The following is a 57,671-nucleotide window of genomic DNA, read 5'->3' on the forward strand; positions in this document are numbered from 1 at the left end:
TTCAGAGGTACGCCATTTGTAATAACCGCTCCGAGACACGTGAAAGAGAACGCACATCTTCTCCAATCGAAACTCGGAGCGATGATCTTCGATAAACTGGAACCTTAGTTCTTTTCTTTGCTGAAGATGTGCATGGCCTTTTTTAGGATCGCAATTTCTTCTCTCAAATCATCAATTTCGCGTTTCTGATCTTCGATAAGTTGGGTTTGCTGACGTAAGGTTTCCCCATGATTGACAGGCTCGTGCTCGAATGTTCGATACTTTTTGACCCAGTTGCGTAATGTGCCTGGATTAATGTTCAACTCATCGGCGATCTGCTCCAGCGTCTTCGACTGTTCTTGCACGTACTTTACGGTTTCACGCTTAAATGTCTCGTTGTAATGCTGCCTGTTACCACTCATATTTTTGACACCCTTTCGTCTGCTTTGTTTCATTATCGTTTTATCACTAAGGGGTGTCCACTTTTTATTCTAGCTGCAAAAAGGGACTTGTTCGCGCTTTTCAGGCCCACAGGCCGCGCAGCAAGCCCCAAAAAGGGACTTGTTCGCTCTCTTCGGGGCCATAAGCCCGCTGCAAGTCCTCAAAAGGGACTTGTTCGCTCTCTCCGGGCCCACGGGCGGCAGCAAGTCCCCAAAAGGGACTTGTTCGCGCTTTTCAGGCCCACAGGCGCACAGCAAGTCCCCAAAAGGGACTTGTTCGCGCTTTTCGGGCCCACAATCGCCCAACAAGTCCCCAAAAGGGACTTGTTCGCTCTCTCCAGGCCCACTGGCGCGCTGCAAGTCCCCAAAAGGGACTTGTTCGCGCTTTTCAGGCCCACAGGCGCACAGCAAGCCCCCAAAAGGGACTTGTTCGCTCTCTCCAGGGCCCCAGACGCAAAACAAGTCCCGAAAAGGGACTTGTTCGCGCTTTTCAGGCCCACAGGCCGCGCAGCAAGTCCCCAAAAGGGACTTGTTCGCTCTCTCCGGGCCCACGGGCGCGCAGTAAGTCCCCAAAAGGGACTTGTTTGCTCTCTCCAGGGCCCCAGACGCAAAACAAGTCCCAAACAGGGACTTGTTCGCTCTCTCCGGGCTATTAAATGCCCGGGATCGTATTCCGTTTATGCGCCGTTCTGCGATAGTAGCTCTCCAGCTTCTCCTGGACCTCCGGAGCTACCTGCTTGCCCTCCAGATAGTCGCTGTTATCCTCGTAGCTGATGCCGAGCTCCTTCTCGTCCGTCTGCCCTTCCCATAGGCCTGCCGTAGGCGCCTTGTCCAGAATCGATTGCGGCACGCCCAAGTAGGAAGCCAGCTGGCGCACCTGACGCTTGTTCAAGGAGCTAAGCGGCGTTATATCCACCGCGCCGTCGCCCCATTTGGTGTAAAAGCCGGTAATCGCTTCGGATGCATGATCCGTCCCAACGACGAGCAGATTCTGTTCGAACGCAAGCGCGTACTGGACAACCATCCGCACTCTGGCCTTCACGTTGCCTTTGCCGGGGATGCTGATATGCTTGTTGACTCCGATGTTTTTCAAACCATGTTCCACTTCAAGCGCAATCTCGTTGACGGCTTCCTCGATGTTGGTCTCAACCGTATATTTCAGATTAAAAGCCTTCGCCGTCGCATAGCTGTCCGAGATGTCGGCCTGCTCGCCATATGGCTGAAATACACCCAGCGTTTTATATTCCTTGCCGGTCTCTTCCGTAAGCTCATCGGTTGCCCGCTTGCACAGGCCTGCCGCAACCGCGCTGTCGATCCCGCCGCTAATCGCGATAAGCAGCCCCGACGTGCCAGAATTGGTAACATAGCTCTTCAGAAAATCCACCCGCTTGCGGACTTCTTCCTCCACATTGATCGATGGCTTGACGCCCAGTTCGGCAATAATCTGTTCCTGTAGACTCATCGTAAGACTCCTTTCAGAATGGCTTCTCTCTTCTCCAATGACGGCACTTACAACAAAAGCCCCGCGGCTTCGGAATAGGCCGAACGCTTCGGGGGCTTTGTTGCTGCCGGATTACTGGCAGTAGCGATTGAATGCGTCTGTCAGATCAGCTGCGATCTCCTCGGCGGAGCGGTTCTCAACTTGATGACGCTCAATGAAATGTACCAGCTCCCCATCCTTCAAAAGAGCAATCGAAGGCGAGGATGGCGGATATGGCGCAAAATATTCACGGGCCTTCGCCGTTGCTTCCTTATCCTGCCCGGCAAATACCGTGAACAAATGATCCGGCTTCACCTCGTTTTGCAGTGCAAGTGCAACGCCTGGACGCGCTTGACCAGCCGCACAGCCGCAAACGGAATTGACAACAACGAGCGCCGTTCCTTTAGCTGCCTCAAACTGCTCTTCCACTTCCTCCGGCGTTGTCAGCTCGCGGATCCCCAGAACCGTGAGCTCATCGCGCATTGGCTGAACCATGTCGCGCATATATCGGTCAAAAGACATACCCATAACTGCTTCACTCCTTATATAAACAAGATTATTCGATTGATAACAACTCATCGCTATCTATATTATACAATCACGAAGAGTGAAAGCAAGAAAATACAAAACGAGCAGCATCCAAGGTAGGATGCCGCCCGCCGATAAAGAGGTGATGCAAGCCTAGGTGGCCGGGTAATTAATCCCGTCCTGCTTTTTGTCCACGATGGGCTCACCGCGGCGCTCTTTGTTTTCACGCTTTTGCTGCTCTTGCTCCTTGGAATTGTTTTTGCTCATCCGAATCCCTCCTTTACCGTTGGCTCTGTCTTATGATGCCAATCCGTCCATCCGATTATTCGAATGCAGCTGCGCTTTGGGGTTCAATCATCGTCTGCGGAGAGGAGCGGACGGGCAGCGATATGATAAAGACCGTGCCTTGTCCTTCACTGGATTTGACATCAATCGTTCCGTTGTGCCGCTGGACCACGCTCATGCACAGTGCCAGCCCAAGCCCGGTGCCTTTATTCTTCGTTGTAAAAAAGGGCTCGAACAACCGCTGCAGTACATCGTCCGGAATTCCTATCCCGGTATCCTTGACGAATAGCTTGACCTGTTCGCCTTCCAGGCGGGTCTCGATCGTCAGCGTTCCCTTCTCCCCCATCGCTTCCATTCCGTTGCGGCATAAATTCAGGATCAGCTGCTTCATCTCTTTTGGATTCAAAAGAAGCTTCGGCATCATCGATCCCAGCTTGAGCTCGATGGACTGTCCGCGCAAATTGGCGTCCGCCCATAACAGCGGGCTCAGCTCGTGAATGATATCGTGAAGATGACACTCTTCCTTCTCGGCCGTACGATTCTGGGCCAAGGATAGAAAATCGTTAATGATGCTGTTCGCACGGTCCAGCTCTTCCATCACAATACGGTAATAATGATCAAGGGTATCCGGGCTCTTCTCCTGCATCAGCTGCAAAAATCCGCGCACAACTGCCATCGGATTCCGAATTTCATGCGTAATGCCGGCCGCCATCTGACCGACTAAGCTGAGACGCTCCACATTGATAAACTCGGAGCGCAGCTTATCAAGTTCCGTTATGTCTTCAATAATCCCAACCGCCCCCGAAATTTTGCCTGTTTGATTATGTATAAGGGGGTAAATCCCTGTCGAGTAGACTCGGGAGGCGTTACGGACAATTTCTCCCGGCGTTTCGATACCTTGAAGGGCCTTCTCGATCCTCGTTAGCAAATGCTCCTTCTGAAACATACCGTCCAAAGCCTCGTGTAACGGTTTTCCGACGATATCGCTCCTTGACAGATGCGGATAAGCAGCTTTGCTCAAGTCCGTGATCAAATGGTGGTTGGCTGCTATGATATTGCCCTTCAGGTCAACAGCTATAATGCCCAGCGGGATGAGATCCAGAAACGGACTCACGGATTCCTTGCTCATCAAAGGGCTGTTATGTCGATTGGAAGCGAGCCGCTCCGCGTTCATTTCAATCCAGTATACAATCAATCCGGAGTGGAACATGCCGATCAGCATATAGAGAACCGCTACCAGAATCATATCGGGATTCAGGTGATGATTATTGACTTTTCCGTCAACGGCCTCGTGGCCCACAATGAGAAGCATGGATGGAACAAGGGCGCTCCATAGCCAGCATATCTTTTCAAGGATCGAGCCCTTCTTGAAATGAGTCGATACCCGAGGCAGCATTGAGTAGCATATGATTAGCATATTTAACAAGAGGCAGGCCAACGGCAACCCGTAAATCAGCCCATGGGTTGTTATATATACGACTGCAAGACATAACCCGGAAAACCGGCTCCCATATAAAATGCCTAAATACAGGGGAACGACTCCAAGATGAATCGGAACATAATAATCGCTCATTGCCGAGAGCAGGACACATAGAATGATGCTGATTCCGCATGCGATGACGATATGATCGCGGAATCGCAGCACAACATCCGGTTTCTTCTTGTACAGGCAATTTACATGTCTGTCGAGGAGAAGCGGCAGATGAAAGATGAGCGTACCATACAGCAGAACTTGCAGCAGAATATCTTTCCATAGGCTCAGCACAACGCTAAATCACCTCAATTCGACAACGCCTCTAATATTTTTGATTAAATCACAGGCGACACCAGATTACAATATCTTGTAAGTTCATGTTGAAATGACGAAGAACAAAGGCTTTTCGTCCTATGCTGAAGGACTTAGGATAATTCACGGTTACCGTATATAATAAGGATGATCTACTAGTGATATACCCTTAAAGGAGCTAAGAGCAAACATGCCGGATTATGATGTAATTGTGATCGGGGGCGGACCGTCCGGGCTTATGGCCTGCGTGGCGGCCGGAGAGAGAGGAGCCTCCGTTTTACTCGTGGATAAAGGGGACAAGCTTGGCCGTAAGCTCGGCATATCGGGCGGCGGCAGATGCAATGTGACCAACGCGAAAGAACAGGATGAACTGATCGCCAATATTCCGGGTAACGGCCGGTTTCTGTACAGCGCTTTTCAGCATTGGAATAACCGGGATATTATGGCCTTCTTCGAAGGGCTCGGCATTCCGCTTAAGGAGGAAGACAACGGGCGGATGTTCCCGGTAACGGATAAGGCTTCAAGCGTTGTCAACGCCTTGATCGGCAAGGTCCGTGAGCTGGGCACCGATATCCTGACGAACAGCCCCGTGCACCGGGTTCTATTCGAGAACCATCATGCGGCGGGCATAGAATTAAAATCAGGAAGGACCATAACCTCCTCTTGCGTGATCGTTGCGACCGGCGGCCAATCGGTACCGCAAACTGGCTCCACCGGCGATGGCTATCCGTGGGCCGAGGCAGCCGGCCATACCATCACCGAGCTGTACCCGACGGAGGTGCCGATCGTGTCTACGGAGCCATGGATTGCCTCCAAGGAGCTGCAAGGACTCTCGCTGAGGGATGTAGAGCTGTCGGTCTGGAACCCGAAGGGTAAGCGGATCATTGCCCACCGCGGCGACATGCTGTTCACCCACTTCGGCGTATCCGGTCCGATCGCCCTCCGATGCAGCCAGTTTATCCGCCAGGTTCAGCGGAAATTCGATATCGTGAATGTGGACATGGCCATCGATATGTTCCCGGACCGATCTGCCCCGGAAATGGAACGTGAAATTAGGATATACCTTGAGGAGGAGCCGCGGAAAAGCATTAAGAATGCGCTCAAAGGATATCTGCCTGAACGCATGATTCCCCTGCTGCTGTCCAAGGCCGGGATCGACAGCGATACGGTCTGCAGCGGCATCTCCAAAACCGCTGTAGCCGGACTGGCCGCCACCCTTAAGAAATTCATGTTCCGGGCTTCCGGAACGAGATCGCTGAAGGAGGCGTTCGTAACGGGAGGCGGCGTAAGCCTTAAGGAGATCCAACCGAAAACCATGGAGTCCAAGCTGATGCCGGGCCTCTTTTTCTGCGGTGAAATATTAGACATCCACGGCTACACCGGGGGATACAATATCACGGCAGCCTTCTCCACCGGATACACGGCTGGCAAGCACGCTGCAGAGGCCGCTTCCGGATAGTTACCGCCCTCCTTCGGGCGTATCCTAAAAGCCGACGCCCTAACTGCCCCATCAACATGGAAAAGCGCTGGTCAGCTCCTTAAGGACTGACCAGCGCTTATTTTCATTCTCCAAATGCAAATCCTACTATTATAAGAAGCGGCAATTCATGGTACCGATCGAACCACTCATGCCGATTCGTCGCCGACTTCTTCCTCGTTCTCTCTTAAAGTCCGTTCCTCCTTGTAGACCGGCAAGGACGTCAGGGTCGGTGCAACGATGACGGCCACAGCCGTACATGCAAGCCCGGCCAACCACCCGGCCGCTCCTGGAAAGAGCGTCAGGCCCGCTACCAACGAATATAGTAACGCCGGCAATACCAGCAGGGTCCGAACCACGACCACGCCTGCCGACCGGTAATGGCGGTTGTTGAACGGAAGGATATGCATGAAATCCGCTTTGGCAAACTGCGCCCAACGGGTATGAAGCCAATACGATATGAGAATGACCATGGCAATGTAGACGATCACTTTGACTACATGCGGCGGCATCCAGATCGCCGGAACTCCGAGCAATGTGATCTGGAGGTACACGGCCAGATTTTCAGACTTGCGCAGGATCGCCTTCAGACCGGCATCCGCCAGCCGCTTCTCTGCGGCCCCCTTAAAAATGCGCCCCGATTTGCGGAACAACCAGGTCTTGCTCCGGATGCTTGGGGGCTTGCCGACCGCTTGGATCATAATCATCTCGGTTAATTGGATACGCGTGCTCGCATCCTCCCGCGTATCGGAGATGAAGTCTCCCTTCATGCGCAATCGGTACCTGCCGAGCAGGAGCAGCAGCACGAGAAAAATCACAGCGCCAAACCATAAAACAAGCGGCGTTTTAAGCCCGAAGGTCACGCCTACCATGAACGTGCCGAAGAAGAGCCAGCGGCTGAAATAGCCCCCAAGCCGCCTTGCCCATCCCTTATAACGAGAACGGATTATCCTACCCGCCAGATTGGCGCACCAGGCGCAGGCTGCGGCTGCCAGCAGCAGGGGGATTAATGTCGCTTCGCCAAATCCATAGCCTCTTACAAGAAACGGGAGGGCAAGCCCCGTGAACAGCAGCCCTTTAACCGCGGAAACACAAATGCTGTATCCCATCCCGCGGACCATCAAGCCCTTGATCCATTGCGGATGCTGGCGGAGGAACAGCACGTCGGCCTCCTCGAGAAACAGCAGCACCCTGCCGAAGAACATCAGCAGCAGAAGCGAAGCAGCTCCCTGCACCGGGATATAATCAACCCAGACGGGAATCGGTCTTGTCCATAGCTCCCGATAAAGCCCTCCGCCAAGCAGCAGACCCGGCACAATGATGTACAGCATTACCGTCCAATCTGCCACGGTAGCGAGACTTGCACGCTGATGCTTCCAATGGGATCGTACTCTTGTCCAGAACAGGGAGCCCGGGTTCTTCACATGTCGCGACCGTACCATCATGTCCTCCTCCCCGTTCATGTCAGTGCATCGAAGCAGTCAAACAAAGAGGCACCCGGAAGGTCCGCTGCGAGCCGGATGTCATCCAGTGTTCCCTGTGACGCTACTTGACCTTGTGAAATGAGGACAAAGCTGTCGCAGATTCTTTCCGCGGTATCTAGGACGTGGGTGGACATCAGTACACCTGCCCCGCGCTGCCTCTCCTCCAAAAGCAGGTTCAGAAAATCCCTCGTTGCCCTTGGATCAAGTCCGATAAACGGCTCGTCCACAATATAGACATCCGGCTTGGACAGGAAGCCGATCATGAGCATCATCTTCTGCTTCATCCCTTTGGAGAAGCCTCCGGGGAGCTCATGACGTACCGACTCCATGCCAAACTGCCGTAGAAGCGTCTCCGCCTGCTCCTCGAACCGTCCATCGTCGATCCCATATGCGGCCGCAGCCAGGTCCAGGTGCTCCCAAAGCGTCAAATCCTCGTAAAATACGGGCTGCTCCGGGACATATGCGTATCTTGGCGGATCGCCGGCAATCTTGACTTCGGCTTTGCAATCTTTCAGTAAACCAAGGACCGCTTTGATCGTCGTGCTCTTTCCTGCGCCGTTGGGGCCGATCAGCCCGAGCAGCTCGCCGGGAGCGACCCGGAACGAGATATCGCGTATCCGCGGCCGCCCGGGCTCATATCCGGCTTCCTGAATGTTCACGGCGAGAACGGGGTCTGGTTGTGATTCATGATTCTCCCGTATCATTTCCATCTCGTAAATCCCCCATCCATTTGAATTCCTATTTCAGGTAATACGTAAAGGGATGGAATTCGTTGCAAGAGGATCAATTCTGATTGGCCGTTCGGACCGGAGACGTAGCAGGGCACCGGGCCGGATATTGAAAATATTTTTATTGGACTGTGACAAATCGCATGTTTCAACGGCCTGTGATTCGAGTAATCTTAGATTTGAAGGAATTATGGTGGACATGTCATATCCAAGTTAAAGGCGGGGAAAATTAATGAAGGTATCCATGGATCGAAAGACTCAGCTGGCGATGAGCCTTTACAAAGTGCTTGCCAACTCGTTCAAAAGCGTGAGCGAGCATGTCGTAAACGGCGGTAAAACCGAAGGCTTAAACCCGACGTCTTTTGCCGTCATGGAAATATTGCATAATGCAGGCCGCCTGCCTATTCAGCAGATCGGATCCCAGCTGCTCCTGCAGAGCGGCAACGTGACCTATGTCGTCGACCGACTCGAAGAGAAGGGGCTCGTGCGGCGCAGCCCTTGCCCCGAGGACCGACGGGTGATCTATGCCGAGCTGACCCCGCAAGGCGAAGCTCTTATGCAGAGGCTTTATCCTGAGCATGAACGCCAGATCTTATATGCGCTGGAAGGGTTAAATGAAGAGGAGAAGCTCCAGCTCATCCGGCTCCTTCGAAAAATGGGGGAATATGCGAAGCAAGCCCATTCTTCGGCACGTCGGTAGTGTCCTGAAAAAAGGACAACATAGGAAAGAACCCTGTCCTCCATGGGAGACAGGGTTCTTCGTATTTTTCAATGATTAATATAGCCGCATCTTAAAAAGTCCTAACGAACATTTTATGAATACATCCATCGGACATTTCGCTCATGCAAATTCAGTCTGTGTCTATGTTAATGAAACAGCCGCGTGGTCAGTTCCCCGGTGACGCCTCTCCGTCGGTCTCATCCTCAGGCTGAGGAGGCGCATTGCGGAAGGCCGCTACAATCAGCATACAAACAACAGCCATGACGGCCATGCCGATGAACAAAGAGTTCAAGCTTCCTTCCAAAATGCCGCTCAGCAATCCGCCTGCTCCCTCCGGAAGCTCCGCCGTCCCGTGCGGAGAAAGCAGCTTGTTAATATCGTCACTGGTAATGCCGACCGCATCCGGTTCAGCTGCAAGCCGGTTTGCAATCCCGGCATTCACCCATAATCCGAACACCGCAACGCCAACCGTCTGGCCAAAGGTCCGGATAAAGGAATTCAGCGCCGTCGAGGCTCCCCGCACCTGATAACCGACCGATGACTGGGCAATAATCTGAAACAATGTCGAAATATACCCGAAGCCCAGCCCGTAAATGAACGTAAACGTCAGCAGCAGGGCGAGTGCCGTCTCCTTATGCATAAATGCCAGCCCGACGGCCCCGATGATGAGAAAAACGACACCGATCAAAGCGGTTTTGCGGGATCCCGTCTTCACGATCAGGCGTCCCCCGATCACCGATCCGATCAGCCAGCCGATGGACATCGGAGCCAGCGACAGACCTGACAAGGTGGCATTGCCTCCCCTGACGCCTTGAATCCATAGCGGCAAATAAGTGGTTAATCCGATGATCAGTGCGCTTACGAGAATATTCGCCAGCGTGGACACGGAAATATCCCGGATCTTGAATAAATTCAGCGGCAGCATCGGCTCCTTTACGCGGCTCTCTACGATCAAAAAGGCAATGAGAAGCACCACGGAACCTCCGATAAGGCCGAGCATCATCGGGGATGTCCAGGAATAGCCCTCTCCCCCTCCGACAGCCAGCGCGAAGAGAAGCGCCGTCATGCCGACCGCAAACAATGCCGCGCCGGTATAATCGATCGAAACCTGGCGGGTTGTACGCTCTTCCCGGAAATAGCGGAGAATCAACCAGATGGAAACAACGCCGAACGGCATATGGAATACAAAAATCCAGTGCCAGGACAGAAAGTCGACAAAGTATCCTCCAATCAATGGACCGATCAGGGAAGAAATGCCCCATACGGAGCTGATCATTCCCTGAACCTTCCCTCTCTCCTCCAGGTTGTAGATGTCCCCGATAACCGTAAAGGTCACGGGGATAACCGCCCCGGCCCCAATCCCCTGGATCGCCCGGAAAATAATGAGCTGCGTCATGCTCTGCGAGAGGCCGCACAGCAGCGACCCCGCCAGGAATATGAGGGAGCCGTACAGAAATACCGGCTTTCGCCCGTACAGATCGCTAACCTTGCCGAAAATCGGCGTCGTGACGGCCATCGTTAGCAAGAACGCCGTAAAGATCCAGCTCATTAGACTAACACTGCCGAAGCTGCTAATAATCGCCGGTCCTGCAGGACCGACAACCGTTCCTTCGATCGCGGCCATAAAGGTCGACAGCAAAATACCGACCAGGATATAGCCCCGCTTATTTTGTTTCAGTGCATTCACGTATCCTTCGTCCCCTTTACTTTGAACAGCTCTTGACCGCCCGCCCCAGGGCGCCCATCCCCCGGCGATTAAGGATATGCGAAAAAGAGCTGACCACAGTATAAAAAGCGCCTCCCAAAAATGCAGGAGCGCTTTTCGCACATGTAATATTTCTATTATAAATGCTGCTTGGGGATATGCACAGACTCTTCTTGGTTTCTGCCCCGAAGATGAATCACGGAATCGGCGTACGGCCGCATGATGTCCGGATCGTGCGTAATCATCAGGATCGCAGCGCCCTCGTCAATGACAAACCGGCAGAGCTGGACGATGCGCTCCATAGCGGCATAATCCATGCCGGAGGTCGGCTCGTCCAAAATATAAAGCGGCCTGGCAAGGATCATTTGGCTGATCAGACTGAGCAGCCGCTTCTCTCCTTGGCTGAGCAGATAAGGGGACATATGAAGGCGCTTGGCTAAGCCTGCCGTTTCAAGCAGATGGTTCGCTCTGCTCCGCTCGGCGTCTGTCATCTCCGGGCGCTTGGCTGCAGACAGACCGCCATGCAGGCTGTAGACCAGCTCTTCCCAGACATTCGGAGCCGTAAACATATATTCGGGCTGTTGGAACACATAGCCGATCCGCTCGGCCCGGCGATGCACCGGAATCCCGGTGAGATCTTCCCCCCGCCACAGAATACTCCCTTTCGGCGCCGGCAAAAGGCCCATGATCAAACGGCTCAGCGTCGTCTTGCCCGAGCCGTTCTCTCCCGTCAGAAGCGCCCAGCTGCGAGCCTCCAGAACGGCATCGACAGGGCTGAGCGCCTCCCGCCCGCCGGGATAGCTGTAATGGAGCGAGCGCAGCTCGAGCAGCGGCTCAGGGGGCCTGGCTGCGGGTGCTGCGGCGGGCGCATTTGGCGCGGCCGCGGTGGTGGGCGCAGCCGACGCCGATTGTGACGCGGCGCCTTGCATGCCTGCGGCATCTTCCGCTGGCGCCGTGACAGGCGCGACGATTGGCGGGGCGATTGGCGGGGCGGCTCCGCCGCGAGCTACCTGCGGCGCCACGGCGCCCCTCGCGGCCGCGCCGCCAGCTGCCTCCCCTGCGGGACGAGGCAGCAGCCCCAGCTGCGCCAGCTGCTCCCCGCAGCGGCGCAGCAGCTCCTCCGGCGGCCCGTCGAGCACGAAGGTGCCGCCGTCCAGGACGATGACGCGCTGCGCGGCGCGCGCGGCATCGTCAAAGCGGCCGGACGCCGTAATGAGCGTCCGGCCCTCGCCCTGCAGCGCTTCGCACAGCTGCAGGAATCTCGCCTGCGCAGCCGCATCAAGGCTCGCGCAGGCGTCGTCGAAGACGTACAGCCGCGGCTGCAGGGCCAGCACCGCGGCAATGGCGGTGCGCTGCCGCTGTCCGCCGGACAGGCTGCGCACCGGATCGGACCGCCGGTCCAGCAGATCGACCGCAGTCAAGGAGGCCACGATGCGCCGCTCGATCTCTTCCGGCGCAACCCGCAGGTTCTCCGGCCCGAATGCTGCCTCATCCTCGACGATGCCCTGGACAAGCTGCGCATCGGGATCCTGGAACAGCACCCCCATCGCCTCCGTAACATCGGCGAGCGGGGCTGAGGCAGGATCCATCCCGTCCAGCAGCAGAACGCCTTCCCGGGTTCCGCCCCCGCTTCGCGGAAGAAGACCGCTGAGCAGCTGGCACAGCGTGGATTTACCGCTTCCGCTTGCCCCGATCACGGCCGTCCACTCGCCCGGCTGCACCGTGAAGCTAAGCTGATGCAGGACCGGCCGCTCCTCGCCGTCGTACATAAAACCGACGTCCCGGCACTCCACCTTCGTTCCGATCAAGCGAATCATCCCTTCGCGCTGACGGCAAATCTGCGCAGCAGCCCCGTCTTCGCCAAAGCTTCGCCCAGCACTTTCGTCAGCAGGCCGCACAGGAAGATGCCGCTCAGGATCCGCACAACCAGCGCAATCCCCAGAACACCGATCGGCCATGCTGTGTAGCCGAACATATTCGCGGCAAACACGAACCAGAGCGGCACCATCGCGCCGCCGACCAGCATAAGCACACCCGTGCTCCAATTCCGGTAACGCACAGCCGCAAATATAATCTCCGCGATGACCATGTAGCATGCGGCGGCGACAAAGCATGACGCAATGCCGTAAACCGTTCCCGTCATGGCCTGGATCGTCCCTCCGATCGCATAAGTGACAACCGCCGTTCCGGGTTTACGGATGATGTAATAAGCCAACAGGCCGTACACCATGTAGATGCCTGTGGTCGTCGATGTCGCGATCGGTCCGCCAAGGCTGCTCAGCAGCTTGTTGACCGGCCCGATATACACGGTGATGACGGCGTTGACCGCAGCCAGCATCGCCATCAGAATAATTTCCTGGGTCGTGAATGCAAACCATTTTCGATTCGTTGATGAATGATTCAAAATTAATCCTCCTTAGGTACCGTCCAAATCGGCCAGCGCGAGCTGATAGGGTTCACAGGGGTCCCGCAGCCAACCGAATATGCTAGTCCGAAAATTAAGCTGCTAGACTACAGATTTCGGGCCGAGCTGGACGCTTTGCTAAGTCATATTTTGCATATATCCGTGCTTATCGTCAACCACATTTTAATATAATCTGGTTAACAATTTAAACAATCCACCCCAATAATGCCGTTAACAAGACGTAGGCGAATGCAGAAATTACATGCATCGGCGAAATGTTAACCGTCTGGCGAAACGTTCTGTCCGGATATGCTCCAAAGCCCTTGGCCTCCATTGCACCGGCTGTCTGCTGAACCCGCCGCAGCGCATTTAACAGCACGGATGATACGAATGCCAGCACATAGCGGATTCGGCTCATGAGCCCCTTGGGAGGCTGGTGTCCCCTAACCTGCTGAGCTGCCCGAATCTGTGCTCCCTCCTGCTCCAAGAGCGGAATAAACGTGAGCGCGGCGGAAATGCCGAAGGCAAAACGGTACGGAACGCCAAGCCTGCGATTCAGCTCTGCCACCAGCTCCCGCGGGTCGGTCGTAACGATATAAGCCATCGAGGATAAAAACAGCGTAAACATCCGCAGCGTCATCGCTCCCGCGGCATTCAGCCCTTCGGTCGTAATCGTCAAAGGTCCCCATTGCATCCACACGGTTTCCCCCTTCACCGTCAAGCCGGTCAAGATGAAATACGGGATAGCCACGACGGCAATCAGCCGGATGCCCAGAAGCAAGCTTCTCCAGGTTAGTTGCCCGGCGAATCGCGCCGTGCCGATGCATAGAAGCAGAAACACCCCCTGCTGCCAGGCCTGGTCCAGCATCATGGCGATGACCGCGGTACACAGCAGAATGACCAGCTTGCTTAACGGATCGTATCGATGAAGGAGAGAGCTTCCCCTCCTGTACTGAATCAACATGCCTATCCAACCTCTCCCTTGCGATGATTCCAATCCCTTTTCAACATTGAAAAAACTACTGCATCTGCATATCCCGTGGAGGTATGCCGGTACTCCCGCAATACGCCTTCCCGCGTATAGCCTAAACGCTCAAAAAACCGTACCGCTCGCGCATTGCCCGGTTGAACAAAGGCTTCGATCCGATTCAGGCCCATCTCTTGAAAAGCAAACCTCATCGCAAGCTCGGCTGCTTCCGTCATAAAGCCTTTTCCCTGACAATCGCTAGCCAGCTCGCAGCCGAATTCCCCCCGGTACGCCCCAGCCAGCTGCCATTGGTTCAGTCCGCAGCTGCCAATGACCCGTCCGGAGCCGGTAAGCTCAATGCCCCACCTGAGCGCATCCTCCTCTTCCGACATGGCGTTTAGCCATGCGATGAGCGCCGCCGCATCCGCTGCCGCGTGCATAGCCGGCAGCGCGGTAAACTTCCTCGTATCTGGATCGGACCAGCACCGGAGCATATCCGCAGCGTCATCCTCAGTAAGCCTGCGGAGCCGGACCCGATCGCCCGCGAGCTCCGGAATATGACCTTCACATGCATACACCGCGTCCACCCCTTTACAAAAATGCTGACTTGTATTTAACGTTTTCGGTGATACTAACTGCGTGTATTAAAGATGTATAGCTTTAAGATTCCTTTGGCCCGGGATGTGCAAACATCCGCATGAGGGCTTCGATGCTATCTATATTGATGGATTCGGGAGGCATCCGTCAATATGCGTAGCATCCCCCGTTCATCAGCATAGAACAGAGGAGGGATATTCGATATGTATATTACTTTAGTCGTTCTGATCGTTGTTGCTCTTATCGCCGCAGCCATCACGGAGATCGGATATCTCCAAATCACGCGGATGAAAGTCAAAAATGACCTGAAGCTGTTCACCGTCCTTGAGCAGGCGGGATTGTACACGCGTGAAAAGTATGATTCGCTGAGCAAACAAGAGGTGAACATAACCAGCTTTGACGGGTTGAAGCTGTGCGGCGCATCCATCGAAGCGAATCCCGGCTCTAAGCACTGGATGCTCATCGTTCACGGGTATACCGGTTCCCGGGCGGTATCCACCCAGTTTATCGATATGTTCACGGAGGAAGGCTACAATGTGCTGCTGATTGATCAGCGCCGGCACGGCCTCAGCGAAGGCCGATACACGACGTATGGATATTATGAAAAATACGATATCCAGGCATGGATTCGCTGGCTTACCTCACAATACGGGAAGGATATAGCCGTTGGACTGCATGGGCAATCCCTTGGCGGAGGCACCGTACTGGAATATTTATCGATTGCGGATCCGCAAGTGAAGCTTGTCATAGCGGATTGTCCCTATTCCGACCTGACGGACCTCATCCGCCATCAGCTGTCCTCGCTTAATAAAATCCCGGCCAGACCTTTCCTATCCTGGGTCGATGCCCGAATACGGCGGAAAGCCGGCTTTAGCCTAAATCAGGTCAGCCCGATTCGCGCAGTGCGGGAAAGCACGCTGCCCGTCATGTTTATCCATGGGGCGAAGGACAATTACGTGCCAACCCGGATGAGTCTTGAAATGTATGAGGCGAAGCCTGAGCCGAAGAAGCTGCTGCTTGTCGAAGGAGCTATTCATGCCAATGCCTATCATATTGACCCGAAAGGCTACAGAGACGGAGTCCAATCGTTTCTGCGGGAGTATATGGGTCAACCCCAGGCCAGCCCGCAGCCCCGGCTGCAGCAAGCAGAAATGAGCGCCGTACCGATGGACCGTTCGCTTGAAAGCGTGTAGACATCTTGAATTACGGAGCATGCAATCAAAAAAGCAGCCCCGCGTCGGCCAAGGCCTGACCATCATCCAGGGCTGCTTTCATGTTTTTATCGAAAATGGGGAGCCGTCCGTTAAGCCATGGTGTCCGCTTTCTTCGCGTTGACCGGCTTCAGCACCTCGTTGCAGAGCTCCTTCAGCTTGCTCTGAAGCTCTTTGAATTCTTCGATGCCAGCCCCCGTCAGACTATATGCATCCCCATGAGCCGTCAGGAAATTTTCCTGCGTCAAGCGTTCAAGCTCATTCTTGACCTCCCGGTCACCAACCTTATACCCGTGGCGTTCGAGCTCGGGCTGCATTTCGCTGACGGTAAGGTCCCGTTCGTGAGCGTGATATAGCATGTGAATACCGATAAACAAATTTTGTACGTCTGCACGCATTCTGATCCTCTCCTCCTTGACATTAGGTTGGCACCTATTCTGTCATTCATTACCCCTCGGAAGGTGCAGGGAATCAGCGGATTCTGATCGATACGGCCCGGACCGGATGCCAATGCTTGACGAATATCTTATACTTATACTATCGTGAGTGAACGATAACATGATTAAGGAAGGACGGGGAACACGATGTTTCAAAATACGCCATACGAGGGTACCCGGAGCGAGCAGTACGCCCAGGTCCTTCAACAATTGAAGGCATTGATTCATGACGAGCCCAATGCGATTGCCAATCTCTCAAACGCCTCGGCCTTGCTGAAGCATTTTTTAACAGATACCAATTGGGTCGGCTTCTACCTCTATGACGGCAAGGAGCTGGTGCTCGGTCCCTTCCAGGGTCTGCCGGCCTGCATCCGGATTCCGATGGGCCGCGGCGTATGCGGAACCGCCGCTGCCAAGCAATCCACCGTCCTGGTAGAGGATGTGCATGCATTCCCGGGACATATTGCGTGCGATGCCGCATCCAACAGCGAAATTGTCGTTCCGATCGTCGTTGACGGAGCGCTTTACGGCGTTCTGGATATCGACAGTCCGCTGAAGGGAAGATTCGATCAAGAGGATCAGCAGTTCCTGGAGGAATTCGTCCACATATTGGAAGGCTCTCTATCCCTGTAGACCGGATGTTTCCCCGTGTTGTTCCGCACAATAATCAAGGGTTCATACCTACAAACTCTTGAGGAGGAATACGCGCATGTATTCAACGAACAACACGCAAATTTCGCAGCAAATCCGCCAGTGTGAGCAGTTGCTGCAGCAGCTGACGCAGCAAACGCAGCAAGCTTCCGCCATGTACCAGCAGATGATGCAGCAGGAGCAGCAGAACGCCGCCAGACTGGAAGAGCTTGCACAACGCGAGCGTCAAGCAACGCAAATGATCCAGTCCGCGCTGCAAGGGCACCAGACAGCGATTCAGCAGTTCCAGCAAATCTCTCAGCTGGTGAAGCAAGTGGAATATTCGGCGCGGGCTAATCAAGCCCAGCATATCCAGCCTACCTTCGGCCAAGGCTTCCCGAATACACATCAAGGCTTCCAATAAGCCTTTATTACGAGACAAATAAGGGGCTCCCTCAAGGTTCTTCTCAACCCGGGAGCCCCTTATTTTAAGTCTAGACTTCGATATAACCTTCTTCCGGTCCACCCCCGCCGCCTTGCTTACGGGCTTACCTCAAATTCAATCTCCGCCTGAATCTTGTACTTTTCGGGTTCTTCGCCCGTCTCTCCTTCGGCCGGGTGAATCACGAAATCAGCCGAGCCATACACGACATAACGTCCCTCGGGAAATCCATCCTTCAAGGAACGTATGAAATTTTGATAATCCTTCGTATCCTGTTCGCTATAACCTCCGCTGCCTGTATAATCCTCCCGCAACAGCTCCCCCTTCTTCAGGGTCGTTGTAATGTACGGCTCGTTCATCATATAGTCAATGCTGTAATTTCGGGTCAGCTCCTTTATCGGAAAATAGAAAGGAGAGGCGGCATGGCCAATGGTAATCTCATCCTGTTCCCCGACATATTCAAGCTCTGCATAAATCTTTAGCTTCTCTCCTTGACCGTAACGCTCGCTTTCGCTGACCAGTCGGTAGACGAAATCCCCTTCCTTCATTTCGGTACGGCTGGGCCGGACTGCTTGATCTGAGGCAGGCTCAGGCTTGGCAGGCGCAGGTTCTCCTTTCTGGGCGCATCCCGTTATAAATAGCATCACAATAGCCGCAGCTATCAGGTATTTTCGCATATTTGATCACCTCAACCTCCAGACGGCCGAAGCGGGAACAATGTTGCATGCTCAATTAAAAAAAACCGTTTTTGGAAATCCCTCCCACATGGAGGAGCTCCAATAACGGCTTCCAAACTTAGCTTCACATGACCATATCGTGAACTCTATGAGGGACTTTCAAGGACTTTCAAGCGGCAACGCGGGCCTGCACCAAAAACCGGACCACGAATGGCCATCATCGGTAAGACGCTGTGCATCATCGATTTAAAGAATCTTTCTCGGCCCATGGGCCGAGGCGTTTACGGCTCGTAGATATGTTTAACGCGCCCGACTTGTCCATCCTGCAGCCGAACCTTGATGCCGTGCGGGTGGCTGGGAGAATTGGTCAATATGTCCTTAACCACGCCGCGTGTAAGCTTCCCTGTTCGCTGATCCTGCTTCAATACGATATCCACCTCAAGTCCCGGCTTGATGTTGGAACGCTGTCCGCCATTCATTTTCTGATCACTCCTGTTCATGTGGTGTATAGCCTCTGATGCAATGAAAGTTATGTACACCATACTGAATACGGCTTTCAATTGCAAATACCCGTCTTATGCCTTCCCTACGCACAGCAGGGCCGCCCCTTCTTGGATACGAACATCCATTCAAGGAACGGCCCTATTGTCAGACACATATGATAAAGATATGACGATTCATATTGGTGTTACAGTACGCTGCCGCCATAGAGGAAGCGGTTCTTCCAGGAACTGCTGAACTCGCCTACCAGGACGCCTCCGGATTTTTTGGAGTACGTATGCAGCAGCTTGTTATCGCCTAAGTAAATCGCTACGTGCGTAATTCGCTGAGTTGCTTTATTTACACCGGCATACGCGGATACCGAAGAGCCTCTGTAGCTCATAAAGAACACGAGGTCGCCCCGCTTCAATTGGCTGATGTTGTATACATCGGTTCCTTTATCCTTGATCCATTGGCCTTGAGTCCGGGAGTTGCCCGGGAGTGTAATGCCGGCTCCGTCCATATATGCGCGGCGGACGAATGCCGAGCAGTCAAAGGTCTTGGTTGAGCTGCGGTTGGAGCCGAATTCGTATGGTGTACCCAGGTACTTCATGCCTGCGCTGATGACTTTTTCAACACTGGCATTGGCGGACGGCTTGGCAGCGCTTTCCGAACCGCTTCCGGAATTGGAGTTTGAGGAGCCGCTTTTCTGGGTAATGAACTTGGAAGAAGCATACCCTTGTTTGCCGTCCGAATTTTTAATTTTATACCATCCCGAGCTGACACCCAGAATTTGAACGCTGTCGCCTTTATAGACACGGTCAAGCACTTTGCCCGACGTCGAAGGCTGGCTGCGCATATATACATTCGCATTCGCTACGCCGCTAGCTGCAGACTGCACGCTTGCAGCAGCAACCTCATTCACAGACCCATATCCGTAAGAACCAAGAACAGCTGCTGACAGTAGTGCTCCGGCCATCAATCTTTTAACACTTGTTTTCGAGAAAATATGAATCTCCCCCGTCTCGTTTGATTTTAGGAATGACGAAATTGTCATATTTCGTGATCCCGCAATCATTATAGACAGGCTATGTCTCGGGACGCATGCAACTATTTTCATAAAACAGCATGCCAAGTATTGGTAAAGAGGAGGACTTTAGTCGCTTTTTAGACCTGTATTTTGAATAAATAACACATATTTGAAGAAATAAATGCCAAAATAACCCATGCACCGGAAGCGTCACTAACGTTTCTTCGGTATGATGGGTCTTTATTCTTACGGTAGTATTCGAATGCGGAAGGGATAAAATCAGAGCTTGTCCGATCGTTTTCCTATCAGACAAACTCTAGTTTATCGCACGACTTATATCTTATTCCACTACAATTTTGTAATCTTTAGGGCTTTATGGCCTCTTGGCGTACAGCCGGTATCCAGGATCTTCCGGCACATCGATAAGAATCATGCGCAGATTGTCCTGAGCCTTAAGGGTCAGCCATTCTCCCTCCTCTGATTTCATGACTACAAAGTCCCGATGATGGAAAACCAGCTCGTCCTCTCCTGAATTGAATTTGCCCTTCCCCCGAACCGTCAATGCGGCAGCATACCTTCCGGGCTTCAATTCATACTTGGCTTCATGTCCGGCTAAAATCTGAATATCCAGCATCCTTGCATCCACCGATACGTCGACCGGGGAACCGCTGCCAATTAACGTCGTCACCGAGCCCCCCTGAATTCGATTCACCGGAAACACGTCCTGCCGATACTGCCGGCTGGCCGGATTCTGCTTCAGCGAATCGCGCAGATAAGGCTCAAGCCAAATTTGAAAGCCTTCCGCATCCGGTCCGGTATAATGCTCCTCATGCTTCAGCCCCGAGCCCGCTCTCATCAGCTGCAGGCCTCCGGCTCCCGTTTCGCCGCGCAGGCCTTGCGAATCCTGATGCACCGCAGTGCCCTGTATCATATACGTTACGATTTCAAATCCTTGATGAGGATGTTCTCCCACAGTGCCTTCGATAGGCGAACGAAACCAAGACCAGTAGAATATCGGCCCGACACGATTCACGGCTGACCCTTCCCCTGAGAGGCCGATCGGCTTCAGCTCGGCAATTCTTCCTCCGTCTAAAGAGCCTTTCCCATAGTTCTCCGGCATATATACTTTGCCTATCATGTTCAGTCTCCCCCTTTAACCTATCCCGCAAATTCCCTATGAACAGGTGACTTGCCCAGATCATCTCGACTTCAAGATAGCATCGCTGATAACAGATTATATATCAACATCCTATTTTTCCCTGTCTCCGTTTTAATGCAGCAGTCGATTTTTTAGTTTTTTTTCAGGTTAGGTTCAGCTCGGCTTCAGTTAGACTACTTATGATAGGCTTTAGCTAACAGATAGGGGAGCGCTGTAAGAGATGGAATCATTCAACGGAATTCGCGTATTGCTCGTCGATGACGAGCCGCATATCCTGCAATTTTTGGAGCTCGGATTACGCAATGAGGGCTTTGATGTAAAGACGGCGTTTGACGGGGAAAGCGCGCTGGCGGCCGTGCACAGCTATCAGCCGCATGTCATTATTCTTGATGTCATGATGCCCGGAACCGACGGTCTAACGGTGTGCCGCAGGTTAAAGGAGGAAGAAGCGGACATTGCGATCATCATGCTGACGGCGAAGGATGAAATCGATGACCGCGTCAAAGGACTCTTGATCGGGGCCGATGATTATATGGCCAAACCGTTCAGCTTCGAGGAGCTGCTTGCCCGCATCCAGGCGCGGCTTCGCAATCAGTTCCCCAGCCTGCTCGGAGAAATTCGGCTGGGGCCGTTTGTCATTGACGATCGCAAGAAGGAAATCGCTTTTCGCGGAGAGGCCCTCGGGCTGTCGCCTACGGAATATAAGCTGCTGAAGCTGCTTGTAACCAAGCACGGCACCGTGCTTAGCAAGACGAATATTTTGAATATCATATGGAACTATGATTTCGGCGGAGAGGATAATATCGTGGAAGTGTACATCCGATCGCTGCGTGAGAAGCTGGGGGACAAGGAGCATCGCATCATCCGGACCCTGCGCGGGGCGGGATACCGCGTGGACCTGCCATGAGCCAGCAAACCAAGCGACGGCTGCGGCTCAAAGGGCCTAGTTCGCTGCGCATGCAGCTGCTGTCCAGATCCCTCATTGTCCTCGCGGTGCTGCTGATTCTGATCGGCATGCTGCAATATGTCTGGATGAAGAACGCCATGCTGCAGAACCAGGCGGAAGCGCTGGCCCTGCAGCTTCGCTCGATCCCAAGGGAGCTGTGGGATCCGGATCTTGGGAACGCCGCCCGGCACGCGATGCCCCGCCCCGGCACGGACAATACGGCGGACGAAACGACGGACGAATCGAACGGTTCGGCGGGGAATGCAGGCAAGGGATGGACAACTCCCCCGCGTTCGGAAAGACCTCTGATGTTTCTGCCGAACATGTCCCTTGCCCGGATCGAAACGAACGGCAGCCATACCGATCTGTCCTCGGACAGCAGCGGACGGACCGCTCCCAAGCTATCGTCCGATACCTACAGTCAAATCCTTCAGGAGTTCCAGGAGCACCGGCCCGTGAAATACAAGGTTGTCGACGATGCCGATGGCAACGAGCAGCTGATCGTATTCCGGCCGCTGGGAACTCCGGGATCCCCCACCGGCCTGCTTCAGCTCGGGATCGATACGGACGCGCTGCATGCCGTGCTGATGCGGCAGCTGGTCATCTTCGCTCTGCTTGCCTTTCTCGCGATGGCGGGGGGCGTGGCGCTGTATCTGCCTCTCCTTCGCCGGACGCTCCTGCCCCTGAACCGGATCGTGGATACGGTTAAGCGCACCGATGCCGGGAATCTGGCGGAACGGTTTCCGGCAGCCCAAGGCCAGCAGGAAATCGACCGTCTGGCCGAGTCGTTCAACGGCATGCTCGAACGGCTGGAGCATGCTTTCGAAGCCGAACGGGAGGCGAAAGAGCACATGCGGCGGTTTGTTGCCGATGCTTCGCATGAGCTGCGAACGCCGCTTACCTCCATTCACGGCTTCCTGGAAGTATTGCTGCGCGGGGCGGCCGATCACCCGGAACAGCTGCATGCGGCGCTCTCCAGCATGCATGGGGAATCCCGGCGAATGAAGAAGCTGGTCGAGGATCTGCTGCTGCTGGCCAAGCTTGACCAGAGGCCAAAGCTTCAGGTTCAGCACGCAAGACTGGATCTGCTGCTCCGCGAAATGGAGCCGCATTTGCGAATGCTCGCCCAGAACAGAGCCGTAGCGTTTCAGCCCCTTCCTGTCCAAGGCCGCTGCGACCCCGACAAGCTGAAGCAGGTCATCTACAACCTCTTTCAAAACGCGGTCCAGCACACCGACCCAATCGATGGCGCTATTACCGTAGCCTTGAAGCAGCAAGGAGATCACGCCGTGCTCATCGTAAGCGACAACGGGCCCGGCATTCCGGAGGAGCATCTTCCCCATCTGTTCGAGCGCTTTTACCGCATTGATCGTTCAAGAGCCCGCATCCAGGGCGGGGCCGGACTCGGACTGGCCATTGCCCATTCCATCATGACTGCGCACGGCGGCAGCTTGTCCGTCGCCAGCACCCTCGGTGAGGGAACTGCGTTTCGCGCGGAATGGCCGGCGGAATAGGGACCGAAGCGAGAGAATCTCCATCGTTCTTCGTATTTGCGCTCGTGAGGCCTGGTGGCCATACTTCGAGCCTGCATAGGGGCTGTCTTCAGGGTTTTTCATTTCCAAAAAATCCGGTTGGACAGTCCCTTTGCTTTTCCCTGTAACCTGACAATTTGGTACAATAACAGACGTTAGTACAATGTCAATTGAAGGGAATTTTATCGATATGTTCAAAATCTTGATTGTTGAGGACGACACCCGTCTCGTCAGCCTGCTGAAAGAGCATCTTCATAAATTCGGATATACGACCCAGTCCGTGGATGATTTCGAAACGGTCCGCGATCAATTCGAGGACTTCGATCCCCATCTCGTGCTGCTGGATATCAATCTGCCCAAGTACGACGGTTATTACTGGTGCCGTCAGTTCCGCAGCCTCTCCACCTGCCCGATTATTTTCATTTCGGCCCGCGACGGCAAGATGGACCAAGTGATGGCGCTTGAAAACGGTGCGGACGATTACATTACCAAGCCGTTCGATTACGAGATCGCCATGGCCAAGATCAAGAGCCAGCTTCGCCGCGCCTACGGCTCCTACGCCGCCGGGCACAACGAACGGACGCTGTCCGTTTCTGGCCTTACGCTGGACGTCGAGCGTCTCTCCCTGTCGCTGGATCAGGCTCATACCGAGCTCAGCCATACGGAGGCTAAAATTTTGGACGAGCTGATGAAGAAGCCCGAGCAGGTTGTCAGCCGTGACCGCCTGCTTGAGAAAATCTGGGATGACCAGGCCTTCGTTGATGATAATACGCTAAATGTGTACATCACCCGTGTTCGCAAAAAACTGGCGGCGCTTGGCATCCAAGAAGGACTCCAAACCGTACGCGGGCGCGGCTATCGCCTCATACCGAACTGGAGGGATGACGCATGAGACTGTTCCTGCAAGAGCAGCGCCCTTTAATCGTCGTCTACATCGCCCAGCTGCTGCTCGTATCGCTTATCTACCGGCTGGACGGCTACCGCAACGGCAAGGTCGTCCTGTACGCCTACATGATCAGCCTCCTATTGCTGCTGGGCTATTTGGCATTCCGCTATATCGCCAACCACTCCTTCTACCGCCGGCTTGCCCAGCCGATCGCGGGCGAAGCCGTTACCGGCGAATCCTCGGCCGAATCCTCCCATACGCCGCTTGCCGAAGCCCTGCAGCAGCTTCTGCGCAGCCAATTCCGCCAGTACTCGACCGAACTGCACAACTATAAGCATAAAATCGAGGGACATCTCCACTTTATCAACCAGTGGGCTCATCAGATGAAAACACCGATCTCGGTCATCCACCTGATCCTTCAGGACGATGACGACCCGCGCTTCGCCGCCATCGGCGACGAGCTCGACCGGCTCAAAAAAGGCCTCGACCTTGTCTTATATACTGCAAGGCTCGATACCTTCGAGCATGATTTCTATGTTGAGCAGCTGCCGCTGGAGCAGGTCGTCCGCGGGGTAACCTCCGAACAGAAACGGCTGTTCATCCGGCGCCGAATCTATCCCGCCGTACGGATCGAGAGCGGCTTGACGGCCGCCTCGGACGAGAAGTGGCTGTCCTTCGTGCTCACGCAGATTTTGACGAACGCGGTTCGGTATACGCTAAAGGAGCAAGGCACGGTCCATCTGACCGGCTATGCGCGAGGTGAGCAGGCCGTGCTGGAAATCCGGGACGAAGGCATAGGCATTCCCGCAAGCGACTTGCCGCGCGTCTTTGACCCTTACTTCACCGGAGAGAACGGCCGCCGGTTCCAGGAGTCGACAGGCATGGGGCTTTATCTTGTGAAACAGATACTGGACAAGCTCGGTCATGCTTTGGAGATTGAATCCAAGGTGGGTGAGGGCACCACGGTCCGCATTATTTTTGAACGTTCCGTTTGCTAAAAAAACCTTACAAGGTTGTAAGGAAACTGTAAGTTACGGACATGGCGGAGCCGGATGCAGGTATTTTACAATGATAGCAACGTACACAAGGAGTGAAGTTATGCCGATCCTTAGCGTCAAGCACCTATCCAAAATCTACGAAGGCAAAGTGGCGTTCCAAGCGCTGAACAACATTCACTTCGCGGTTGAAAAAGGAGAGTTCGTCGGGATCATGGGCCCATCCGGCAGCGGCAAAACGACGCTGCTGAACCTGATCGCCACCATCGATCAGCCGACGGCGGGCGAGGTCATCATCGGCGGACGCAATCCCCATCTGCTGAACCGGACCGAGATGGCACTGTTCCGGCGCCGGGAGCTGGGCTTCGTGTTCCAGCATTTCAACCTGCTCGATACGTTGACAGTCGAGGAAAATATCGTGCTGCCGCTAACCATGGAGGGGATGCCTTTAGTTGAAATGGAAGCTAAACTGAAACGAATCTGCGGTCAGCTCGCTATCGAGCCTATCCTGCACAAGCGCACCTATGAAATATCCGGGGGGCAGATGCAGCGGACCGCCATTGCCCGGGCGCTCATTCAAAAGCCGTCCCTCATCCTGGCCGACGAGCCGACAGGGAATCTGGATTCCAAGGCATCCAAGGACGTCATGCAGACCTTGTCCGCCGCCAGCCGGGAGGCTTCCGCCACCGTGCTGATGGTGACGCACGACCCGGTTGCCGCCAGCTATTGCGACCGCGTCTTGTTCATCAAGGACGGGCAATTATATAATGAAATGTATTGCGGCGACAACCGCCAGGCTTTTTTCCAGAAAATTATCGATATGCTCGCCCTGCTGGGAGGAGGAAGCCATGACCTTTCGACAATTCGCTTTTAGAAATGTCTTGAGGAATAAACGGACGTATGCAGCCTACTTCCTGAGCAGTGCATTTTCGGTCATGATTTTCTTTGTGTGCTCCCTGTTTTTGTTTCATCCGGAGCTTTCTCGGCAAATGTTCTATCCGGTTGTTATTCAGGCCATGGTTGGCGCCGAGCTGATCATGTACGTGTTCTCGTTCTTCTTCGTGCTGTATTCAGTGGGGGCGTTTTTGAAGACGCGAAAGCGCGAGTTCGGCATTTTGTTCATGCACGGCATGACTGACCGCCAATTCAACCAGATGGTGTTCCTGGAAAATATGATCATCGGCATCAGCGCCATTGCGACCGGGATCTTGTCCGGCATCATCACCGGCAAGCTGTTCCTCATGGCCGGCTCGGCTTTTCTCGGGGTGCCTCCCCTGCCGTTTCGCCTGTCGCTGCGGGCGCTGGGGCTGACCATCGCCAGCTATGTGCTGCTGTTCATCGTGATTTCAATGTTCACCTCCAGGCTCATGCGGCCCAAGGCGCTCATCGACCTGTTCCAATCCGGGCAGCGTCCGAAGACAGCTCCGAAGACGTCGCCCTGGCTGTCCGTTCTCGCAGCCGTGCTGCTGATCGTCAGCTACACGCTGGCGGCCACGACCACGGCGTCTACGCTTGCTCTGCGGATGTTTCCGGTAACCTTGATGACGATGCTCGGCACCTACCTGTTCTATTCGCAGCTTGGCGTAGCTCTGGTGCGGCGAATGAAGAACAGCCGCCGATTTACCTGGAAACGGACCAAGCTGATCCTGCTGTCCAGCCTGCACTACAGGCTGAAGGACAATGCACAGATGTTTGCCATGGTCACCATCGTGCTGGCCGTCTCATTCTGCTCGGTCGGCGTGTTCGCCTCCATCCCGGTGCTCACCAAGCAATTTAACGAGGATTTCCCTGCCGCCATCGGCTACATCGCCAAGGAAGGAAACACCGCCGAGAGGGAGCATCTTCAGACCATCCGGCAGGAGCTGGATGAACGTAAAATACCGTTTGAAACGTTGTCGTTTCACGTTAAATATACCGAAGCCAATCCCGATTCTTCCCGGTCGGAGGTCCCGCTCACCCTGCTGTCCTTCTCCGACTACAAGGAGGCTGTCCTGATGGCCGGACTGCCGTTTAACGAGCCTCCGCTGGAGGCTGACGCTGCCCTTGTCCTTGTCGCATCGCAGAACGACCGGGCCTATATCCGGACCCGGCACCATGTATCGTACCAGATTCCGGATACGGATATCCGGCTGCGCGAGGTCGGGTATTCGGAGCATGCCGGCGTCCCGGAATATTTGCTTCCGAAGCTGGATGGAGACGACCGCTTTGGCGGTCTGGTCATCAGCGATGACATGTTTGAGCGCATCCCTCCTTCCCGGACAGAACGGTACACCGGCTTTTACATCGAGGATTTCCGGCAGACGGAGGGCGTCGCATCCCAGCTTGCGCCCAGAGGGGCCGTCCGTTATGAAATGAACCGTCCTTACGCGCTTACCGTAAGCGGAACCCTCTTCGCCCTGCGCGATAGCCTGTACAATATGCTGCTTTTTGCCGCTTTGCTCGTCGGAACCGTATTTTTTATCGCTGCCGGCAGCTTCCTGTATTTCCGCCTGTATGCCGATCTTGACTATGACCGCAGGCATTATGCCACCATCTCGCGGCTTGGCATGACGGACAGGGAGTTTCGTCGAATCGTCACCGGACAGCTGGCTCTGCTCTTTTTCGTTCCGATCGGACTTGCGATCACGCACAGCATCTTTGCGTTCATCGCGCTGCAAAGCTATTTCTATCTGTCCATTGCGGCCGAAATGGGTATCGTGCTGCTGAGCTTCCTCATGATGCAGATCCTGTACTTCTACTTCATTCGAAGCCAGTATTTGCGCAAGCTGAAGCAGACCCTGATCTAAGAGGACCAGCGATCGACGCTCCCAGGCCTTTAACTATGTGAAAGAGGTGTAACTTTTGGAAAACTGGATTACGGATATTATGGAGCAATTCGGCTATGTCGGGATCTTCCTGATGATTGCCCTGGAAAACGTGTTTCCTCCGATTCCGTCCGAGGTGATCCTCACCTTCGGCGGGTTTATGACCACCTATACCAAGCTCAGCGTTCCCGGCGTCATTCTTGCTGCGACCCTCGGCTCCGTCGTCGGGGCCGTCATCCTGTACGGTATCGGCCGCCTGCTGGACGTGGAGCGGCTCGAGAAGATTGTGGATCGGTGGGGACATATTCTCCGTGTGAAAAAAGAAGATATCCGCAAAGCGGATGCATGGTTCGATAAATACGGCTACTGGACGGTGCTCTTCTGCCGCATGATTCCGCTGATCCGGAGCCTGATTTCCATCCCGGCGGGCATGTCCAACATGAAATTCGGCATGTTCCTCCTCTTCACCACGATCGGCACCTTGATCTGGAACGTCATTCTGGTCTCGGTCGGCGCCGCGCTTGGCGAATCCTGGGAAGATATCGTCGCCTTCATGGACGTATACTCCAATATCGCTTATGCTGTAATAGCTGTGGCCGTTATCGCATTCCTGATTATCTTTTTCCGCAAGCGGAGAAAATCCGCTTAATCGCATCATGTGAACAATTATGGTACGTGAGGTCCGCGTGACCGGTCGACCTCCGGCTTCTTCATGCGATAAATCATTAACGGCGCTGCATTTTTACATTTTTATTTTTTAGTAAGGGAGAGACTGTAGGTCATGGATTTTATAACTATCCTCAAAGCAATCATTCTGGGAATCGTCGAGGGACTGACCGAGTTCGCTCCCGTTTCCTCTACCGGCCATATGATCATCGTGGACGACATGTGGCTGAAATCCGAAGAGTTTCTTACGAAATACGTAGCCAACACCTTTAAGGTCGTCATTCAGCTTGGCTCGATCCTCGCGGTCGTTGTCGTGTTTAAAGATCGCTTTCTTGATCTTCTCGGCCTGAAGCGCAAAAAGCCCGAAGCCGGCGCTCCCGCCGGTACCGGCCGCCTGAAGCTGAGCCAAGTGATCGTCGGCTTGATTCCGGCGGGCGTGCTGGGCGTATTGTTCGAGGACTTCATCGACGAGCATCTGTTCTCGACGGAAACGGTGCTGATCGGCCTTGTTCTCGGGGCAATCTTTATGATCCTCGCTGACAAAATGAGTTCGAACAAGGAAGCGAAGGTCGTAACGGTCGATCAAATTACGTACAAGCAGGCTTTCAGTGTCGGCCTGATTCAATGTCTATCGCTCTGGCCGGGCTTCTCCCGTTCAGGCTCCACCATTTCCGGAGGCGTCATGCTCGGCATGAGTCACCGCGCAGCGGCCGACTTCACATTCATCATGGCTGTGCCGATCATGTTCGGGGCAAGCTTGCTGTCCTTGCTGAAAAACTGGGAGTATTTCACGATGGATGCACTGCCGTTCTTCATCGCCGGGTTCTTGGCGGCCTTCGTGTTCGCGCTGATCTCGATCCGCTTCTTCCTGAAGCTGATTAACCGGATCAAGCTGGTGCCGTTTGCGATTTATCGTATTGTGCTGGCAGCGGTTATTGCGCTTGTGCTTTATCTGTAAGAATACGAGAGTATCACGCGCCGGAGACGCTTCGCGTACGTATCGTTCCTGCGATCGCTGTTGTCGACGAATTTCTCGAATTGTCATTGGTATAGGGGAAATCCGTCGACAGCCTATGCTTCCGATGCGAGCTTTCCTTCGGAAAGCTTTCAGGCGAACACTTCGTTTCTACGGAATCGATTCGTCCGCTCCGCTGGTGCGCACAAGAAGAGCTGCAACATCCCGCTGCCTATGTTTGGGGAAATAAAGGAGGGCAAGATTCCATCTCTTGCCCTCCTTTTTGTTATGCTCCGGATTTCGAGAAGTCAAAAAGCTGTAAGCTGCCCTTGAGGGCGGTACGTAAGGGGAGTCCCTTGTTCCTCTTGTTTCTCTTCTCTCACTTGTCTCCGAACTTTCGCTCCGCAAGTCCTCCGCGTCGTATCGTTCCGCCTATAGTATGATCCTCACCCAGGTCCGCTTCCTCTCTCACGCTCCGCCTACCGCCCTGACTGCACTCCTTCGCCCTTCGAGGACCCTTAACGGCTTCAACTATCACTAATCGTCAGCCCTCTAGCAGGATCAGCGGCTCCTTGGAATAGTAGCGCACCGCTTTCCCCTGCGAGCTTGCGTATTCGATCTCGCCCCGGGTGCTCTCTCCGATATAACCGTTCACATCGATGACGTAGATCTCGTCCGACATGTCGATTTTACGGAAGTGCAGCTCCTTAAGCCGCGCCTCCTGCTCCGGCGTGATGTCGATGCCGTCGCTCTGCTCGAAAAAACCGACGCTGAGCACGATATGCCCGCTCAACGTCAGGGCCGCCTCAGCCTCCCGGAATTGAGGCTTGAACCTGGTCGACCCGCATAATGTAATGACTTTCATGGCTGCGCCAACCTTTCTCAACGGTGATTAAGTGCATTTTGTCAGTCCCCAATTTAGCGGTGCCAATGATCAGGTCGCTGGTGCCAATGACCCGGTTCGCTGGCGCCAATGGGCGCAATCGCCCTACTCTTCAAATGACAGGTTGGACGGTTCGTCCAACAGCTCATAATGTACGTCCAAATGAGTGGTTGGGACACTCAGGTCCACTTCTTCGAATCGGAAGCTGTCCACCCATACCTGGCCCGCTCCCATCAGGAGTACGCCGATCGAGATCGTGGCGCTCTCCTCCGGTACATCCAGCACAATGGCGTAATGGTTCCAATTCGTGCTCCCGGTGATGCGGCGATCATTCATGTTATCGAACTGGAGCACGTCCTCGGCGTGGTTGTCGATACGCATCCACAAGCCGCAATACTCGGCGACGTTGTCGGTTTTGACAAAGCCGGAGAATCTCATCCGCTTCCCCCTGTATTTATCGGCTTTGAACTGCTGCATCATCGTGGCGAAAGCGCCGGGATCCATCGGCGTCAGGGCGCGTAAATAACCGGATGCGCTACCTTGGTGCACGACGGTCCGATCGACTCCCATTTCATAATCCTGCGGGTGGCTTCCGCTCAGGAACCAGCCCTTTAGAGCGGATGGATTGTTTGTTTGTTGATTCATGCTATCATCTCCCTTGGCTTGGATTGAGCTTTGCGCGTGGAGCAAGAAGATTTTCCGGTAGCGTCCGGGCGGAATGCCGTACATTTTCTTAAACGCTCGCGTAAAAGACTCCTGGCTCTCAAAGTGGCAGTGCAGCGAAATATCGATGATCGGCGTCTCGGTGTGGAGCAATAGCTGCGCTGCCAAAGCCAGCCGGCGTCTTCTCAAATAGTCCGCAATATTCAAGCCGATCTCTCGCCGGAACAGTCTGTGAAAATGGTGCGGCGAAAATCCGGCATACGAGGCGATATCCGCCAGCGTCAGCGGCTGCTCCAGATGCTGCTCCATATACGCAATGCTTTTTTGGATGATCTGTTTCGTGTTCAAGGCGGGCCCTCCTTTGCCCCTAAGGATAACAAAACGAGCGTCGTCATTTTTGATCTTTTTTGCCAAAAAAGAAAGACCTCTTCAATCAAAGAGGCCTTTCTTCGAATTTTTAGGGTATGCGGTGCGGTATGCAGCTAAAACCCGTTGATTCGCCTATTTGCCACTGAGGCAGTCCCGGAACAGATACCGCTGGAACTTTAGGTTTCTGTACCGGAAGGTGCGGGGAATCCCTTACTTCAGGCGGACCGTTTGTTTCGAGCTTGCCGATTCATACGCCGCCAGTGCCACCCGCGCCGAATAATATCCGTCTTCACCGGAAATCGCAACCGGCTTGCCGTCCCGAATGCTGTCCACGAAGCTGTTAATGAGCCCTTCATCCATATCGTCCCCCCAGAAGCTCCAGGCGGCTTTGCCCGTGATATCGCTGTACACATCGTTCTTCTGGGCGAACGAATCGATGTTAATCACGCCCTTGGTACCGATAATCTCCAGCGTGACATCCCCCCAGGTCGGGAAGGTCCGGTTTCGGGACCAGCTTGGATCAAGAACAGCCACAACGCCGTTTGCAAATTTGACATGGACCATGCCGGCATCGTCAATATCGGTTTCATGAAACAGTGTTTCCGCATGGGCGTACACTTCCTCCGCGACGCTGCCGGTAAACCAGTGCATCAAATCCATTACGTGAACGGTATGGTCCAGCACCGCTCCGCCGCCGGAATGCTCGCGCTCGATAAACCATCCCCCCGGCATGGTGCCCCGGTTGGTTCCCTTCATCGCCAAGATCTCGCCGATCTGACCGGCGTCGATCGCTTCCTTCGCCTGCCGGACCGACGTAATGAACCGGCACGGGAAAGCCGTCATCAGCTGCACGCCGTTGTCCTTGCAGGTCTGAATCATATCCAGCATCTCGGATTCGGACAGCCCGAGCGGCTTTTCGCAGAGAACGTGCTTGCCCGCAGCCGCCGCCCGCTTCGTGATCTCCGCATGACGGGCATTCTCGGAACAGATCACAACGGCGTCCAAATCTTGTGCCAATAGTTCATCGTAATTCGCATAATACGGAATGCCCCGCTCCACCGAGTAAGGGCGTACCCGCTCCGCATTCTCATCGGCAATGCCGACCACCTCAACGTCTTCCCGTTTCTGCATGGAATTCAAATAGCTGACCGCATGCATATGGGCAAAACTGATAAATCCGACTTTAATTTTGTTCATGATGCATTCCCTCCCATAATCACAGGCTGTCCCGTCCGGGCCGAACGCTCTGCCGCCAAAGCGATTTCTACCGCATAGCAGGCATCCGCCGCGCTGACCCTAGGTTCGCTGCCGTCTTGAATGCACTTGATGAAATGCTGCACCTCATCATAATACGGATCGTGGAGGCTGGGGCTTGAAGGAATCTGAACGGCTGCCTGTTCTCCCGACGGTCCGGCGGCAAGCTTGATATCCAGCGACTGCACCTGATTGCTGTCAAACCGGATGATCCCCTGGTCTCCCGCAATTTCAAACTGGGTTGTAAACGGTCCGGGATAACCCCAGTATCCGGTTAGGTTCGCAATTGCGCTGCTTTTGAATCGAAGCGTGACCTGAGCATATTCCATCTCAGGCTCTTCCCGTTTGATCACGGAAGCGAAGACGGACTCTACTTCGCCGAACAGCCAGCAGGCAAAATCAATATCATGAATCATTAAATCCAGAATGACGCCGCCGCTTTGATCATGATTGCTGTACCAGCCGTCCATTCCCTTCGGATAGGAGCCGTATCGCTTGAAGTGGGCCATCTTCGCCGTTCCGATCACGCCCGAGTGCGCTTGACGGTAAGCATTTGCATAATTCGGGAAGAAGCGCACGACATGCCCGATGAATAACCGGACGCCGTGCTTCTCGCATGCAGCCTTCATTTCAAGCGCATCCTCTAGCGTGAGCGCTGCAGGTTTTTCGCAGATGATATGGAGTCCCTTCTCCGCCAGCTTCAGGACAAACGGTTTATGCAGATAGGTCGGCAAGCAAATCGCAACCGTTTCCAACTCTTCCTGCTGAAGGAGCGTATCGACATCCGTATATGCCTTCGCACCGGACACGGCTGCAGCCTTCTCCGCCCGCCCGGCGTTAATGTCTACAACACCCGTAACCTTGACTCCAGGCATGGCTGCAAGATTGCCCGCGTAAGCCATTCCCATCGTTCCACAGCCTATGATCGCTATGTTCACGTTAAATTACCTCCATTATCCTTGAATGATGATCTCCTCGCACCGTTTTTTTGTTGGTGGCCAGGACGGTAGTGCCTTTTGAAAATATGGCTGACCTACATAACATTCTTCAACGTTCTTCGCATTCCTGCTCAAGAAGACGGATTATGTCATTTTTTGAAACCCGGTCGTTAACTTGGTAAAGTGTATATAGATGCTTCCATAAACACAGAATTTTCGATCCAGGGCAAGAGGTGGGGAGTAACAATGCACGTCGGACTTTTACCGTTCCTCCTTCCGAATTCGGGCGCCGCTTGCCGGATCCTTCATGTTTAGACACAATTACCGATACAAGAAAGAGAGAAAGGGTGTAGAGAACAATATGACGAATCCCGTTGTATCAACCAAGTATGGACGAATTGAAGGCCGTTTGGAGAACGGCGTCCGCATATGGAGAGGCATCCCCTATGCAGAGCCGCCGATCGGCAAACTTCGCTTCCGCCCTCCTGTACCGCCGGCAGCCTGGGAAGGGATTCTGGATGCACGCCAGTTCTCTCCAATGTGCCCGCAGCCCGTGGAATCCTCCTCCAGCATGATGACCGGTGCGGTTACGAAGACGATGTCCGAGGATTGCCTGTACCTGAATGTATGGGCACCCGGGCATCAAGCCGGGGAGCCGCTGCCGGTCATGGTATGGATTCACGGCGGCGCATTTGTAACGGGCTCGGGCAGCCTGCCGACTTATGACGGCCATTCCTTCGCCACGCGAGGAAACGTCATACTGGTCACGATCAATTACCGACTGGGGCCGTTCGGCTTTGTCCATCTCAGCCCTTTTCACGAAGCCCTCTCTTCCAATGTCGGTCTGCTGGACCAGATTGCGGCGCTGACGTGGGTTAAGGACAATATCGCCGCATTCGGCGGGGACCCTGACCGGGTTACCGTCTTCGGCGAGTCGGCTGGCAGCATGAGCATTGCCGCGCTGCTCGCCATGCCGGCAGCCAAGGGGCTGTTTCATCAAGCGATCATGCAGAGCGGAGCTTCGCAGGCGCTGCCTTCGGGACAGGCGCAGCAGATTGCCGACGGCCTGCTCCAGGAGCTTGGCGTAACCGCCGATGGGCTGGATCAGCTGGAGGCCATGACTGCGCAGCAGATTTTCGAGGCCGGTGAACGACTGAAGAAGCGGATCGGGCCCGGCGTGAACATGATCTTCCAGCCTGTCGTCGAGCCGGACACGCTGCCGCTAGAGCCGCTGCAGGCGGTGCAGGCCGGGTCAGCCGCATCCGTGCCGCTGCTCATCGGAACGAATCTCGAGGAGGGAGCTTTGTTCTTCCGGCCTAACTCGCCGCTGATCAAGGAAGAGCATCTGGTGCATGCTGTCGAAGCGATGACCGGGATTCAGGACGCGGGCGCCTTTACGAAGCAATATCCTTACACCATTGATGGCCATGCCCAAATCATGACCGACCTCTATTTCTGGCGCTCTGCCGTTCAATTCGCGGCAGCTCACAGCGGGCAGGCTCCGGTCTGGATGTACCGGTTCGATTGGACGCTCCCGGAGCATCCGGTTCTCGGCAAAGCGATGCATGCTTTGGAAATCCCGTTCGTGTTCAACACGGTACGACTGTTCCGCAACATTGGCGTTGAAGTTGACCGGGACACGCAGTCGCTTGCAGAACGGATGCAGGATGCCTGGGCCGCATTCGCCCGCACCGGATCCCCGGACACGCCGTCGCTGCCTTGGCCACAGTACGACCGGAGCGAACGGTCGACGATGATTTTCAACCGCCACAGCGAGGTTGCCAGCGATCCGGATTCGGACAAGCGCATGATGCTGGGATTGTAGAATTACGGGACAAGGCGGACCGGCTCCCCTAATCAATCCCGATTTGAGGAGCACCGGGACCGAGACAGCATGGGGGCAGCCGGATCTCGAACAAGCTTTCCCGGCGATTAACCGAACAAAAGCTGTACGCCGCGCATGAACCACTAGCGCGAAAGCGTACAGCTTTTTTGGCATACAGCATATTTTGTTTTTTCTATAGCTCATCTCTCCGTCTACTTGACCGCTCCCTGCGTAATGCCGTTAATGATCCATTTCTGGGCGAACAGATAAATGATGATCATCGGCAGCATGGCCATCAGGTACGAGGCGAAGGCCAGATTGAAATCGGTATTGAACTGCCCTTGGAAAATGTACTGCACCAGCGGCAGCGTATAGGAATCCGTGTCGCTGATGATGATGAGCGGGAGCAGGAAGTCGTTATAGGTGGACAAGCAGATCAGGATGCCCACCGTTGCATTGATCGGCGCCATAATCGGGAAGATGATCCTCCAGAAGGTGCCCCACGTGGACGTCCCGTCAACCCGGGCCGCTTCCTCAAGAGCAACCGGTATAGACTTGATGTAGCCGACATAGACAAACACGTTGAACGCGAGCGCATAGACGGTGTGCAGAATCGTCAGTCCCACCAGATTGGTCATGTTCAAGCCGGCCGTCAATTTCACCAGCGGCAGCATAATGATCGGAAAAGGAATGAACATCGCGCTGATGAAGTAAAAGTAGAGCCCCTTGAAGAACTTCCGGTTCATGTTACGCGCAATCGCATAGGCCACGAGCGAATTCGTAAGCAGCGTCAGGACGACCGTTGCGGTCGTTACCATGGCGCTGTTGCCCAGGGCATTGAAGAAGTTTGTCATGGCGATCGCATTGGCGAAATTCTCGAAATGAAGCTCCTTCGGCAGGCCGAACACCGATGTCAGCATATCCTCCGGCGATTTGAGCGCGATCGTAACCGTCATGTATAACGGAAACAGGATCAGCACGGTGCCCAAGGCAATGAGGATCATGACCAGCCAATTGGTTCTTGTCCGCATTACATCTCCGCCTCCCTTCGCTGTAAAAACCGGATTTGCGCAATGGACACGGCCGCGATGAGAATAAAGTAAATGACCGAGTTGGCGGATTGATACGCGAACTCGCCGCCCTCGAAGCCCCCCGTATAGATGAGATGCGAGATGGACTGCGTCGCACGGCCCGGGCCGCCGTTTGTCAGCGCCACGATCTGGTCGAACACCATCAGGGAATTCTTCATCGCCAGCACCATGTTAATCGTGAAGAACGGGGCGATCAGCGGGAAGGTGATCTTCCAGAATTCCTGCCAGCGGTTCGCGCCGTCCAGGTTCGAGGCCTCATATAACGTGCCCGGAATCGTCTGCAGCCCGGCCAAATACAAAATCGTATTATAGGCGACGCCCTGCCACACTGCCACGATGACGATGCCGATCCAGGCGTGCTGCTCGCTCCCCAAAAGGTTGGTCGAGAGCCAGCCAATGCCGAGGTTCTGCCCCCATATCGTAAAGACGTTCGAGAATAAATAGTTGAAAATGTAGCCGACGATCAGGACGCTGAGAATATTCGGCAGAAAGTAGATGCCCCGAAAAAAATTCCTCGCCTTGATCTTTGCGTTCAGTCCCATGGCGATCAGGAGACTGAGAATATTGATCAGAATCGTGACCACGACAGCGAACTTGAACGTGAACCAATAAGCGTTGCCGACATTGCCGTCTTTGAACAGATTCACGTAGTTTTTGATTCCAATGAAATCATAATGGTCGCCGAATCCGTTCCAGTTTGTGAAGGAATAATACACGCCCTGCAGCGCAGGCAGGGTCAGAAATACGAAGAACAGCACAACTGCCGGTACGGTCATCAAATAGTAAGGCATAAGCCGCTTGTTCATGCTTGAATCCTCCTCATTGTTCATTGGAATGGCGTTGGTCAGGGCTGTCTGTTCCTCAACGTCTAGCGCCTGTCCGCAACCTTGTCCCATTCCGTATCCAGCTTCTTCAGATAGGCGTCAATATCCCGATTTTGAAGAAAGGACTGGATAATGGAGTTCAATTGAACGGCAGCCGGGATGTAGTGGTCGGCAAAATCGACCACTTGTCCTCGCTCAAGGTAAGGCAAAAGCTCAGCCACGGCCGGATCGTCCTGCGTAACGCCCTGGACGGTTGAGAACAGCGTCTGCTCCGAGATGTACTGCTTGCTGTTCTCCGGCTCAAGCAAAAATTCGATAAACCGCATTGCCTCCTCCTTATGCTTGGATTCTTCGGCGACCGCCAGCAAGGTGTCCACTCCCGAAATCAGCTTGTTCGATTCCGGATCGTCGCCGGTCGGCAGCGGAAAGAAGCCGATCGGCGCCTCGGGATTGGCCTTCCGGATTTCGGAAATCGCCCAAGTCCCCTGAATGTACATGGCCGACTCGCCTCTGGCGAAGGCGCGGTTGCCGTCGGCGTAGTTTTTGCCGAAGTTGTCCCCATGGCCATACTCCATGAGTTCCAGCTGCTTCTCCGCAATCTCACGGTACCGGTCCGCGAACGTGACCTTCCCTTCCCTGCGATCCAAATAAAACTCGATGCCTTCCAGATTGGAGGCCAAGGCGTTGAACGGAAGCACCGTCTGCCAATCGTCCTTGTATGTGAAGTAGAACGGGATCGTTCCCCCGTCCTTTGCCTTCTTCGCGGTGGCCAGCAGCTCGTCCCAGGTGCGCGGAACGGACAGGCCCAGCTTGCTGAAAATATCCTTGTTGTACATCACGCCGTTGGCGTTCGTGGAATATGGAATGCCGATGACTTCCTCCATGCCGGAAACGTCCTTCAGCATTTGCACGTAGGTTTCGTCTATCCGGCTCAGCAGCGGACTGCCGGTCATATCCATGAAAATGCCGCTCTGGGCGAGCAGAGAATATGTATCGGTTGCCCCCATGCCGACGATGTCGGGAATATCGTCCTTAACGACCCGTGTCTTCAGGACCGTCTCCGCGTCCGGCGGATTGACTTGAACGACCGTAATGTCGGATTGGGATTCGTTAAACTTCTGAATCAATGCATCGAAGGAGCCCTTGGCTTCAGGCTTGTTCTGGAAAAATTCAATCTGCACGCGCCCGGATGTGTCACTGCCGCCGCAAGCCGTGAGCATGCATATCAACAGGATGCTTACGCTTGCCGCCAACCCTTTTCCAAACTTCATCGTCCGCCCTCCATTTCAATTCATGATGCTGTAACAGGTACGCTTGCTTCATACCTTGTCTATTTACTACCCTTATCGCTTGGTTGCTAAACGGCGCTAGGGGCGCGACCGGTCATGCGGATCGAGCGGACGAACGCAAAAAAATACCGGCAGATCAGGAGTTTCATCCTGTTCTGCCGGCAGATTGGTGCCTGTTGCTAATCGGTGAGGCTAAATCCTACTCCAGCCACTTTTTGTGGATTGCGTCGAATTTGCCTTGCAGCTTCATTTCATCGATCCACATTTCCAGGTAGCTTGCGTACTCGAAGTCGCCGCGAGGAATCATGTAGCCCTTCTCGCTGTTAGTGAAAGGCTTATCCGTCAATGCAGCGTACAATCTGGAGTCAGCCTTCGCATAAGTGATCGCTTCGATCGTATCGGTGATCATTACGTCATACGTGCCGTCCGCAACCAGATGCGGGATGTCCAGGTTGTTAGGAACAACGGTTACGTTCGCATTCTTCAGATGCTCGCGCACGAACACTTCGTTTGTACCGCCTGGGTTCACGCCAATGCGTACGGAAGGCTTGTTGATGTCTTCAATCGTCAAGTATTTGTCCTTGTCTTCAGCGCGGATCAGAGGCGCTTTACCGAAGGAGATGTAGCCTTGGGAAACGTATGCTGTTTTTTGTCTAGCTGTGTTACGAGTAACTCCGCCTACGGCGATATCGAATTTATCGTTCTGCAGATCCTTCATCATCGTGGACCAAGTCGTGTTCACGAACTGAACGTCTACGCCAAGATCTTTACCCAGCTCTTTCATCGCGTCAACGTCGTAGCCTTCGTACTCTTTGGTCTCCGGATTCAAATATGTAAACGGCTTGTAGTCTCCGGTCATGCCTACCCGAATATAGCCTCTTTCAATAATTTCATCCAATTGGGATTCCGCTTGTTTCTTAAGCTGTCCCGGTGCTTGGGATGAAGCGGATTTTGCGGAAACGTCCGGTGTTCTCAGAACCTCGTTTGCCGCAAAGCCTGTTGCTACGAGGGATAAGCTGACTACCCCTGCCAGTAATACCTTTTTCCAATTCTTAGCCATGGTTTCAATTCCTCCAGTTTTCTTCTTGTTGTAATTCTTGCTTTCTTGCATAGCTAGCTTCTGATTGCTTGCTTGCCTACCTTACTTCTGCTTTCTTGCATACTTGCATCTGCATACTTGCTACATTCTTGCATCTGCATTCCTGCTTCTGCATTCTTGCATCTGCATTCTTGCCTCTGCATTCTTGCTTCTGCATTCTTGCCTGTTTTGCCTCGTACCCCTGATTGCTGCTTGACTCTCTTAACGCTTTCCTACAGGCATCCCCCCTTTCAAGCAGCTCGGGGAGACTACAATTTGAATTTTGCCAGCTCTTTGCTAAGCTCCTCGGCTACGCTCTCAAGCTGCTTAACCGAATTTGAAATCTCCTTGATCGTCACGATCTGCTCTTCCACAGCGTCTGCCACATTCTTCGCATCGCTGGACGTATGGTCGGCGATCGATTTCAGCTCTTCAATGGAAGCGCTGACCTGCTCGGAGCCTGCCGACATCTCTTCGGAAGCCGCCGAAACCTCGAGAATATGATCAGCCACGTTCCGGGTCGCATACAGGATGTTATCGAACTTCTCGCGCACCTCTTCAATAAGCGCGATGCCTTCCTGTACATCCTTACGGCTGACGTCCATCACTTCGACCGCGTTCAGCGTGTCTTCCCGAATCTCGGTGATCAGCTTCGCAATTTGATCGGTGGACGCTTCCGATTGCCCTGCCAGCTTCTTCACTTCTTCAGCGACGACTGCAAAGCCTCGGCCATGCTCCCCTGCTCTTGCCGCTTCAATCGAAGCGTTGAGCGACAGCAGGCGGATGCGGGAAGTGACCTCCGTAATAAAGCTCAAAATCTGCTCGATTTCCGAAGAACGTTCGTTCAAACGCTCGATGGCGGTTCCAACCTTGGATGTCCCCTCGCCGATGTTGCCGATCTGCTTCACGGCCTGCTCAACGACGACAGAGCCGCTCTCCGCCTGCGTTGCCGCTTCCTGCGCAGCCTCGGACACCATGGATGAAGTTTCCGCAATTTTCACGATGCCGCTCGCCATATCGCTCATCGATACAGCGATCTCGGAAGAGCTTGCAGCATGGGCGTTCGCTCCGCTCGCAATTTGGCGAATGGACGTTCCAATCCGGTCGACGCTGTTCAAAGCCGTATCGACTCCGCCTGAGACAACCTCGGTTACGGTCAGCACCTGCTTGGATGAATCGTTCACTCCATCGACCAGATGTTTCAGATGGGATACCGTCTGGTTGAAATCGCCGGAGAGAACCGCGACCTCGTCCTTGCCCTTCACTTGAATCGTCTTGGTCAAATCCCCTGCGGCCACTTCCTTCACGGCCGCATTCAGCTTACGGATCGGCTGCACAATCTGCGACGTCACCCAATATGCTGCAGCGATGGATACAAGCAGCGCTCCTGCCGAGATGGCAACGAGCGTTACCGATAGCTTGGAGATCGGAGCGTTCAGCTCCTTGCTTGGCGCCGTAACGAATACGCCCCAATTTAATTTGGACGGGGCATAGGCTGCCGTATATGCCGTTCCGTCCAGTGCATATTGGAATTCTCCCGGCTGACCTTGGCTCACCTTTTCATAAGCTTTCGTCAGTTCCGCATCGACATCCTGAACCTTGGTTTGCAGGACAAGCTCCTCGGACGGATGCCACATGAACGTTCCGGTACGGCTCAACAAGAAGGCATAGCCGGTTTCGCCGAAGGATTGATCTGATACTTTCTTCTGTACCTCGTTAATCGGAAGCGTCGAGCCCATATATCCATACTGCTTCCCGTCCTTCATGAGCGGAATGATCATCGTCACGATGTTGTTTCCGGTCCGCTTGGACAGCACAGGCTCCGACACGACAATCTTGCCCTCGCCCTTTCCGGCTTCCTGGTAATGAACCCGGTCGGACACGTCGGTAACCTCTCCAAGGAAGTTGATTACGTTCTTTCCTGTCAGATCATAGGAGAAGAAGAAGGTTTCGAATTCGGTATTCTGTTCCTGCGCCTTCTGAATCAACTTCAAATCCTGCTCTTTGTCCCCCGTAATGAACTTGCCGACGGTTTCGATCTTCGCAATTTCCGCGTTCAGAAAGTCGTCGATTTGCAGCGCCAGATTCTCGGCGCTCAAGAGCGCTTCCTTGTCCAGACTGTCTCCCAGCAAATTGGATGAGCTGTTATAGGTTACCGCGAAGACAGTGCCGAGACTGACAAGCAGAATCAAACAAATCATCGTTATCATCTTTTGCTTAAGGCTCTTTAGCATGGCTCTAAAATCCTCCCCAAAAATGGTTCCGGGGTCCTACTCATTCCTGTGTCCAAAATTTTTGCGTATGCTCTCTTTTTGTGTTAAGGCGCGCTCACTACAAAAACAAAAACGAACAAGCGGTATCGAAAAAATATTGGTATAAGCTGGACTGTAAGACTCCGCTTAGTTTGTTATCGGCAGCTTAGGAGAGGAATTTAAGAGCTTCATTTCACTTTTTACAAAATTCGACTTCTTCGTTCGCATACTAAACGCATTTGGTGGATTTAGGAAAAAAGGACCAATATAGTCTATTCATCACATCATCTATAGACCTGAGGCAGGTTCGGCAGGACTTATTCCAGGCTCTATGGAATGTTAAAGGCAGGATGATTAGGAGTGAATACATATGGCTTTCGATTCCGAATTTTCAAGCCTCATAACCCCGTTTGTGCCTCTTCTTCGAAGCTACTGTCTACAACTTGCATCGGGCTCTAGTTGGGATGCCGAGGAGCTGCTGCAGGAATCCCTGATCAAGCTTCATCGATCGCTATCCCGATCGCAGGATCGCCCGATTACCAAGGCGTATTTATACCAGGTCGCCCGCAGCGTCTGGATCGACAGCTATCGCAAGCAGCGCCGTCAGGCCATGCTCTCTGGAGACGGCTTAACGGAAAGAGAATACGAGGAGGACGGTTTCCTTATCCGGGAGACGATCGAACTGATCGCCGGCCGGCTTACAGCCAAACAGGCGGTGCTGGTCATTCTGGTGGACATTTTCTTGTTTACGGCCAAAGAGGCGGCTCAGCTTATCGAGAGCACCGAAGGAGCCGTGAAGGAAGCATTGAAGCGGGCCCGCAAACGGTTAGCCAAGCTGCACGCGGAGAACGGAGCATCCGTTCCGCCTTCTCCGCCGCAGGAGCTTTCCGGCTCACCGGCATGGTTCGAGGCGCTGATTCACGGCTTTCAAACGGCCAACCCGTATGCCATCGCCAATGCCTACCTGTCCATCAGCGCAAACCGCATCGCGCTGCGTCAGGTCCATCATTCCGGACAGGCGCTGTTCTTTACGTTCAGGGATCCTGACGGACATTTGCTTGCCTTTACGACAAAATTTTTTTTCGAGCCCGTTTCTTTTTCCGCATCGTCTTCCGTTTCTTAGTGTGATTGCACCAAAGGGAAGGTGCAGATGAGAACAAGTGAACCAATTGTAAGAGGAGCGTGAAAGTAACCATGGCAATTACACCGCACCGCGTTGCCGTAATTCAATGGCCGGTCAAAGACGTAGAGAAATCGCTGAAATGGTATCAGGAGCTGCTGGGGGTACAGCTGTCTTTTCCCTATACGCCTGGAGATCCCGCCGCTTGGCTGTGCATCGGCGATGTCGGATTTGGTCTCGTACAGGCCGAGGACATCCCGAGACTTCAATTTACCGATTCACAGGGCAAGCTGCAGCCCATCGTTCAGCTTCAGGTCGATGAGATCCAGGAAGTGTACCGGCATCTGCAGAATAGCGGGGTGACCGTCAGCGAAATAAGGTATATTGAGGACGGCGGTTACAGCTTTAGCTTCACCGATCCGGACGGCAATCACGTAAGTCTGTGGGGCGGCTGGCCATCAACTGACGAAGAACGGCCCGAGTAGACAACCGGAATTTTAGCCTATCACGACACAAAAAAGCTGTTCTCCATAGCGATTCGTTCGCTAAGGGAACAGCTTTTTTGGTGCGGCTGGCCGCTACCAGGTGACTACTGTCAAGTTATTGAAGACAAGGTGTGAGAAAGACAGGCAGGCGCCCCTAAGGCATAAGCCCGCAGAAGTTTCGTCTTATCGGACATATTCGTTATAGATATGAAGCAAGGTTTTCCTGCTCGAACGAACGTGATGCGCTTCGCGAAGACTCCGCTGGAGCAGATCGCCGGATATCGGAAGCTCCGACACCGATGCCGGGCCGCCGACGCTGCGCATCAGCTCACTAAGCTCGAGCGGACTCGGGATTTGTTCCAGAAGCAGCCGGATGCCGTTCCAGTGCTCGGATACCCGATGACGGATGCGGTCCGCTTCCTGCTCCGCTTTCGTTCCCGTTTCCCCGAAACGCCCCGCGCGGATTTCAAGCCCTTCTTCCTTTATCGCATGATACAGACGCGAGATTTCAATGCAGGCTGCGCCCACCTTGGCGCCGTGGAGCAGCTGTTTCTTGCCGAGCCGGATAAACTCCATCTCCCAATAATGGGACAGATGATGCTCCGAGCCCGATGCGGGATGCGACTGACCGAACAGCAGCATCGCAAGGCCAGACTCGATCAGCGCCTCCATCAAGGTCCGGATTCCCTCCTCGGTCCGTCTCGCGATCATTCCCGCCGCATCCACGCATTTGCGGAGTGCCGCCGCCGTGATGTCCGCGGATCGGTCCAGGTAAGGCTCATCAGCGATCAGGCTGCCGAATCTCCAGTCGAAGAGCGAGGTGTATTTCCCCAGCATATCCCCGAACCCGGCAGCGGTGAGCGGTGCGGGGGCCTGCATGAGAATGTCGACATCGGCAAAAATCGCGCTTGGTCCGATGGCGGGGATCGTCCTTTTTTCCCCCCGCACGATAATCGGCGCTCCCTTGGACGTAAAGCCGTCCACGGATGCCGCCGTCGGCACCGAGACGAACGGAAGGCCGGCTGTATAGGCCGCATACCGGCTAATATCGTGAATCGTTCCGCCGCCCACCGCAAGCACGGCGCCCGCTCGGCTCTGCTGAATATCCAGAATAACCTGGATCAGCGAGGCTTCATCGGCAATGACATCATCTTTGGCATCAGGGCGAAGCAGCGTTACCTGCACCTGAAGCGATGCTCGGACGAGGAGCTCCTCCAATGATTTGCCGGCCTTCTCGTACGTATTGCGATCCGCGACCAAGACGGCCGAGGTCCAGCCTTTCTGCTCCAAGAAACCGGCAACGCCGGACAAAGCCCCGGATTCTATCCGGATCGCCTCGACTTCATCGAGATTGGCGAGATGCTGCGCCGGCAAATCTGCCGTCTGCTTCCTAATGTTCGATAACAAAGAGCTCATCATTGGTCACCCTTCTTTCGGGTTAGCGCAAGCGCCGGAAGCGGATCGTTGCAGGTCATGCCGGTTACGCCGCATTCCAGCGAAGCTTGCACCCCCTCCTCATCGTCAGGGCAGTAGCTCCAGACGAGCAGCCCTTGCTCCTGAAACCGCGCGACGATCGCCGGAGACAAGAGCGACATCTCAATGCCGATGGCCCACATTTTTGCATATGTGCCGTCTTCGCCAGGGACGAAATGCGACATTTTCTCTCCGGGAAAGCCTTGGGTCTTCATTCCGTAAGCATCGTGTATATAAGCAAGCACCTCGGCATCAAAACAGGTAAACACGCAGCGCTCCAGGTATCCGTGCCGGCCTAATATCGCGATCGTCAGATCCGCAGCTTCCTTGGCATCCGGACTTGGCTTAATCTCCACGTTGCACAGCACCTCGGGATATTCTGCCAGCAGCTCGCACAGCTCCTCCAGGGTCGGGATGACGTGGCCCTTGAACGCCTGCCCGAACCAGCCGCCCGCATCCAGCGCCTTCAGCTCCTCCAGCGTAAAGTCGCTTACCTTGCCGGTGCCATTGGTCGTCCGGTCGACGGTTGCGTCATGAATGACGACAACCTGGCGGTCCTTGGACAGCCGGAGGTCGAATTCCAGCATGTCGACGCCGAGCTCCAGCGCTTTGCGAAATGCCGCCAGCGTATTTTCCGGATAGGCCGCTTTGTAGCCGCGGTGTGCGGCCACCATGATGCCGGCTTGTTCCTGCAGTCGTTCGATCATAAGTTCTGCCACTCCTTTTTTCCTGTTGTTATCGATTACTGAGCCAAAATCCGCTCCGTTTCTTTCTTGAACGTGTCCAGCGTGGACGGGATATCCTTACTGTCGTACATGATGGCTTCGATCGCCGAGAAAAACTCATGCATAATTTCAGGCCATGCTACATCCTTGTTCGTATCGACGGCAAACTCCAGCTGATCGTAAGCAACCTTGCGGTTCGGCTCCTTCGCCCACAGCTCCTGCATCTGCTCCGATTCCACCATCTGCTTCGTAAACGGCAAATACCCGGATTGCAAAATAAACTCGAGTCCGCCTTCCTCCTCCATCTCCATCCAGCGGATAAACTCCCACGCGGCGTCCTTATTCTTGGAGGAAGACAGCATCGTGACATTCGCCCCTCCCGTCGGATTGGCGTACACTTCATCCTTCGGCAGGAAAGCCGTCACATAATCGAAATCCACCGTGCTGGCCAGACCGCCGATCGAGCCTGTGGATTGAAAGATCATCCCGACCTTGCCTTCCACGAACATGCTGTTCACAATATTCCCGGAATCCTGGGCCGGCGGATAATAAAGCGCGCCTGTGCTCTGCAGGTCCTTCAGGTAAGAGAATACCTTCTCTCCGGCTCCGTTATCGGCAAAGCCGATCGAAGTATTATCTTCATTGAAGAAGGAGCCGCCGGCCTGCGAAATCATCGCGATCGGGTACCAGGTATCATAAGGCATGCTGACCCCGTACCGCTTAAACTCGTTCCCTTCCTTCACCACAAGCGCGTTCGCGACTTCCTTCATCTCCTCCCATGTCGTCGGAACGGAGAGCCCGAGCTCATCGAGCAAGGTCTTATTCACATGCAAAATCGGAGTGGAGCGATTCAGGGGCAGCGAGACAAGCTTGTCGTTAAAATACGAGTGGCCCATCAGCCCCGGCGTAAAGTCATCGGCGCTGATCCCGGACTGCTCGAGATACGGGGCCAGATCCTCCAAAACTTCAGCATCGGCAAACATCTGCACGTAAGCCCGCTCCAGCATGCTCACGTCCGGGCCCGTGCCCGAAGCAATGGCCTGCTGCAGCTTGGTTACCGTCTCGTCATAGCTTCCCTGGAAGGTGCCGACGACCTCAATATCTTCATGGGATTCATTGAAGCGTTGGATGAGCGCATCCATATACTCCCCGTTCTTGCCGCCCAGCGAATGCCAAAATTGAACGGTCGTGACCCCTTCGCCGCCTGACGGGGCTTCTGCAGTGCCGTTTCCCGGACTCTCGCCGGCACTGCCGGTATTGCCGGTGTTCGCAGTGCCGCCGCTGCCGCACGCAGCCAGCAAACTGAACAGCACCATGATGGACAACAGCGTAAACCACTTGGATTTCATTTTTTCATTCCTCCATTATGTTTCGATAATTGCATGTAGTTTCCTGTCAAATTTAAGAGATTGTTCAAAAAGTCGCCTTTTGATTTACGAAGTGTTTTATTTAATTCCTGAATACACGAACGCCTTCACGATATGCTTCGAGCAGAATAGATACACCAGCAGGATAGGTACGACCAGCATCACGTTGCCGGCCATGATGATATGCCAGTTACTGATGCCCTCGGTTTCCCGCAGCATCGCGATCCCGAGCGTCAAAGGCCGAACCGCGGCCGAATCGGTCATGACGAGCGGCCAGAAATAATCGTTCCAATGACTGACGAAGCTGAACAGCGCAATGGTTGCGAGTGCGGGCCCCGACATCGGGATCATGATTTTCCGCATAATGTTGAACTCGCTGGCATTATCCAGCCGGGCCGCCTCGATGATTTCCTCCGGAATCTGCATGAAATACTGCCGCAGCAGGAAAATGCCGAAGGCATTCGAGACGAACGGGATGATTTGCGGCAGCAGCGTCTTCACAAGCCCCCATTCCGCCATCATGAGGTAGACGGGAATGAATGTGACCTGGCCGGGAATCATGAACGCCAGCAGAATCATGCCGAACAGGACCGTTTTCCCCGGGAATTTATACTTGGCGAACGCATAAGCCGCCGGGATCATGACAAGGAATTGCAAAATAATGATGGAGCCTGTCACGACGACGGAGTTTTTGAAATACGTCAGAAACGGCCCGGCATTCATCGCCTCGACGAAGTTGCCCCACTGCGGCGAAGCGGGGATCCATGTCGGGGGAAACGCCATCGTCTCGCGAAGCGTCTGCAGCGACGTGGAGATCATCCACAGAAACGGAAAAATGAACAGGATCAGTACGGCGGCCTTCAGCACGATGCTCAGTGCTTGCCCGATGCTCTTCCATTCCAGGGTCTTCAAGCTTTTCCTCCTTTCTGCCTTTACGCGGCGGGGATTATTGATAATGGACCTTCTTGGCCAGCAGCCGGAAATAAACGAAGGTAAGAAGCCCGATAACGGCCATCAGCAGCACGCCCGTGGCAGACGCATACCCGATATTGGTCGTACGGAAGCCATAGATGTAGTACACCAGCGTCGTAGTGGCATTGTTGGGCCCCCCGCCCGTCATGACCTGAACGGTATCGAACACCTTGAACGAGCCGATGGTCATAATAATCAGGATGAAGAACAGCTGCGGCGAAATCATGGGCAGCGTGATTTTGTAGAACACCTTGAACTTGCTTGCGTTATCCAGCGCAGCCGCTTCATAGATGCTGGGCGATATGCTTTGAAGAGCCGCCACGATAATGAGCGTATAGTAGCCGATGGCCTGCCATACGGACACGATGATGATCGACATCAGGGCGGTCTTGGAGCTTTGCAGCCAATCCGAAGGCGGGAGCCCGACCAGTTTGAGGACATAATTGAGCAGTCCTTGATTCGGCTCCATCAGCCACAGCCACACGAGCGAGATCGAAACGATCGAGACCACATGGGGCGTAAAAATTCCGGCCTGCACGATGGAATTGAATCGTCCTTTCTTGTTCAGCCATACGGCGAACAGCAGCGACAGCAGCATGGTCAGCACCACAACGCCGGCGGTGTAGATCGTGGTATTCCACAGCGCCTTATAGAAATCGCCCCGCCCCAGGATCTGCGTGAAATTATCCAATCCGACGAATCGGCTCTTGTCTTTGTTGAGCAGATTGTATTTGAAGAGGCTCAAATAAATCAGGTAGCCCACCGGATACATGACGAACAGGAAGATGCCCGCCATCGCCGGCGCGATGAGAACGTATGGACGAAATCCTTCCCAAATCCGCTTCTTATCCATGACTTTGCCCCCGCAGCCGCTCCAGGAAATCCAGGTAGCGCGCGTCCCGCTCCTCAATGCGGTTGCCATCCGCCCCGAAGAAGAACAGCTTATCGGCCGGCACGCCAAGGTATACCTCCTGATCGACATGGAATATATCGTCCGGGCACTTCACCATAAAGGACCGCCCATCCCCCGTCTTCACCTGGTAGATCGTCTCGGAGCCAAGCATTTCGCGCGTGGCAATCTCCCCTTTGGCAGAAAAATGGAACGATCCCGGCTCGGCGGCAAGGACGGCATTCTCCGGACGGAAGCCGAATGTGCTCCGGTCTTCGCCGAGCGGAGCGATATTCATCGGCGGCACGCCGATGAACTGAGCGGCGAACAGATTGCTCGGCTTCCGGTACACCACTTCCGGCGGCGCTTCCTGCTGAATGACTCCCTTATTCATCAGCACGATCGTATCGGCCATAGACATCGCTTCTACCTGATCATGCGTCACATAGACAAAGGTGGTGCCCAGCTTCTTGTGCAGCTCGATCAGCTCGATGCGCATCTGCACTCTCAGCTTCGCATCCAGATTCGACAGCGGTTCGTCCATGAGAAAGACGGACGGATTCTTCACCATCGCCCGTGCAAGCGCGACCCGCTGGCGTTGGCCCCCGGACAGCGTGGAAGGCTTTCGGTCCAGGTAATCGGCGAGGCCGACCGTTTCTCCGATCGTCTCGACAAGCCGGGTCCGTTCCGCCTTCGGTACCTTGTTATTGACCAGCCCGAACTCAATGTTCTCCCGGACCGACATCGTCGGGTAAATGGCATAATTCTGGAACACCATCGCCACTCCGCGTTTGCCTGGAGCAATGCGCGTCACGTCCTTGCCATCGATGAGCACGGTTCCGGAGGTTTGCGGATCAATCCCTGCAATCATGCGCAGCAGCGTGGTCTTTCCGCAGCCGGACGGGCCGACGAGGACGGTGAACGTGCCGTCTTCGATTTTGAGATCCAGATCCTGTATGACGGGCTGACGGTCGAAGTATTTGCTTACCTTCACGAATTCAATGGATGCCAAATGCGATCCCCCTCACCTGTGTAATAATCTGATCATGCTGTACAGCGTAATGAACAAATCATCATGCATGAAATCCCTTTCAATCCCTGCTTATTTGTACGCATAAAATGAGCAGATAATGATCATTTTTGTTCATTTTTATTCAAATTGATTGTAGATCCGCTTTATTAGGAGAGTGTTAGCTTGGGGTTCGGTTTGTGTAAATTCGCGCGGCTCCTGCAGTTTTAACATTGGCTTAACGTTAGAAGGGTACAATGAGAGGGGACTAAAACGGTGAGCATAAAAGAGCAATAATGCGCATTGTATATAAAAATGCCGTGAGCCTATGCTCGATTCAGGAAGGGAGATATGATTGGTTGCTGGCACATGAAAGAAAGCGAAGAATCATTGATTATGTAAGGCAATATCGAACGGCTACGGTCGCCCAGCTTGCGCAGGAATTCGGCGTTCATACCGCAACCATCCGCCGGGACCTGGCGGAGATTGAACAGGAAGGCGCCCTGAAGCGCACTCATGGCGGGGTCATCATGGAGCAGTGGACGCGGAACGAACCGTCCTTTAATGAACGTGCCAACGTTCACCGTGAGGAGAAAATCCGAATTGGCCAGCTGGCGGCCTCCCTTGTCGAAGACGGGGAGAATATCATTATCGATTCGGGTACAACCACCCTCCATATCGCCACCCATTTGATTCACCGGTCCGACATTACCGTTATAACCAACGATATGAACGTAGCCGTTGAGCTGCGGGATGCTCCAGGCATTAAGGTCATTCTGACCGGCGGGGAGTTGTACCCCTCCAGTTATATGCTGAACGGGATGTTTACTGATCATGTGCTTGGCTCGCTGCATGTGGAAAAGGCCTTCATCGGAACGCCTGCCTTGCATCCGCAGCATGGGCTGATGCACCCGGAAGCGCTGCTTGTCCCGGCCAAACAGGGCATGATCCGCGCCGCAGGCGAAATCGTCGTTGTTACCGACCATTCCAAGATCGGAAAGCTGTCCCTGCATACCGTAGCCCCAAACAGCGCTATTCACACCCTCGTCACGGGAACCGAAGCGTCCGATGCCGATATTCGGCCGTTCCAGGAACGGGGCATCACGGTGTACCGGGCGTAAGGGGATTAGACTTAAGGCAACGGCCTATCTTGACTGCTCGATGAAAATACAAGAAGGGACCCTGCGGGAGGCCCCTTCTTGTTTCATTATTGTCGCATGGAACGTCCCGAAATGTGTTATGTATGAATCGTTCCTCCCATCGAAGATGGAACGCTAGGGAGTCCTAACGCTTTCGCTTTTCATCACAATCCATAAAAAAAGACTGTCCCGCAGTAGAGAAATCTACTTAAGGACAGTTCATTATTCATTCACATTAGAGAATCCTTGATAATCGAAGGAAATGCTTATGGGAGAAGCTTCCACACTTCGGCAGATCCCGGAGTCTCACCAAGCGTCCACCATCTTGCTTCATAGTTCTTCCCGTTGTACGAAACCTTGTCGCCGCCCAGATACACGGTGCTTGCGCTCCAAGCAGGGTAGGTCGCGGAGCTGCCGGACGTCGACACCGAGAGCGGTGCAGATGCCGCGGATTTGCTGCCGTTGCTGCTGACAGCGACCACGGTGTACGTGTAGGACGTTCCAGCCGTCAGGCCCGTATCATTATAAGAGGTTGTTGCGGATGTACCCACAAGGGTTCCATTACGATAAACCTCGTAGCTGGAAGCTCCTGTCGAAGCTGTCCAAGCCAGGGAAACGCTGCTGCTTGTTTGGGATGGAGAGGTCAGACCTGTCGGAGCTGGTACGCTCGGGTTCGGGTTACCGTTACCGCCGCCAAAGTCGACATCGATGACGTTGTAGAATGCATTCGCCGTATCAGCTACTTCCCATACAGCCAGAATGACGTGATATCCGGATTTTGCCGGAACGTTACAGGTTGATGTGTAATCGGTTGGCGGTTTTACGCCTCCGTAGTTAATCGAGCAGAACGGCGTCAGATCGAAGGAAGCTCTGCTCAGTGGAGCATTTTGATCCCAGCCGTCCTTCGTAATGTAGTACTTCCAGCTTGCCGACGCATGCGGAGCTGTCAAATGCCATTTGAACGTCGTCGTTCCTGGAGAAATGCTGACTTTGCTCCAGCGTGTAGCGGACTGCTCGTCAAGCTTAGGGAATGCGCCGCCTGCACTTGCAATCTTGCCGTCGGCAGGACCTGCTGCCGGCCAGCCTTTAGGAGCTTCCAAGCTCTGCGGCTCGTAAACGATCGCGCCGCAATCGGAGTTAACCCCTTGCTTACACAGAAGCGCGCGGCTCGCCGGGGATTCAACATATCCGTGGGCAAACGCCTTATCCGCAAATAAAACCATGAATAAAGCCATCAACAGCATCGTGGAGCCTGCAATGATTACATGCTTGAGCCAAGATTTGTTCGGCAAACTTAATGTCATACAATGTTCCTCCTTTTAATTGTAAAATTCAAACAACTGCCGCAAGCGATTGTCGTTTACCTCTTCCTTGGCACCCCTCCTTTGTTCGTAGCTCCGAGCCCAGAGCCGTCACCTAAGTTCTGTCAAGCTTGGAAGAATCATTATAATGTCCAAGCTTTACCATCCCTATCATCATTTTAATGGATCTGCTTCCGGTATCCCATAATAGAAAACAACGATTTTTTACACAATCCAATGGGAATTGGATAATATTGTATCCCACATTAGACAAACTTAGCTCGTCCACGACAACAGCTGACAGGTTAGCAAGCAAGTGCGCGCGATCCCAGCTTCCGTTTTTCGCGTTGTAAATCAAAAAAAGAACTGCCCATAGTAGAAAAATCTACTTATGAAACAGTTCTCTCGTACGCTTGCCTTGCCGGAAGCGAGCCAGCCGTCTTCAGAAGATCACTCAACGCCATCCTTGAAGTTCTTCTCGTACCGCTTATCCCCTTTGTGCTCCAGGTCTTCGATCGTCATCTCCAGCGTGTGCACGATCAGCTCCTTCACCTGGTTAAGGGTATCAAAATAGACACTCTCTTCGGAGCCGACGATCCGTACCCCGCTGAGCGCTTGAACCGCTTGGTACCTTCGGTGCTCTTCAGCCAGATCGTCCACGGCCTGAAGCGTATGCTTCATTTGAAGAAACAGGTCTTTATGGTGCTTGCTCTCCAGGCGTTTCTCGAGTTCCTCGATTCGGGCATTCATCGTCTTCTCTCCTTCACCGTATAATGATTTGGATCCAATCCCCGTATACGCTGCTCCCTGCCATTAATTTCTTTATGCGGATCCGGGATTGTTCGATCCGGGAAACAGGAAATTGACCAGCGTTTAGCGAAAGATCTTATTGTTAACATTATACACCGTTACACCCACTAACAATCATGTCAATGATTAAACACACATGGAGGTAGCAATGGAAAAAAACGGACTCGGAGGAAAGAGCATTATTCTCAGACTGGAAATGAACACGCAGGACATCAAATTCGGCCAGGTTGCATCCGCAATTTTCGAAGCCGGGGGAGATATGGTGGCCATCGACGTCATCCAGTCCAGCGGCCATATCACCGTCCGCGATATTACGATTACGGTTACTGACAGCGTCGACATCGGCAAGATCACGCATACCGTCAAAAATTTGAAGGGCGTTAAACTCGTCAACGTATCCGACCGCACATTCCTTATGCATCTCGGCGGCAAGATCGAGACACAGCCCAAAGTTCCAATCCAGAACCGCGATGATCTCTCCCGAGTCTATACGCCAGATGTCGCCCGTGTCTGCGCAGCCATACAGGAAGACCCCAAGAAGGCCTATACCCTGACAATCAAAAGAAACACGGTCGCCGTCATTTCCGATGGAAGCGCTGTACTCGGACTCGGCAATATCGGTCCTTATGCAGCGATGCCGGTCATGGAAGGCAAGTCCATGCTGTTCAAGCAGCTGGCGGGCGTGGATTCGTTCCCGATCTGTCTGGACACCCAGGATACCGAGGAGATCATCTCCTGCATCAAAGCATTGGCACCTGCCTTCGGGGGCATCAATCTGGAGGACATTTCGTCTCCGCGCTGTTTTGAAATCGAGCAGCGGCTGCGGGATGAGCTCGATATCCCCGTGTTCCATGACGATCAGCACGGCACAGCCGTCGTATTATATGCGGCGCTCATCAATGCCTTGAAAATCGTCGGAAAATCGATTGATCAGATCAAGGTGGTCGTCTGCGGAATCGGTGCCGCCGGGGTCGCTTGCAGTAAAATTCTCCTCTCGGCCGGAGTCAAAAATCTCATCGGCGTCGACCGCGAAGGGGCACTAGTTGCCGGTGGCAATTACAACAATTCGATGTGGCAGTGGTATGCGGAGCATACGAATCCGGACAAGGTGCAAGGCTCGCTGCAGGAAGTCATTCGCGGTGCCGACGTGTTCATCGGATTGTCTGCAGGCGGCCTGCTCCGCCGCGAGGACGTACTGGCGATGGCCGACGACCCGATCGTCTTCGCCATGGCCAATCCAACGCCGGAGATCCGGCCCGAAGAGGTGGAAGACATCGTTGGCGTCATCGCTACCGGACGCTCGGATTATCCGAACCAAATCAACAACGTGCTTTGCTTTCCGGGAATTTTCCGCGCGGCGCTCGACTGCAGAGCGACCACGATTAACGAGGAAATGAAGCTTGCAGCAGCGGAGGCTATCGCGTCGGCTGTACCGGATGATGAACGGAACCCTTCCTACATTATTCCGAGCGTATTCAATCAAAACGTCGTAAAGGCTATCCGTGAGCTTGTTGTAAAGGCTGCGATCAAAACCGGCGTAGCACGGAGAATTCCGCGTGAATAAAGGGGCGCTGATTCGGAAGTTCAACAAGCAAGCCGCCATGTACGAAAGAAACTCCAGGCAGCGTTATATCGGGAGATGGCGGCAGCGGCTGCTTCAGGACGTCTCAGGACAAGTGCTTGAGGTCGCCGTCGGTGCCGGTGCGAACCTTCCGTTCTATCAGCGGGACAAGGTCGAGTTGACCGCGGTCGACTTCTCGCCGGAAATGCTGAGCCGCGCGCGGCAATTTGCGGTGGAGCTTGGCATTCATGCGACTTTTCTTGAGCATGATATCGAGACGCTGGAGCTTCCGGAGCGGTCTTTTGACTGCGTGGTGTCCACGCTGTCGCTATGCGGCTACGAGGATCCCTTGGAAGCATTGCGCCGCATGAACCGCTGGGCCAAACCCGGCGGCCGCGTCTATCTGCTGGAGCATGGGGTCAGCGCCAACCGGCTTATCGGCCTCGCCCAGCATCTGGCCAATCCTGCAGCCCGGCGGATATCCGGCTGTCACTTCAACCGCGATATCCTTCGCATCGTGAAGGACTCACCGCTGAAGGTGCTTCGATCCGAACGCTATTGGAACGGCATCGTCCACTTGATCTGGGCGCATGCAACCTAATGGCGTACTGATCATTCAGGCGCTTGATTGAGCATAACATAAGCCTTCCTAACGAATCATCATTCTGGCGGCTCTGTCTGCATATGAGTCTATGTATGAGACAGTAAATTCTTAAATCGGGGGAATCGTTATGAATACAAGACCGGATCCAACAGAATATTTGCCTTTGGCTGAGAAGTACATCAGCCTGGTGCCTGACGGAAACATAGTGGATGTGCTGCAGGAGCTGCATGACGATACATTAAAGACGCTGGGCGATCTAACGGAGGAGCAAGCAGAGTACCGGTATGCCGAGGGAAAATGGAGCTTGAAGCAGGTGATGGGCCACATCGCGGATGGGGAGCGTCTATGGAGTTATCGTCTGCTTCATATAGCCCGCGGGGACGCCCGGGAGTTTTCCGGCTATGACCGGGAGGCATTCGTTCAAAACTCGCCCTTTGCCAGCTTGCCGCTGAAGGAAGTGCTGCGGGATTACTCCGCGGTCAGGATGTCGACATTAACGCTCGTGGGAAGCCTGACGGAGAAGGGGATGCTTGCGCAAGGCAGCTTTAACAACTACCCCCTCTCCGCCCGAGCCGCCGCTTTTATCATTGCCGGTCACGAAATTCACCATATGAATTTGATTCGCGATAAATATTTAAGGTCATGAATGAAAAAGGGCATCGGCACTGGAATCGCCAACATTCCGGTACTGGATGCCCTTTTTTATAAGGATGTACAGGTCAACCCGATCGGTCTTCCGCTTATCTAAGTCTGATCCCCAGATGCTCTCTCAATGTGCGCCCCGAATATTCTGAACGAAATATTCCCCTTTGCTGCAGCAAAGGCACCACCGAATCCACGAATCGCTCCAGCCCGCTTGGCAATAAAGGCGCCATAACATTAAAGCCGTCGCAGGCTCCGCTCCTGAACCAGTCCTCGATCATATCCGCGATCTGATCAGGACTTCCGGTAACGGTCATATGGCCTCGTGCCACAGCATAATGCCGTCCCAGCTCCTGAACGCTCATTCCGCTTCGCTTAGCCGTCTCTATAATCATGACCGCCCGGCTGCTGTTCCCTTCCTTGGGGAGATCCGGTAACGGCCCATCGGCCGGGTATCCGCTCAGATCCGTATTCAATAGCTGTGACAGATATTTAACCGCAGCCTCCGGCAAAATAAGCTCGCTCCACATCTGCCTGGATTCGCGGGCTTCCTCCTCGCTCTCCCCGAGGAATACGAGCAGGCCCGGCATTACTTTTACATCATCCGGTTCACGCCCATATTCGGTCAGCAGGCTCTTAAACCGTTGATAGTACCTGATGGCCTCCGCCTTATCCTCGCATGCCGTAAATACAACATCCGCCGTTCGCGCAGCCAGCCGTTGTCCGGCGGCCGAGGTGCCTGCCTCGATAATCACGGGTCTGCCTTGCGGCGATCTTGGCATGTTCAACGGCCCTTCGATGCGAAAATATTCCCCTTGGTGATGAACCCGGTGGATTTTATCCGTATCGGCAAACACGATTCCTTCCCGATCCACAACTACAGCATCTTCCTCCCAGCTGTCCCACAGGCCGGTAACCGCCCGCATGAATTCTTCCGCCCGTTCATACCGCTTCCCATGCTCCAGCAATGCAGCTGATCCGAAATTCCGCGCTTCCGCATCCTTGGTGGAGGTGACAACATTCCAAGCTGCCCTGCCACCGCTAATATGGTCCAGCGTTGAGAGCCTTCTGGCCAAGCTATAGGGCTCGTTGAAGGTGGTTGAAGCGGTCCCCGTCAGGCCGATATGTGAGGTCACGCCCGCCAAAGCGCTCAGCATCGTCAAGGCTTCAGGCTGAAGAAAGCTGACATTGGTTCTTAAATCCCCTATTAAAGGAATCGAGTTGTTGTCCGCAAGGAATATCATATCAAATTTTCCGCGCTCAGCGGCAAGAGCGCAATCTTTGTAAAAGGCTAAATCGATCGGCCGGACTTTCGACGACTCCGGATGACGCCATGCCGCGATATGATGACCGTAATTCATCAGAAAAGCACCGAGACTCAATCGTCTCTCCTGTTGGCTCATCGTTATTCCTCCATACATTCAGACACTGTGAACTGAGGTCTTACACACTTCTATATCGATGATCTATCCTTCTTTTGCGAACTTGGTCTCACAACACTCGTGACAAAGTCGGTAACTTGGTCTTCATCAGCTATGCGGGATTGGACGTGGGTCCTCCACAAATCGATATCGCGCAGAAGCGCAACGCTTCCTACTTCCCGGTACCATGTCTCAACCTCATCCCGCCGAATCGTAAAGCTTTGATCTTCAAAAGTGAATATCAGCTCCTCGAGGT

At 54.0% G+C, this 57,671-nt stretch carries 55 protein-coding genes (1 of these 55 running past the window's edge); 20 read left to right on the top strand and 35 right to left on the bottom strand.

Annotation, left to right across the window (positions count from 1 at the left end):
• Positions 1-104 precede the first annotated feature (104 nt).
• The 4 genes from J2Z18_RS02970 to J2Z18_RS02985 all read right to left on the bottom strand — a co-directional run bounded on the left by J2Z18_RS02970 (position 105) and on the right by J2Z18_RS02985 (position 4,477).
• The gene (locus tag J2Z18_RS02970) at positions 105-401 is read right to left on the bottom strand and encodes a transposase (protein ID WP_007131733.1); all 297 of its coding nucleotides are present in this window, start codon (positions 399-401) and stop codon (positions 105-107) included.
• Positions 402-1,071: 670 nt separating this feature from the next.
• Positions 1,072-1,881 carry an NAD(+) synthase gene (gene nadE / locus J2Z18_RS02975; RefSeq protein ID WP_007132425.1) on the bottom strand — a complete coding sequence of 270 codons (810 nt, stop codon included), beginning with the start codon at positions 1,879-1,881 and terminating at the stop codon, positions 1,072-1,074.
• 111 nt (positions 1,882-1,992) lie between these two features.
• On the bottom strand, positions 1,993-2,427 hold the full coding sequence (locus J2Z18_RS02980) for a BrxA/BrxB family bacilliredoxin (RefSeq protein WP_007132426.1): 435 nt from the start codon (positions 2,425-2,427) through the stop codon (positions 1,993-1,995).
• Positions 2,428-2,749: 322 nt separating this feature from the next.
• Positions 2,750-4,477, bottom strand: a complete 1,728-nt coding sequence (locus J2Z18_RS02985; protein ID WP_007132428.1) for an ATP-binding protein — start codon at positions 4,475-4,477, stop codon at positions 2,750-2,752.
• 211 nt (positions 4,478-4,688) lie between these two features.
• Here J2Z18_RS02985 and J2Z18_RS02990 point away from each other — a divergent pair, with 211 nt between their 5' ends.
• A complete protein-coding gene (locus J2Z18_RS02990) occupies positions 4,689-5,957 on the top strand; it encodes a BaiN/RdsA family NAD(P)/FAD-dependent oxidoreductase (protein ID WP_007132429.1) in 1,269 nt (422 codons plus the stop codon).
• 167 nt (positions 5,958-6,124) lie between these two features.
• On the opposite strand, the gene J2Z18_RS02995 is transcribed toward J2Z18_RS02990, so the two are convergent.
• Positions 6,125-7,420 (bottom strand): ABC transporter permease, encoded by a 1,296-nt coding sequence (locus J2Z18_RS02995; protein WP_244152784.1) that lies wholly within the window; start codon positions 7,418-7,420, stop codon positions 6,125-6,127.
• Positions 7,421-7,434: 14 nt separating this feature from the next.
• Complete coding sequence (locus J2Z18_RS03000) at positions 7,435-8,169, bottom strand: ABC transporter ATP-binding protein (RefSeq protein ID WP_007132431.1); 735 nt, start codon at positions 8,167-8,169, stop codon at positions 7,435-7,437.
• Positions 8,170-8,419: 250 nt separating this feature from the next.
• Here J2Z18_RS03000 and J2Z18_RS03005 point away from each other — a divergent pair, with 250 nt between their 5' ends.
• Complete coding sequence (locus tag J2Z18_RS03005; protein ID WP_007132432.1) at positions 8,420-8,887, top strand: MarR family winged helix-turn-helix transcriptional regulator; 468 nt, start codon at positions 8,420-8,422, stop codon at positions 8,885-8,887.
• Between the two features lie 187 nt (positions 8,888-9,074).
• On the opposite strand, the gene J2Z18_RS03010 is transcribed toward J2Z18_RS03005, so the two are convergent.
• From J2Z18_RS03010 to J2Z18_RS03030, 5 genes are all read right to left on the bottom strand, one after another.
• A complete protein-coding gene (locus J2Z18_RS03010; RefSeq protein ID WP_007132433.1) occupies positions 9,075-10,595 on the bottom strand; it encodes an MDR family MFS transporter in 1,521 nt (506 codons plus the stop codon).
• A 155-nt stretch (positions 10,596-10,750) separates the two neighbouring features.
• Complete coding sequence (locus J2Z18_RS03015; RefSeq protein WP_007132434.1) at positions 10,751-12,430, bottom strand: ABC transporter ATP-binding protein; 1,680 nt, start codon at positions 12,428-12,430, stop codon at positions 10,751-10,753.
• Positions 12,427-12,957 carry an ECF transporter S component gene (locus J2Z18_RS03020; RefSeq protein WP_050954094.1) on the bottom strand — a complete coding sequence of 177 codons (531 nt, stop codon included), beginning with the start codon at positions 12,955-12,957 and terminating at the stop codon, positions 12,427-12,429. The genes J2Z18_RS03015 and J2Z18_RS03020 overlap by 4 nt, the downstream gene beginning before the upstream one ends.
• 265 nt (positions 12,958-13,222) lie before the next feature.
• Entirely contained in the window at positions 13,223-13,981 is a 759-nt protein-coding gene (locus J2Z18_RS03025; protein WP_007132436.1) for an energy-coupling factor transporter transmembrane component T family protein, read from the bottom strand.
• Between the two features lie 2 nt (positions 13,982-13,983).
• A complete protein-coding gene (locus J2Z18_RS03030; RefSeq protein WP_007132437.1) occupies positions 13,984-14,562 on the bottom strand; it encodes a GNAT family N-acetyltransferase in 579 nt (192 codons plus the stop codon).
• A 222-nt stretch (positions 14,563-14,784) separates the two neighbouring features.
• Here J2Z18_RS03030 and J2Z18_RS03035 point away from each other — a divergent pair, with 222 nt between their 5' ends.
• A complete protein-coding gene (locus J2Z18_RS03035; RefSeq protein ID WP_007132438.1) occupies positions 14,785-15,774 on the top strand; it encodes an alpha/beta hydrolase in 990 nt (329 codons plus the stop codon).
• 110 nt (positions 15,775-15,884) lie between these two features.
• On the opposite strand, the gene J2Z18_RS03040 is transcribed toward J2Z18_RS03035, so the two are convergent.
• The gene (locus J2Z18_RS03040; protein WP_007132439.1) at positions 15,885-16,190 is read right to left on the bottom strand and encodes a hypothetical protein; all 306 of its coding nucleotides are present in this window, start codon (positions 16,188-16,190) and stop codon (positions 15,885-15,887) included.
• Positions 16,191-16,376: 186 nt separating this feature from the next.
• On the opposite strand from J2Z18_RS03040, the gene msrC reads away from it, so the two are divergent.
• Positions 16,377-16,862, top strand: a complete 486-nt coding sequence (gene msrC / locus J2Z18_RS03045) for a free L-methionine (R)-S-oxide reductase MsrC (protein ID WP_007132440.1) — start codon at positions 16,377-16,379, stop codon at positions 16,860-16,862.
• Positions 16,863-16,938: 76 nt separating this feature from the next.
• A complete protein-coding gene (locus J2Z18_RS03050; protein ID WP_007132441.1) occupies positions 16,939-17,283 on the top strand; it encodes a hypothetical protein in 345 nt (114 codons plus the stop codon).
• Between the two features lie 116 nt (positions 17,284-17,399).
• On the opposite strand, the gene J2Z18_RS03055 is transcribed toward J2Z18_RS03050, so the two are convergent.
• The 4 genes from J2Z18_RS03055 to J2Z18_RS03070 form a co-directional block, all read right to left on the bottom strand.
• Entirely contained in the window at positions 17,400-17,978 is a 579-nt protein-coding gene (locus tag J2Z18_RS03055) for a hypothetical protein (protein WP_007132442.1), read from the bottom strand.
• A 281-nt stretch (positions 17,979-18,259) separates the two neighbouring features.
• Positions 18,260-18,457, bottom strand: a complete 198-nt coding sequence (locus J2Z18_RS03060) for a YwbE family protein (RefSeq protein ID WP_007132443.1) — start codon at positions 18,455-18,457, stop codon at positions 18,260-18,262.
• A gap of 209 nt (positions 18,458-18,666) precedes the next feature.
• The gene (locus J2Z18_RS03065; protein WP_007132444.1) at positions 18,667-19,515 is read right to left on the bottom strand and encodes a C40 family peptidase; all 849 of its coding nucleotides are present in this window, start codon (positions 19,513-19,515) and stop codon (positions 18,667-18,669) included.
• Between the two features lie 346 nt (positions 19,516-19,861).
• A complete protein-coding gene (locus J2Z18_RS03070; RefSeq protein ID WP_007132445.1) occupies positions 19,862-20,626 on the bottom strand; it encodes a pirin family protein in 765 nt (254 codons plus the stop codon).
• Positions 20,627-20,867: 241 nt separating this feature from the next.
• Between J2Z18_RS03070 and J2Z18_RS03075 the strand changes: the two genes are divergently transcribed.
• The 8 genes from J2Z18_RS03075 to J2Z18_RS03110 all read left to right on the top strand — a co-directional run bounded on the left by J2Z18_RS03075 (position 20,868) and on the right by J2Z18_RS03110 (position 29,434).
• Positions 20,868-21,554, top strand: a complete 687-nt coding sequence (locus J2Z18_RS03075) for a response regulator transcription factor (RefSeq protein ID WP_007132446.1) — start codon at positions 20,868-20,870, stop codon at positions 21,552-21,554.
• Positions 21,551-23,107, top strand: a complete 1,557-nt coding sequence (locus J2Z18_RS03080; RefSeq protein WP_007132447.1) for a sensor histidine kinase — start codon at positions 21,551-21,553, stop codon at positions 23,105-23,107. Before J2Z18_RS03075 ends, J2Z18_RS03080 begins: the two co-directional genes overlap by 4 nt.
• Positions 23,108-23,315: 208 nt before the next feature.
• The gene (locus tag J2Z18_RS03085) at positions 23,316-24,017 is read left to right on the top strand and encodes a response regulator transcription factor (protein WP_007132448.1); all 702 of its coding nucleotides are present in this window, start codon (positions 23,316-23,318) and stop codon (positions 24,015-24,017) included.
• Entirely contained in the window at positions 24,014-25,009 is a 996-nt protein-coding gene (locus tag J2Z18_RS03090; protein WP_210094178.1) for a HAMP domain-containing histidine kinase, read from the top strand. Before J2Z18_RS03085 ends, J2Z18_RS03090 begins: the two co-directional genes overlap by 4 nt.
• Before the next feature lie 100 nt (positions 25,010-25,109).
• The gene (locus J2Z18_RS03095) at positions 25,110-25,880 is read left to right on the top strand and encodes an ABC transporter ATP-binding protein (RefSeq protein WP_007132450.1); all 771 of its coding nucleotides are present in this window, start codon (positions 25,110-25,112) and stop codon (positions 25,878-25,880) included.
• Positions 25,855-27,792 (top strand): ABC transporter permease, encoded by a 1,938-nt coding sequence (locus J2Z18_RS03100; protein ID WP_007132451.1) that lies wholly within the window; start codon positions 25,855-25,857, stop codon positions 27,790-27,792. The genes J2Z18_RS03095 and J2Z18_RS03100 overlap by 26 nt, the downstream gene beginning before the upstream one ends.
• Positions 27,793-27,847: 55 nt before the next feature.
• Positions 27,848-28,459, top strand: a complete 612-nt coding sequence (locus tag J2Z18_RS03105; protein ID WP_007132452.1) for a DedA family protein — start codon at positions 27,848-27,850, stop codon at positions 28,457-28,459.
• 132 nt (positions 28,460-28,591) lie between these two features.
• Positions 28,592-29,434, top strand: a complete 843-nt coding sequence (locus tag J2Z18_RS03110; protein ID WP_007132453.1) for an undecaprenyl-diphosphate phosphatase — start codon at positions 28,592-28,594, stop codon at positions 29,432-29,434.
• Between the two features lie 541 nt (positions 29,435-29,975).
• On the opposite strand, the gene J2Z18_RS03115 is transcribed toward J2Z18_RS03110, so the two are convergent.
• From J2Z18_RS03115 to J2Z18_RS03130, 4 genes are all read right to left on the bottom strand, one after another.
• Positions 29,976-30,296, bottom strand: coding sequence for a TIR domain-containing protein (locus tag J2Z18_RS03115; protein ID WP_007132454.1), 321 nt, complete (start codon positions 30,294-30,296; stop codon positions 29,976-29,978).
• A 123-nt stretch (positions 30,297-30,419) separates the two neighbouring features.
• Entirely contained in the window at positions 30,420-31,325 is a 906-nt protein-coding gene (locus tag J2Z18_RS03120; RefSeq protein WP_007132455.1) for a helix-turn-helix domain-containing protein, read from the bottom strand.
• A gap of 231 nt (positions 31,326-31,556) precedes the next feature.
• The gene (locus J2Z18_RS03125; RefSeq protein ID WP_007132456.1) at positions 31,557-32,543 is read right to left on the bottom strand and encodes a Gfo/Idh/MocA family protein; all 987 of its coding nucleotides are present in this window, start codon (positions 32,541-32,543) and stop codon (positions 31,557-31,559) included.
• Positions 32,540-33,538, bottom strand: a complete 999-nt coding sequence (locus J2Z18_RS03130; RefSeq protein WP_007132457.1) for a Gfo/Idh/MocA family protein — start codon at positions 33,536-33,538, stop codon at positions 32,540-32,542. The genes J2Z18_RS03125 and J2Z18_RS03130 overlap by 4 nt, the downstream gene beginning before the upstream one ends.
• A 361-nt stretch (positions 33,539-33,899) precedes the next feature.
• Between J2Z18_RS03130 and J2Z18_RS03135 the strand changes: the two genes are divergently transcribed.
• Positions 33,900-35,363: a carboxylesterase/lipase family protein gene (locus J2Z18_RS03135; RefSeq protein WP_007132458.1), complete on the top strand. Its 1,464-nt coding sequence runs from the start codon at positions 33,900-33,902 to the stop codon at positions 35,361-35,363.
• A 212-nt stretch (positions 35,364-35,575) separates the two neighbouring features.
• Here the strand turns inward: J2Z18_RS03135 and J2Z18_RS03140 are convergent, their stop codons facing one another.
• The 5 genes from J2Z18_RS03140 to J2Z18_RS03160 form a co-directional block, all read right to left on the bottom strand.
• Complete coding sequence (locus J2Z18_RS03140) at positions 35,576-36,394, bottom strand: carbohydrate ABC transporter permease (RefSeq protein WP_007132459.1); 819 nt, start codon at positions 36,392-36,394, stop codon at positions 35,576-35,578.
• Positions 36,394-37,260, bottom strand: coding sequence for a carbohydrate ABC transporter permease (locus J2Z18_RS03145; protein ID WP_040740190.1), 867 nt, complete (start codon positions 37,258-37,260; stop codon positions 36,394-36,396). The genes J2Z18_RS03140 and J2Z18_RS03145 overlap by 1 nt, the downstream gene beginning before the upstream one ends.
• Before the next feature lie 62 nt (positions 37,261-37,322).
• On the bottom strand, positions 37,323-38,549 hold the full coding sequence (locus J2Z18_RS03150) for an ABC transporter substrate-binding protein (protein WP_007132461.1): 1,227 nt from the start codon (positions 38,547-38,549) through the stop codon (positions 37,323-37,325).
• A gap of 217 nt (positions 38,550-38,766) precedes the next feature.
• Positions 38,767-39,627, bottom strand: a complete 861-nt coding sequence (locus J2Z18_RS03155) for a transporter substrate-binding domain-containing protein (protein WP_007132462.1) — start codon at positions 39,625-39,627, stop codon at positions 38,767-38,769.
• Between the two features lie 287 nt (positions 39,628-39,914).
• Positions 39,915-41,879: a methyl-accepting chemotaxis protein gene (locus J2Z18_RS03160; RefSeq protein ID WP_210094179.1), complete on the bottom strand. Its 1,965-nt coding sequence runs from the start codon at positions 41,877-41,879 to the stop codon at positions 39,915-39,917.
• A 388-nt stretch (positions 41,880-42,267) separates the two neighbouring features.
• Here J2Z18_RS03160 and J2Z18_RS03165 point away from each other — a divergent pair, with 388 nt between their 5' ends.
• Positions 42,268-43,020, top strand: coding sequence for an RNA polymerase sigma factor (locus J2Z18_RS03165; protein WP_210094180.1), 753 nt, complete (start codon positions 42,268-42,270; stop codon positions 43,018-43,020).
• A 71-nt stretch (positions 43,021-43,091) separates the two neighbouring features.
• The gene (locus J2Z18_RS03170) at positions 43,092-43,502 is read left to right on the top strand and encodes a VOC family protein (protein ID WP_210094181.1); all 411 of its coding nucleotides are present in this window, start codon (positions 43,092-43,094) and stop codon (positions 43,500-43,502) included.
• Between the two features lie 183 nt (positions 43,503-43,685).
• On the opposite strand, the gene J2Z18_RS03175 is transcribed toward J2Z18_RS03170, so the two are convergent.
• The 6 genes from J2Z18_RS03175 to J2Z18_RS03200 form a co-directional block, all read right to left on the bottom strand.
• Positions 43,686-44,918: a sn-glycerol-1-phosphate dehydrogenase gene (locus tag J2Z18_RS03175; RefSeq protein WP_210094349.1), complete on the bottom strand. Its 1,233-nt coding sequence runs from the start codon at positions 44,916-44,918 to the stop codon at positions 43,686-43,688.
• A complete protein-coding gene (locus tag J2Z18_RS03180) occupies positions 44,918-45,682 on the bottom strand; it encodes a glycerophosphodiester phosphodiesterase family protein (RefSeq protein ID WP_210094182.1) in 765 nt (254 codons plus the stop codon). Before J2Z18_RS03180 ends, J2Z18_RS03175 begins: the two co-directional genes overlap by 1 nt.
• A 35-nt stretch (positions 45,683-45,717) precedes the next feature.
• A complete protein-coding gene (locus J2Z18_RS03185) occupies positions 45,718-47,049 on the bottom strand; it encodes an ABC transporter substrate-binding protein (RefSeq protein WP_210094183.1) in 1,332 nt (443 codons plus the stop codon).
• Positions 47,050-47,145: 96 nt separating this feature from the next.
• Entirely contained in the window at positions 47,146-47,886 is a 741-nt protein-coding gene (locus J2Z18_RS03190; RefSeq protein ID WP_232239462.1) for a carbohydrate ABC transporter permease, read from the bottom strand.
• Between the two features lie 127 nt (positions 47,887-48,013).
• Entirely contained in the window at positions 48,014-48,892 is an 879-nt protein-coding gene (locus tag J2Z18_RS03195; RefSeq protein ID WP_007132470.1) for a carbohydrate ABC transporter permease, read from the bottom strand.
• Positions 48,885-49,940 carry an ABC transporter ATP-binding protein gene (locus J2Z18_RS03200; protein ID WP_028407394.1) on the bottom strand — a complete coding sequence of 352 codons (1,056 nt, stop codon included), beginning with the start codon at positions 49,938-49,940 and terminating at the stop codon, positions 48,885-48,887. The genes J2Z18_RS03195 and J2Z18_RS03200 overlap by 8 nt, the downstream gene beginning before the upstream one ends.
• 356 nt (positions 49,941-50,296) lie before the next feature.
• On the opposite strand from J2Z18_RS03200, the gene J2Z18_RS03205 reads away from it, so the two are divergent.
• On the top strand, positions 50,297-51,058 hold the full coding sequence (locus J2Z18_RS03205; RefSeq protein ID WP_007132472.1) for a DeoR/GlpR family DNA-binding transcription regulator: 762 nt from the start codon (positions 50,297-50,299) through the stop codon (positions 51,056-51,058).
• Positions 51,059-51,342: 284 nt separating this feature from the next.
• On the opposite strand, the gene J2Z18_RS03210 is transcribed toward J2Z18_RS03205, so the two are convergent.
• Positions 51,343-52,380, bottom strand: coding sequence for a lytic polysaccharide monooxygenase (locus J2Z18_RS03210; protein WP_007132473.1), 1,038 nt, complete (start codon positions 52,378-52,380; stop codon positions 51,343-51,345).
• A 447-nt stretch (positions 52,381-52,827) separates the two neighbouring features.
• Positions 52,828-53,127 carry a hypothetical protein gene (locus tag J2Z18_RS03215; RefSeq protein WP_007132474.1) on the bottom strand — a complete coding sequence of 100 codons (300 nt, stop codon included), beginning with the start codon at positions 53,125-53,127 and terminating at the stop codon, positions 52,828-52,830.
• A gap of 208 nt (positions 53,128-53,335) precedes the next feature.
• On the opposite strand from J2Z18_RS03215, the gene J2Z18_RS03220 reads away from it, so the two are divergent.
• The 3 genes from J2Z18_RS03220 (at position 53,336) to J2Z18_RS03230 (ending at position 55,998) form a co-directional block, all read left to right on the top strand.
• Positions 53,336-54,751, top strand: coding sequence for an NAD-dependent malic enzyme (locus tag J2Z18_RS03220; protein ID WP_007132475.1), 1,416 nt, complete (start codon positions 53,336-53,338; stop codon positions 54,749-54,751).
• The gene (locus J2Z18_RS03225) at positions 54,744-55,349 is read left to right on the top strand and encodes a class I SAM-dependent methyltransferase (RefSeq protein WP_028407392.1); all 606 of its coding nucleotides are present in this window, start codon (positions 54,744-54,746) and stop codon (positions 55,347-55,349) included. The genes J2Z18_RS03220 and J2Z18_RS03225 overlap by 8 nt, the downstream gene beginning before the upstream one ends.
• Before the next feature lie 130 nt (positions 55,350-55,479).
• Positions 55,480-55,998 carry a DinB family protein gene (locus J2Z18_RS03230; RefSeq protein ID WP_210094184.1) on the top strand — a complete coding sequence of 173 codons (519 nt, stop codon included), beginning with the start codon at positions 55,480-55,482 and terminating at the stop codon, positions 55,996-55,998.
• Between the two features lie 94 nt (positions 55,999-56,092).
• Here the strand turns inward: J2Z18_RS03230 and J2Z18_RS03235 are convergent, their stop codons facing one another.
• Both J2Z18_RS03235 and J2Z18_RS03240 read right to left on the bottom strand, forming a co-directional pair.
• The gene (locus J2Z18_RS03235; protein ID WP_028407390.1) at positions 56,093-57,397 is read right to left on the bottom strand and encodes an LLM class flavin-dependent oxidoreductase; all 1,305 of its coding nucleotides are present in this window, start codon (positions 57,395-57,397) and stop codon (positions 56,093-56,095) included.
• A gap of 50 nt (positions 57,398-57,447) precedes the next feature.
• A protein-coding gene (locus J2Z18_RS03240) for a DUF4825 domain-containing protein (RefSeq protein ID WP_144867678.1) crosses the window boundary here: on the bottom strand, positions 57,448-57,671 show its 3' end. Its footprint extends 370 nt past the window's final position; the window shows 224 of its 594 coding nt (coding positions 371-594); the start codon falls outside the window, past its right edge; the stop codon is at positions 57,448-57,450.

Origin of the sequence: Paenibacillus lactis, from assembly GCF_017873605.1 — a bacterium.
Lineage (GTDB): Bacteria > Bacillota > Bacilli > Paenibacillales > Paenibacillaceae > Paenibacillus_AQ > Paenibacillus_AQ lactis.

Coding starts and splice junctions, on each gene's coding strand:
- J2Z18_RS03220 (WP_007132475.1), top strand. CDS start 53,336: ATGGAAAAAAACGGACTCGGAGGAAAGAGCATTATTCTCAGACTGGAA.
- J2Z18_RS03145 (WP_040740190.1), bottom strand. CDS start 37,260: ATGAACAAGCGGCTTATGCCTTACTATTTGATGACCGTACCGGCAGTT.
- J2Z18_RS03080 (WP_007132447.1), top strand. CDS start 21,551: ATGAGCCAGCAAACCAAGCGACGGCTGCGGCTCAAAGGGCCTAGTTCG.
- J2Z18_RS03015 (WP_007132434.1), bottom strand. CDS start 12,430: ATGATTCGCTTGATCGGAACGAAGGTGGAGTGCCGGGACGTCGGTTTT.
- J2Z18_RS03115 (WP_007132454.1), bottom strand. CDS start 30,296: ATGAAAGTCATTACATTATGCGGGTCGACCAGGTTCAAGCCTCAATTC.
- J2Z18_RS03215 (WP_007132474.1), bottom strand. CDS start 53,127: ATGAATGCCCGAATCGAGGAACTCGAGAAACGCCTGGAGAGCAAGCAC.
- J2Z18_RS03040 (WP_007132439.1), bottom strand. CDS start 16,190: ATGCGTGCAGACGTACAAAATTTGTTTATCGGTATTCACATGCTATAT.
- J2Z18_RS03055 (WP_007132442.1), bottom strand. CDS start 17,978: ATGCGAAAATACCTGATAGCTGCGGCTATTGTGATGCTATTTATAACG.
- J2Z18_RS03035 (WP_007132438.1), top strand. CDS start 14,785: ATGTATATTACTTTAGTCGTTCTGATCGTTGTTGCTCTTATCGCCGCA.
- J2Z18_RS03190 (WP_232239462.1), bottom strand. CDS start 47,886: ATGATCTCCACGTCGCTGCAGACGCTTCGCGAGACGATGGCGTTTCCC.
- J2Z18_RS03085 (WP_007132448.1), top strand. CDS start 23,316: ATGTTCAAAATCTTGATTGTTGAGGACGACACCCGTCTCGTCAGCCTG.
- J2Z18_RS03110 (WP_007132453.1), top strand. CDS start 28,592: ATGGATTTTATAACTATCCTCAAAGCAATCATTCTGGGAATCGTCGAG.
- J2Z18_RS03100 (WP_007132451.1), top strand. CDS start 25,855: ATGACCTTTCGACAATTCGCTTTTAGAAATGTCTTGAGGAATAAACGG.
- J2Z18_RS03170 (WP_210094181.1), top strand. CDS start 43,092: ATGGCAATTACACCGCACCGCGTTGCCGTAATTCAATGGCCGGTCAAA.
- msrC (WP_007132440.1), top strand. CDS start 16,377: ATGTTTCAAAATACGCCATACGAGGGTACCCGGAGCGAGCAGTACGCC.
- J2Z18_RS03050 (WP_007132441.1), top strand. CDS start 16,939: ATGTATTCAACGAACAACACGCAAATTTCGCAGCAAATCCGCCAGTGT.
- J2Z18_RS03235 (WP_028407390.1), bottom strand. CDS start 57,397: ATGAGCCAACAGGAGAGACGATTGAGTCTCGGTGCTTTTCTGATGAAT.
- J2Z18_RS03135 (WP_007132458.1), top strand. CDS start 33,900: ATGACGAATCCCGTTGTATCAACCAAGTATGGACGAATTGAAGGCCGT.
- J2Z18_RS03065 (WP_007132444.1), bottom strand. CDS start 19,515: ATGACAATTTCGTCATTCCTAAAATCAAACGAGACGGGGGAGATTCAT.
- J2Z18_RS03075 (WP_007132446.1), top strand. CDS start 20,868: ATGGAATCATTCAACGGAATTCGCGTATTGCTCGTCGATGACGAGCCG.
- J2Z18_RS03140 (WP_007132459.1), bottom strand. CDS start 36,394: ATGCGGACAAGAACCAATTGGCTGGTCATGATCCTCATTGCCTTGGGC.
- J2Z18_RS03005 (WP_007132432.1), top strand. CDS start 8,420: ATGAAGGTATCCATGGATCGAAAGACTCAGCTGGCGATGAGCCTTTAC.
- J2Z18_RS03155 (WP_007132462.1), bottom strand. CDS start 39,627: ATGGCTAAGAATTGGAAAAAGGTATTACTGGCAGGGGTAGTCAGCTTA.
- J2Z18_RS03175 (WP_210094349.1), bottom strand. CDS start 44,918: ATGAGCTCTTTGTTATCGAACATTAGGAAGCAGACGGCAGATTTGCCG.
- J2Z18_RS02990 (WP_007132429.1), top strand. CDS start 4,689: ATGCCGGATTATGATGTAATTGTGATCGGGGGCGGACCGTCCGGGCTT.
- J2Z18_RS03090 (WP_210094178.1), top strand. CDS start 24,014: ATGAGACTGTTCCTGCAAGAGCAGCGCCCTTTAATCGTCGTCTACATC.
- J2Z18_RS03025 (WP_007132436.1), bottom strand. CDS start 13,981: ATGTTGATTCAGTACAGGAGGGGAAGCTCTCTCCTTCATCGATACGAT.
- J2Z18_RS03020 (WP_050954094.1), bottom strand. CDS start 12,957: ATGGCGATGCTGGCTGCGGTCAACGCCGTCATCACCGTGTATATCGGG.
- J2Z18_RS03095 (WP_007132450.1), top strand. CDS start 25,110: ATGCCGATCCTTAGCGTCAAGCACCTATCCAAAATCTACGAAGGCAAA.
- J2Z18_RS03150 (WP_007132461.1), bottom strand. CDS start 38,549: ATGAAGTTTGGAAAAGGGTTGGCGGCAAGCGTAAGCATCCTGTTGATA.
- J2Z18_RS03230 (WP_210094184.1), top strand. CDS start 55,480: ATGAATACAAGACCGGATCCAACAGAATATTTGCCTTTGGCTGAGAAG.
- J2Z18_RS03165 (WP_210094180.1), top strand. CDS start 42,268: ATGGCTTTCGATTCCGAATTTTCAAGCCTCATAACCCCGTTTGTGCCT.
- J2Z18_RS03000 (WP_007132431.1), bottom strand. CDS start 8,169: ATGGAAATGATACGGGAGAATCATGAATCACAACCAGACCCCGTTCTC.
- J2Z18_RS03180 (WP_210094182.1), bottom strand. CDS start 45,682: ATGATCGAACGACTGCAGGAACAAGCCGGCATCATGGTGGCCGCACAC.
- J2Z18_RS03125 (WP_007132456.1), bottom strand. CDS start 32,543: ATGAACAAAATTAAAGTCGGATTTATCAGTTTTGCCCATATGCATGCG.
- J2Z18_RS03210 (WP_007132473.1), bottom strand. CDS start 52,380: ATGACATTAAGTTTGCCGAACAAATCTTGGCTCAAGCATGTAATCATT.
- J2Z18_RS03060 (WP_007132443.1), bottom strand. CDS start 18,457: ATGAATGGCGGACAGCGTTCCAACATCAAGCCGGGACTTGAGGTGGAT.
- J2Z18_RS03160 (WP_210094179.1), bottom strand. CDS start 41,879: ATGCTAAAGAGCCTTAAGCAAAAGATGATAACGATGATTTGTTTGATT.
- J2Z18_RS02995 (WP_244152784.1), bottom strand. CDS start 7,420: ATGATGGTACGGTCGCGACATGTGAAGAACCCGGGCTCCCTGTTCTGG.
- J2Z18_RS03195 (WP_007132470.1), bottom strand. CDS start 48,892: ATGGATAAGAAGCGGATTTGGGAAGGATTTCGTCCATACGTTCTCATC.
- nadE (WP_007132425.1), bottom strand. CDS start 1,881: ATGAGTCTACAGGAACAGATTATTGCCGAACTGGGCGTCAAGCCATCG.
- J2Z18_RS02970 (WP_007131733.1), bottom strand. CDS start 401: ATGAGTGGTAACAGGCAGCATTACAACGAGACATTTAAGCGTGAAACC.
- J2Z18_RS03185 (WP_210094183.1), bottom strand. CDS start 47,049: ATGAAATCCAAGTGGTTTACGCTGTTGTCCATCATGGTGCTGTTCAGT.
- J2Z18_RS02980 (WP_007132426.1), bottom strand. CDS start 2,427: ATGGGTATGTCTTTTGACCGATATATGCGCGACATGGTTCAGCCAATG.
- J2Z18_RS03070 (WP_007132445.1), bottom strand. CDS start 20,626: ATGATAGGCAAAGTATATATGCCGGAGAACTATGGGAAAGGCTCTTTA.